Origin of the sequence: uncultured Maribacter sp. (genome assembly GCF_947495965.1) — a bacterium.
Taxonomy (GTDB): Bacteria; Bacteroidota; Bacteroidia; order Flavobacteriales; family Flavobacteriaceae; genus Maribacter_B.
The window spans coordinates 57,672-115,342 of record NZ_CANMBB010000010.1 but is presented as its reverse complement, the minus strand read 5'-3'; the positions used below and the strand labels follow the sequence as shown (position 1 = coordinate 115,342).

General features: G+C 31.3%; 52 protein-coding genes (1 of these 52 only partly in view). 26 read left to right on the top strand and 26 right to left on the bottom strand.

Annotated elements, in window-relative coordinates; all coding sequences use genetic code 11:
• A protein-coding gene (locus Q0820_RS15875; RefSeq protein ID WP_298489100.1) for a Calx-beta domain-containing protein crosses the window boundary here: on the bottom strand, positions 1-5,970 show its 5' portion. It extends 87 nt beyond the left edge of the window; the window shows 5,970 of its 6,057 coding nt (coding positions 1-5,970); its start codon is at positions 5,968-5,970; its stop codon lies beyond the left edge, outside the window.
• A 560-nt stretch (positions 5,971-6,530) separates the two neighbouring features.
• On the opposite strand from Q0820_RS15875, the gene Q0820_RS15870 reads away from it, so the two are divergent.
• A complete protein-coding gene (locus tag Q0820_RS15870; RefSeq protein WP_298489098.1) occupies positions 6,531-7,874 on the top strand; it encodes an NAD(P)/FAD-dependent oxidoreductase in 1,344 nt (447 codons plus the stop codon).
• A 72-nt stretch (positions 7,875-7,946) separates the two neighbouring features.
• On the opposite strand, the gene Q0820_RS15865 is transcribed toward Q0820_RS15870, so the two are convergent.
• Both Q0820_RS15865 and Q0820_RS15860 read right to left on the bottom strand, forming a co-directional pair.
• Positions 7,947-8,726, bottom strand: coding sequence for a C4-type zinc ribbon domain-containing protein (locus Q0820_RS15865; RefSeq protein WP_298489096.1), 780 nt, complete (start codon positions 8,724-8,726; stop codon positions 7,947-7,949).
• Positions 8,727-8,728: 2 nt separating this feature from the next.
• Positions 8,729-9,823: a Nif3-like dinuclear metal center hexameric protein gene (locus tag Q0820_RS15860; protein ID WP_298489094.1), complete on the bottom strand. Its 1,095-nt coding sequence runs from the start codon at positions 9,821-9,823 to the stop codon at positions 8,729-8,731.
• A gap of 53 nt (positions 9,824-9,876) precedes the next feature.
• On the opposite strand from Q0820_RS15860, the gene lpxK reads away from it, so the two are divergent.
• A complete protein-coding gene (lpxK, locus tag Q0820_RS15855; RefSeq protein ID WP_298489092.1) occupies positions 9,877-10,884 on the top strand; it encodes a tetraacyldisaccharide 4'-kinase in 1,008 nt (335 codons plus the stop codon).
• Here the strand turns inward: lpxK and Q0820_RS15850 are convergent.
• The 9 genes from Q0820_RS15850 to Q0820_RS15810 all read right to left on the bottom strand — a co-directional run bounded on the left by Q0820_RS15850 (position 10,871) and on the right by Q0820_RS15810 (position 19,695).
• Entirely contained in the window at positions 10,871-13,084 is a 2,214-nt protein-coding gene (locus tag Q0820_RS15850; RefSeq protein WP_366941669.1) for an ATP-binding protein, read from the bottom strand. The genes lpxK and Q0820_RS15850 overlap by 14 nt on opposite strands.
• Positions 13,081-14,091, bottom strand: a complete 1,011-nt coding sequence (gene gap, locus Q0820_RS15845; protein WP_298489090.1) for a type I glyceraldehyde-3-phosphate dehydrogenase — start codon at positions 14,089-14,091, stop codon at positions 13,081-13,083. The genes Q0820_RS15850 and gap overlap by 4 nt, the downstream gene beginning before the upstream one ends.
• Positions 14,092-14,116: 25 nt before the next feature.
• Positions 14,117-14,992: a lipoyl synthase gene (gene lipA / locus Q0820_RS15840; protein WP_121069198.1), complete on the bottom strand. Its 876-nt coding sequence runs from the start codon at positions 14,990-14,992 to the stop codon at positions 14,117-14,119.
• Positions 14,993-15,078: 86 nt separating this feature from the next.
• On the bottom strand, positions 15,079-15,636 hold the full coding sequence (locus tag Q0820_RS15835; protein WP_298489087.1) for a sigma-70 family RNA polymerase sigma factor: 558 nt from the start codon (positions 15,634-15,636) through the stop codon (positions 15,079-15,081).
• Positions 15,637-15,679: 43 nt separating this feature from the next.
• Complete coding sequence (locus tag Q0820_RS15830) at positions 15,680-15,889, bottom strand: membrane or secreted protein (RefSeq protein ID WP_298489086.1); 210 nt, start codon at positions 15,887-15,889, stop codon at positions 15,680-15,682.
• A 74-nt stretch (positions 15,890-15,963) separates the two neighbouring features.
• A complete protein-coding gene (locus Q0820_RS15825) occupies positions 15,964-16,722 on the bottom strand; it encodes an anti-sigma factor (protein ID WP_298489084.1) in 759 nt (252 codons plus the stop codon).
• Between the two features lie 2 nt (positions 16,723-16,724).
• Positions 16,725-17,285, bottom strand: a complete 561-nt coding sequence (locus Q0820_RS15820; protein ID WP_298489082.1) for an RNA polymerase sigma factor — start codon at positions 17,283-17,285, stop codon at positions 16,725-16,727.
• A 203-nt stretch (positions 17,286-17,488) separates the two neighbouring features.
• Positions 17,489-18,505, bottom strand: a complete 1,017-nt coding sequence (gene murB / locus Q0820_RS15815; protein ID WP_298489080.1) for a UDP-N-acetylmuramate dehydrogenase — start codon at positions 18,503-18,505, stop codon at positions 17,489-17,491.
• Positions 18,505-19,695, bottom strand: a complete 1,191-nt coding sequence (locus tag Q0820_RS15810; RefSeq protein ID WP_298489078.1) for a pyridoxal phosphate-dependent aminotransferase — start codon at positions 19,693-19,695, stop codon at positions 18,505-18,507. Before Q0820_RS15810 ends, murB begins: the two co-directional genes overlap by 1 nt.
• A gap of 148 nt (positions 19,696-19,843) precedes the next feature.
• On the opposite strand from Q0820_RS15810, the gene Q0820_RS15805 reads away from it, so the two are divergent.
• Entirely contained in the window at positions 19,844-21,172 is a 1,329-nt protein-coding gene (locus Q0820_RS15805) for an aspartyl protease family protein (RefSeq protein ID WP_298489076.1), read from the top strand.
• A 45-nt stretch (positions 21,173-21,217) separates the two neighbouring features.
• Here the strand turns inward: Q0820_RS15805 and Q0820_RS15800 are convergent, their stop codons facing one another.
• Entirely contained in the window at positions 21,218-21,607 is a 390-nt protein-coding gene (locus Q0820_RS15800) for a DUF1573 domain-containing protein (RefSeq protein WP_298489074.1), read from the bottom strand.
• A gap of 188 nt (positions 21,608-21,795) precedes the next feature.
• Between Q0820_RS15800 and Q0820_RS15795 the strand changes: the two genes are divergently transcribed.
• Positions 21,796-24,426, top strand: coding sequence for a valine--tRNA ligase (locus tag Q0820_RS15795; RefSeq protein WP_298489072.1), 2,631 nt, complete (start codon positions 21,796-21,798; stop codon positions 24,424-24,426).
• Positions 24,427-24,445: 19 nt separating this feature from the next.
• Positions 24,446-25,060: a fumarylacetoacetate hydrolase family protein gene (locus Q0820_RS15790; RefSeq protein WP_298489070.1), complete on the top strand. Its 615-nt coding sequence runs from the start codon at positions 24,446-24,448 to the stop codon at positions 25,058-25,060.
• Positions 25,061-25,114: 54 nt separating this feature from the next.
• On the opposite strand, the gene Q0820_RS15785 is transcribed toward Q0820_RS15790, so the two are convergent.
• The 6 genes from Q0820_RS15785 to rsfS all read right to left on the bottom strand — a co-directional run bounded on the left by Q0820_RS15785 (position 25,115) and on the right by rsfS (position 29,877).
• Positions 25,115-25,372: an acyl-CoA-binding protein gene (locus Q0820_RS15785; protein WP_298489068.1), complete on the bottom strand. Its 258-nt coding sequence runs from the start codon at positions 25,370-25,372 to the stop codon at positions 25,115-25,117.
• The gene (locus Q0820_RS15780; protein ID WP_298489066.1) at positions 25,350-26,030 is read right to left on the bottom strand and encodes a phosphatidylserine decarboxylase family protein; all 681 of its coding nucleotides are present in this window, start codon (positions 26,028-26,030) and stop codon (positions 25,350-25,352) included. The genes Q0820_RS15785 and Q0820_RS15780 overlap by 23 nt, the downstream gene beginning before the upstream one ends.
• Positions 26,020-26,823 carry a phosphatidate cytidylyltransferase gene (locus Q0820_RS15775; protein ID WP_298489064.1) on the bottom strand — a complete coding sequence of 268 codons (804 nt, stop codon included), beginning with the start codon at positions 26,821-26,823 and terminating at the stop codon, positions 26,020-26,022. The genes Q0820_RS15780 and Q0820_RS15775 overlap by 11 nt, the downstream gene beginning before the upstream one ends.
• 1 nt (position 26,824) lies before the next feature.
• A complete protein-coding gene (locus Q0820_RS15770) occupies positions 26,825-27,436 on the bottom strand; it encodes an LUD domain-containing protein (protein ID WP_298489062.1) in 612 nt (203 codons plus the stop codon).
• 67 nt (positions 27,437-27,503) lie between these two features.
• The gene (ftsH, locus tag Q0820_RS15765) at positions 27,504-29,492 is read right to left on the bottom strand and encodes an ATP-dependent zinc metalloprotease FtsH (RefSeq protein ID WP_298489060.1); all 1,989 of its coding nucleotides are present in this window, start codon (positions 29,490-29,492) and stop codon (positions 27,504-27,506) included.
• Between the two features lie 7 nt (positions 29,493-29,499).
• On the bottom strand, positions 29,500-29,877 hold the full coding sequence (gene rsfS, locus Q0820_RS15760; protein ID WP_121069213.1) for a ribosome silencing factor: 378 nt from the start codon (positions 29,875-29,877) through the stop codon (positions 29,500-29,502).
• Between the two features lie 93 nt (positions 29,878-29,970).
• Here rsfS and Q0820_RS15755 point away from each other — a divergent pair, with 93 nt between their 5' ends.
• Positions 29,971-30,702: a biotin--[acetyl-CoA-carboxylase] ligase gene (locus Q0820_RS15755; protein ID WP_298489058.1), complete on the top strand. Its 732-nt coding sequence runs from the start codon at positions 29,971-29,973 to the stop codon at positions 30,700-30,702.
• On the opposite strand, the gene Q0820_RS15750 is transcribed toward Q0820_RS15755, so the two are convergent.
• Entirely contained in the window at positions 30,699-31,091 is a 393-nt protein-coding gene (locus Q0820_RS15750) for an SRPBCC family protein (protein ID WP_298489056.1), read from the bottom strand. The two genes, Q0820_RS15755 and Q0820_RS15750, sit on opposite strands and share 4 nt — an antisense overlap.
• A 7-nt stretch (positions 31,092-31,098) precedes the next feature.
• A complete protein-coding gene (gene pyrE / locus Q0820_RS15745) occupies positions 31,099-31,740 on the bottom strand; it encodes an orotate phosphoribosyltransferase (RefSeq protein ID WP_298489054.1) in 642 nt (213 codons plus the stop codon).
• Positions 31,741-31,747: 7 nt separating this feature from the next.
• On the opposite strand from pyrE, the gene Q0820_RS15740 reads away from it, so the two are divergent.
• Both Q0820_RS15740 and Q0820_RS15735 read left to right on the top strand, forming a co-directional pair.
• The gene (locus Q0820_RS15740; RefSeq protein WP_298489052.1) at positions 31,748-32,338 is read left to right on the top strand and encodes an NUDIX hydrolase; all 591 of its coding nucleotides are present in this window, start codon (positions 31,748-31,750) and stop codon (positions 32,336-32,338) included.
• 57 nt (positions 32,339-32,395) lie between these two features.
• The gene (locus tag Q0820_RS15735) at positions 32,396-32,785 is read left to right on the top strand and encodes a VOC family protein (protein ID WP_298489051.1); all 390 of its coding nucleotides are present in this window, start codon (positions 32,396-32,398) and stop codon (positions 32,783-32,785) included.
• A gap of 227 nt (positions 32,786-33,012) precedes the next feature.
• On the opposite strand, the gene Q0820_RS15730 is transcribed toward Q0820_RS15735, so the two are convergent.
• From Q0820_RS15730 to Q0820_RS15710, 5 genes are all read right to left on the bottom strand, one after another.
• A complete protein-coding gene (locus Q0820_RS15730) occupies positions 33,013-34,755 on the bottom strand; it encodes a M14 family metallopeptidase (protein ID WP_298489049.1) in 1,743 nt (580 codons plus the stop codon).
• A gap of 83 nt (positions 34,756-34,838) precedes the next feature.
• Positions 34,839-35,243 (bottom strand): response regulator, encoded by a 405-nt coding sequence (locus Q0820_RS15725; protein WP_298489047.1) that lies wholly within the window; start codon positions 35,241-35,243, stop codon positions 34,839-34,841.
• Complete coding sequence (locus Q0820_RS15720) at positions 35,230-37,155, bottom strand: PAS domain-containing protein (protein ID WP_298489045.1); 1,926 nt, start codon at positions 37,153-37,155, stop codon at positions 35,230-35,232. Before Q0820_RS15720 ends, Q0820_RS15725 begins: the two co-directional genes overlap by 14 nt.
• Positions 37,156-37,314: 159 nt before the next feature.
• Positions 37,315-37,770, bottom strand: a complete 456-nt coding sequence (gene coaD, locus Q0820_RS15715; protein WP_298489043.1) for a pantetheine-phosphate adenylyltransferase — start codon at positions 37,768-37,770, stop codon at positions 37,315-37,317.
• A gap of 19 nt (positions 37,771-37,789) precedes the next feature.
• The gene (locus Q0820_RS15710; RefSeq protein ID WP_298489041.1) at positions 37,790-38,764 is read right to left on the bottom strand and encodes a D-alanine--D-alanine ligase; all 975 of its coding nucleotides are present in this window, start codon (positions 38,762-38,764) and stop codon (positions 37,790-37,792) included.
• 95 nt (positions 38,765-38,859) lie between these two features.
• On the opposite strand from Q0820_RS15710, the gene Q0820_RS15705 reads away from it, so the two are divergent.
• The 18 genes from Q0820_RS15705 to Q0820_RS15620 all read left to right on the top strand — a co-directional run bounded on the left by Q0820_RS15705 (position 38,860) and on the right by Q0820_RS15620 (position 57,438).
• Positions 38,860-39,447 carry a PASTA domain-containing protein gene (locus Q0820_RS15705; protein WP_298489039.1) on the top strand — a complete coding sequence of 196 codons (588 nt, stop codon included), beginning with the start codon at positions 38,860-38,862 and terminating at the stop codon, positions 39,445-39,447.
• 5 nt (positions 39,448-39,452) lie between these two features.
• Positions 39,453-40,481 (top strand): RluA family pseudouridine synthase, encoded by a 1,029-nt coding sequence (locus Q0820_RS15700; protein WP_298489037.1) that lies wholly within the window; start codon positions 39,453-39,455, stop codon positions 40,479-40,481.
• Positions 40,482-40,576: 95 nt separating this feature from the next.
• Positions 40,577-41,338, top strand: a complete 762-nt coding sequence (yaaA, locus tag Q0820_RS15695) for a peroxide stress protein YaaA (protein ID WP_298489035.1) — start codon at positions 40,577-40,579, stop codon at positions 41,336-41,338.
• Between the two features lie 51 nt (positions 41,339-41,389).
• Complete coding sequence (locus tag Q0820_RS15690) at positions 41,390-41,755, top strand: hypothetical protein (protein WP_298489033.1); 366 nt, start codon at positions 41,390-41,392, stop codon at positions 41,753-41,755.
• Positions 41,756-41,930: 175 nt separating this feature from the next.
• Positions 41,931-45,383: a pyruvate carboxylase gene (locus tag Q0820_RS15685; protein ID WP_298489032.1), complete on the top strand. Its 3,453-nt coding sequence runs from the start codon at positions 41,931-41,933 to the stop codon at positions 45,381-45,383.
• 126 nt (positions 45,384-45,509) lie between these two features.
• Positions 45,510-48,056 (top strand): phosphoenolpyruvate carboxylase, encoded by a 2,547-nt coding sequence (locus Q0820_RS15680; RefSeq protein ID WP_298489031.1) that lies wholly within the window; start codon positions 45,510-45,512, stop codon positions 48,054-48,056.
• A 95-nt stretch (positions 48,057-48,151) separates the two neighbouring features.
• The gene (locus tag Q0820_RS15675; RefSeq protein ID WP_298489029.1) at positions 48,152-48,520 is read left to right on the top strand and encodes a DoxX-like family protein; all 369 of its coding nucleotides are present in this window, start codon (positions 48,152-48,154) and stop codon (positions 48,518-48,520) included.
• A 7-nt stretch (positions 48,521-48,527) separates the two neighbouring features.
• Positions 48,528-49,265: a DUF2071 domain-containing protein gene (locus tag Q0820_RS15670; RefSeq protein ID WP_298489027.1), complete on the top strand. Its 738-nt coding sequence runs from the start codon at positions 48,528-48,530 to the stop codon at positions 49,263-49,265.
• Entirely contained in the window at positions 49,259-50,011 is a 753-nt protein-coding gene (locus Q0820_RS15665) for a methyltransferase domain-containing protein (protein WP_298489025.1), read from the top strand. Before Q0820_RS15670 ends, Q0820_RS15665 begins: the two co-directional genes overlap by 7 nt.
• A 9-nt stretch (positions 50,012-50,020) precedes the next feature.
• Positions 50,021-50,419 (top strand): hypothetical protein, encoded by a 399-nt coding sequence (locus Q0820_RS15660; RefSeq protein WP_298489023.1) that lies wholly within the window; start codon positions 50,021-50,023, stop codon positions 50,417-50,419.
• 129 nt (positions 50,420-50,548) lie between these two features.
• Positions 50,549-50,899: a hypothetical protein gene (locus Q0820_RS15655; protein WP_298489021.1), complete on the top strand. Its 351-nt coding sequence runs from the start codon at positions 50,549-50,551 to the stop codon at positions 50,897-50,899.
• 87 nt (positions 50,900-50,986) lie between these two features.
• Positions 50,987-51,529 carry a DinB family protein gene (locus tag Q0820_RS15650; protein ID WP_298489019.1) on the top strand — a complete coding sequence of 181 codons (543 nt, stop codon included), beginning with the start codon at positions 50,987-50,989 and terminating at the stop codon, positions 51,527-51,529.
• Positions 51,530-51,707: 178 nt separating this feature from the next.
• Positions 51,708-52,817 (top strand): acyltransferase, encoded by a 1,110-nt coding sequence (locus Q0820_RS15645; RefSeq protein ID WP_298489017.1) that lies wholly within the window; start codon positions 51,708-51,710, stop codon positions 52,815-52,817.
• Positions 52,818-53,141: 324 nt separating this feature from the next.
• Positions 53,142-55,262, top strand: a complete 2,121-nt coding sequence (locus Q0820_RS15640; protein ID WP_298489016.1) for a hypothetical protein — start codon at positions 53,142-53,144, stop codon at positions 55,260-55,262.
• 116 nt (positions 55,263-55,378) lie between these two features.
• Positions 55,379-55,933 (top strand): hypothetical protein, encoded by a 555-nt coding sequence (locus tag Q0820_RS15635; protein ID WP_298489015.1) that lies wholly within the window; start codon positions 55,379-55,381, stop codon positions 55,931-55,933.
• An 84-nt stretch (positions 55,934-56,017) separates the two neighbouring features.
• Positions 56,018-56,449, top strand: a complete 432-nt coding sequence (locus Q0820_RS15630) for a hypothetical protein (RefSeq protein ID WP_298489013.1) — start codon at positions 56,018-56,020, stop codon at positions 56,447-56,449.
• Between the two features lie 56 nt (positions 56,450-56,505).
• Positions 56,506-56,913: a hypothetical protein gene (locus Q0820_RS15625; protein ID WP_298489011.1), complete on the top strand. Its 408-nt coding sequence runs from the start codon at positions 56,506-56,508 to the stop codon at positions 56,911-56,913.
• Positions 56,914-57,042: 129 nt separating this feature from the next.
• On the top strand, positions 57,043-57,438 hold the full coding sequence (locus Q0820_RS15620; RefSeq protein WP_298489009.1) for a RidA family protein: 396 nt from the start codon (positions 57,043-57,045) through the stop codon (positions 57,436-57,438).
• Positions 57,439-57,671 lie beyond the last annotated feature (233 nt).

The window sequence follows — 57,671 nt, the reverse complement described above, 5'->3', positions numbered from 1 at the left end:
TAATACTCCTGATTTTCCAAAAGAACCGTTTGGAGCAAAACCACCCCAGTCATTCTCATAATTTTCAGATTCAAAGACTTTTTTACCCCATCTATTAAATAGCAATACATGGAATTCAAAATCACAATTTTCTACCCCGGTTATGGTAAATAAGTCATTAATACCATCTCCGTTAACAGTTACTGCTTTAGAAACAGCAATATCTTTTACCCCACAAGGAACACAGTCTGCATTAACGTTTATAGTATATTCTGCATAGAATTTACAAGAAGTATCTATAGATGAGTAAGAAATAATATATTCTCCTACTTCAAAATTAATTGGGTCAAAATAACTTCCATTTAAAGTTGCGTTTCTACTTATTACTTCAAAAAATCCATTAATGTCAAAGCTCTCTGGTAAATAGTTTATTAAATCTATTTCTGAATCTTCAATACAAATATCAATAGTTATTAATTCTTCTTGTGGCTGCATTACAAATATTATTTGTTCAAATGTTTCCATGTTATCACAAGAATCGGTAACATTCCAAGTTCTTACAATCATATAGTCATCTGTATCTGTAGAGAATTGCTCTTCTTCTGTAAATACTACATTAAAATCTCCACAACCACCCATAAATTCAAGAGCAGGAACTTCAGGAATATCCTCACCACAAGTAATTGTAATTTCTTGATCATAGTTACTTGCTGTAATAGGACCTGTAGGTTCTATAGTAATAGTTTGCGTATGTGTATTTTCATTACCTGCACAATCCTGTGCGGTCCAAGTTCTAGTTATAATATAACCTGTAGAGCAGTTTCTATCATTTGTAGCAGTTTCATTATAAGTTACTGTAGCATTAGCATCACAATTATCTGCAATTGTTAAGGCTTCTGCATCAGGAACTGCATTACAAGTAACTGTAATGTTTTGCGGTAATATTTCTACAAAAGTTGGTGCTGTAGTATCTTCTACAGTAATAGTTTGTGTATGTGTACGAATATTACCTACACAGTCTGTTACAGTCCAAGTTCTTGTAATTGTATATTCTGATGGACAAGAATCGTCCTGACCAGTTATATTTTCTACAACATCTACGGTGTACGCACAATCTTTTGCATTCAATACAATTGTCTCAATTGCTGGGATAGTATCGCAACTAACTGTTTCGTCATTCGGGAAATCTGCGTCACTATCATTATCATTAATAGTACCAGTTGCTGTGTTTGTTGGTTGTCCGTTTACAAATTCAATTCCAATGTTAGAAACAATATTAGAAAGTACCACTGTAAATTGTTCTTGATTTTCTACTAAAATATCATCTATTATTGGTACTTGAATATTAAACGATTTAACCGTTGGTTCAAAAGTTATTGTTCCAGATGTTTCTGTAAAATCATTAGGACTTATAGCTGTTCCAACAGCGGTAGTATAATCCACAGTTACGTTCTCTCCAATATTTCCTGTTAAGGTAACATTGAAAATCGCATAATCATCTGTACCCTCAGTAACAATTACTTCTGTTTGCGTAAATTGGATTCCGTCGCCTGCGTTAGAATCATCATTATTGATATTACCAGTAGCAGAGTTAGAAGAGTTTCCATCTACAAATCCGGTAGTAAAACCGTTTGCAGTAGTAATATTGTTTAAAAGAACAGTAAAGTTCTCATCCGCTTCAATGTTAGTGTCTTCTGTTACTTGTACTACTATGGTTGTAGCTTGATTTCCAGACGTAAATTGTAGGGTACCAGAATTACTTTCATAATCAGAAGCATCAAGTGCAGTTCCGTCTACGGTAGAATAATCTACAGAAACTGTTTCTCCCGCAGGAATAGTACCAGAATAAGTAACATTAAAAGTAAGAGATACATTATCCGCAGCAACATTTCCTTCATCTTCAGAAATAGTAACATTAGAAAAAGCGATACCATCCCCAGCTCCAGCATTATCATCATTATTGATATTACCAGTAGCAGAGTTAGAAGAGTTTCCATCTACAAATCCAGTAGTAAAACCGTTTGCAGTAGTAATATTATTTAAAAGAACAGTAAAGTTTTCATCAGACTCAATGTTAGTGTCTTCTGTTACTTGTACCACTATGGTTGTAGCTTGGTTTCCAGACGTAAATTGTAGGGTACCAGAATTACTTTCATAATCAGAAGCATCAAGCGCAGTTCCGTCTACGGTAGAATAATCTACAGAAACTGTTTCTCCAGCAGGAATAGTACCTGAATAAGTAACATTAAAAGTAAGAGATACATTATCCGCAGCAACATTTCCTTCATCTTCAGAAATAGTAACACTAGAAAAAGCGATACCATCACCAGCTCCAGCATTATCATCATTATTGATATTACCAGTAGCAGAATTAGAAGAGTTTCCATCTACAAACCCGGTAGTAAAACCGTTTGCAGTAGTAATATTATTTAAAAGAACAGTAAAGTTCTCGTCAGACTCAATGTTAGTGTCTTCTGTTACTTGTACCACTATGGTTGTAACTTGGTTTCCAGACGTAAATTGTAGGGTACCAGAATTACTTTCATAATCGGAAGCATCAATTGCAGTTCCGTCAACGGTAGTATAATCTACAGAAACTGTTTCTCCCGCAGGAATAGTACCAGAATAGGTAACATTAAAAGTAAGTGATACATTATCTGCAGCAACATTTCCTTCATCTTCAGAAATAGTAACACTAGAAAAAGCGATACCATCTCCAGCTCCAGCATTATCATCATTATTGATGTTACCAGTAGCAGAATTAGAAGAGTTCCCATCTACAAAACCTGTAGTAAAACCGTTTGCGGTAGTAATATTGTTTAAAAGCACAGTAAAGTTCTCGTCAGACTCAATGTTAGTGTCTTCTGTTACTTGTACCACTATGGTTGAAGCTTGGTTTCCAGACGTAAATTGTAGGGTACCAGAATTACTTTCATAATCAGAAGTATCAAGCGCAGTTCCGTCTACGGTAGTATAATCTACAGAAACTGTTTCTCCCGCAGGAATAGTACCAGAATAAGTAACATTAAAAGTAAGTGTTACATTATCCGCAGCAACATTTCCTTCTAAAGTATTAACTATAGCTTGAGAAAAAGCGATACCATCACCAGCACCAGCATTATCATCATTATTGATATTACCAGTAGCAGAGTTAGAAGAGTTTCTATCTACAAATCCGGTAGTAAAACCGTTTGCGGTAGTAATATTATTTAAAAGCACGGTAAAGTTCTCATCCGCTTCAATGTTAGTGTCTTCTGTTACTTGTACCACTATGGTTGTAGCTTGGTTTCCAGATGTAAATTGTAGGGTACCAGAATTACTTTCATAATCAGAAGCATCAAGCGCAGTTCCGTCTACGGTAGAATAATCTACAGAAACTGTTTCTCCCGCAGGAATAGTACCAGAATAGGTAACATTAAAAGTAAGCGTTACATTATCCGCAGCAACATTTCCTTCATCTTCAGAAATAGTAACATTAGAAAAAGCGATACCATCTCCAGGAGCAGCATTGTCATCATCATTAATAATTGCAGTAGCAGAGTTGGAGCTAATTGTAACTCCAGAATAAGATACATTACTAATTTGAGCAATTATAGTTTCATTGCCTTCAATTACGCTATCTTGAGTTGTTGGTATATTAATAGTACCAGTTGTGGCTCCATTAGCAATAGTAATTGTTGCATTAACAGGTACAGCGGTATAATCTGTTCCAGAAGTTGCAGAACCAGTAGTTAGGTCGGCAAAGTCTACAGTAATAGCAGTACCAGTATTGTTTACTGTAGAGAGCGTTGCGGTAAATATTACAGCATTACCTTCAGTTGAATTGGTTGCAGAAAGCGCTATAGTTGCATTTTCATCATCGGTAATTGTTATTACAGCTGGGTCTCTTGAAAATATAATGTTAGCAGCTACTGCATTTGTTGTTGGTGTAGTTGGTAAAACACCAGTATAAGAGGGGTTTACATGAAAGTTTTCAGAGTTTTCAAGTGAAGTATCATTAGTAATAGTAAGGGATACTGTCTCCGTTTCTCCATCAGTACCAGTAAAATTAAGTGTTGTTGTGCCAACAGCATTAAAATCATTAGGAGAAGTAGCGGTGTTATCCGATGTATTATAGGTAATATCAAAAGGATATTGAACTTCACCATCTAATATAAAAGTATAGTTAAAAGTGCCAACGGCTTCGTTTACTGTTCTGTCTTCTAGTATAATTGTGGCAGTATCATTATCATGAATACGAACCATGCCAGAACCTGCAATGCCAACACCAGAAATAGAACTATTATTTACGTTTTGTCTTATTTGCTCAGATGGTTCAGTAATATCATCATCAATAATTTGAAGAGGAACAAAAAACTCAGTATTTACTGGAGAGTTTGCAGGGAAAGTAATTGTTGTTATAGTTTCTATATAATCGCTTCCTTTAGTAGCGGTACCACCCCATGTTATTGGCCTTTCATCACCAATTGTAGAAAAATCTACTGTAAACTCTTCTTCTACACCAACAGCGCCCTCATGAGGAGATAAAAATACCCTTAATTGAATAGTACCTGCATCTTCAATAATATCATAATTTCCTGTAGAAACGGTTGCTTTGTCAGTATCTATTATAGTACCAACTCCTGTATTATTAATGGCAGTAGTACTATTATTAGGATCTGTAAATGTAACATTAAAAGTTTGGTTATTTTCAAACCAGTCATCATCTAACGCAGCAACATCAAAAGTTACACTACTAGCATTTGCAGGTAAGGTTATTGTAGACGGCCCAGTATAATCTGCATTAGTTGTTGTATTATTTGTATAGGATAAGTTAAAATTAATATCCGTATCTGAAGGGTCGTTAATAGAAATTGTGAAAGTCATGTTATTTCCTTCCTCTGCAGATGCATTGTCTATAGTAACACCAGGTTTAATATTTAGTGTAACAGTAGAAGTGTTACAAACAGAACTGTTAGGAGCAGGCAAACAAACTTGAACTTCAAAAACATCAGTACCGGTAAAACCTGGATCTGGAGTATAAGAAAAAGTTCCATCAGAATTTACAACTAAAGTACCATTAAAAGGAGGTACACTTGAGTGGTAACTATAATTAGAACCAGCAGGAACATTGTCATTAGCACCTACATCTCCATGAAAAATTGTTTCAAAATCAGGATTAAAAGTATCATCAACGGCATAGGTTTGCATTAAAAAAAATTTACCGTCGCCATGATCTGTAGTAGCACCAAGGTATTTTATAGATGTAATCGTTGATCCAACTGGAGCTATACTTGACAATTCATATAAAGCAACTCCAATAGGAGAACCAATATGTGTAACTCTACCACTATGCCAATAATCAGAAGTTGCTGTGTTAGGTGGTGATTGAGGTCCTGGACCTCCAAGGTGATTTCCATTATTTATAAATGTTGAGCCTAATAATTGCTCTGATCCACCGCCAGCAGGAATTCCATACATTTCAATATACAAACAGTTATTACCAGCTCTTTCAGTAACAGCTAAAATTCCATCTGGATTTGATGGTATACCTGGACTATAATTAATTGTTTGTACTTGTGCGTTTGTTGTAGCAACTTGGCTTGGGTCATTACAAAAATCTTCTCCATTATTATCAGCCTGAAAATAATAATTTAAGTTTAAAGATTGGTATGCAAGAATAGCTTCTGAATTCCAATTAGCACTATTACTTCCAGAGACTACATTAGTACCATCTCTAAATATATTATTTATGGAATGGCCTCCAGGACCTACAATATTTAATTCATAAGAGCTAGGAACAACAAATGTGCTGTATACAATACCATTTATTGTAATGTAATCTAAAGTTGCTGGATCGCTATTAGTTGTTTGTGTATCCTTCCAATTAAATGTAACTCCAGTTTTTATCCCTTGCGCAAAACTACTTGCACTAAAACAAAAGAATATAATGACTAATAAGGATGTTAAAAATAATTTAGAGTTTTGTTTAGTAGGAGTAAAGATTTCCATATGATTTGGTTATGTTGATAGTAAAAAAGTATTTTTAATGATTAAATATTTTTTACAACACTTTAGTTAACTTTAAAAACAGCATTCATTAAAGCGAAGTCAAAGAACGCTATTCGCTTGTCTATATTGCAGATATAATTGTTTAAGCCTTAACATTAATCGATGATGAACAAAATTGCCGATTAACCGATATTTTTTTCGGATGACTACTTTAAAATTGGAAATGCTGTTCGTCGATGAAGGGTTAAAAAGGTTCTTTAAATGGAAGGTTTTAAACGATAAAAAAAGAATGTTTTAAGCGAATTATCAAGATAAAAAATTACAAAAAATATTATTTAACTTATATATTTTGTGCTTTAAAACAATAAATAATGTAAGTAATTACTTTAATTTTTGATTTATATCATTAATTAAATGTTGTAAATAAAACAAAATAGCGGTAATGTTTTAGAGTTTAGTTTTTAATCTAGTGCTAATGTATCCTATTCATTTATATTAAAAGAAGCAATTTATTATTTGCTATTTTTGTAGACAACTTAAAAATTAACATAAAAACATTTATGTCTCATTCTAAGAAAAAAATCGCGATAATTGGATCCGGTTTAGTAGGTTCTTTGTTAGCTATTTATTTAAGAAAATACGGGCATGATATTACGGTTTTTGATAGACGACCAGATATTAGAAACGTAAAATTTTCTGGGCGTTCTATAAATCTTGCAATGAGTAATAGAGGTTGGAAGGCCTTACATGAAGTTGGTATAGATGAAGAAATAAAAAAAATTGCAATACCTCTTAATAAAAGAGCTATGCATGTTATAGGAAAGCCTCTTTATTTTCAGAATTATGGTAAAGAAAATGAAGCTATTTGGTCAATTTCTAGAGGGGTTTTAAATAGAAGAATGATTGATTTGGCTGAAGCCTCCGGAGTAGTTTTTAAGTTTGAAGAGAAAGTGTGGGATGTAGACTTACCTTCTGCAGAACTATTTACTGGTGCTACAGAAAAAGGGGAGTGGAAGTCTTATAAATATGACTTAATTTTTGGTTGTGATGGCGCTTTCTCTCGTGTTAGGCATAAAATGCAACGAAGAAGTAGGTTTGATTATTCTCAAGATTTTATAGATGTTGGTTATAAAGAACTTACCATATTACCAAATGCTGACGGAACGCATAAGCTTGATAAAAATTCTTTTCATATTTGGCCTAGAGGCAATTTTATGTTTATTGCCATGCCTAATTTAGACGGTAGTTTTACATGTACTCTTTTTATGCCTTTTGAAGGAGAAGTATCTTTTGAAAAGATTAAAACAAAAAAAGAAGCAAAAGACTTTTTTACTACTTATTTTCCTAATGTAATGCATGACATTGAAAATTTAACACAAGACTTTTTTAATAACCCAACAAGTGCAATGGTAACTATGAAATGTTACCCTTGGACGTATTGGGATAAAGTAGCTTTAGTGGGAGATTCTGCGCATGCTATTGTCCCCTTTTACGGTCAGGGTATGAATGCAGGTTTTGAAGATATTTTTGTTTTAAATAAGCTCATACAAGAGAATAAAGACAATTGGGGAACGATATTTAAAAAATATCAAGAAACTAGAAAACCAAATGCCGATGCAATAGCAGAACTTAGCTATCGTAATTTTATGGAAATGAGTCATAAAACAGCAGATTCAATGTTCCTGTTACAAAAGAAGATTGAAAAACATTTTGCAAGTCTGCATCCTGAAAAGTGGATTCCAGTATATTCTAGAGTAACTTTTTCTGATAAACCTTATGCAGATGCTTTAGCTTATGGAGATAAGCAAGAAACTATAATGCAAGAAGTAATGAAAATACCTAATATTGAGACTATTTGGGATAGCGCAATGGTTGAAAATAGAATTTTAGAGCTTCTTTCTTAATAATGAGAAGATATTGTAAAAAAGAAAAGCCATCTATGAAAGACGGCTTTTCTTTTTATTGGTGTTTGCTAATTAAAGTTTAGCAAATAATTTTCCCATTTTTACAGCTTCTTCTTCTGCTAAAACTGGGTCTACTAATATTCTACCACTGTGCTCATCTGTAATAATTTTTTTACGAGAAGCAATCTCTACCTGTACCTGTGGAGGAATAGTAAAGAAAGAACCTCCAGATGCACCTCTTTCAATAGGCACTACTGCTAAACCATTTTTTACATTAGTTCTAATACGAGCGTATGCTTTTACCAAACGGTCTTCAATTTTTCCTTGGTATTTTTCAGATTCTTCTAAAAGCGCTTTTTCTTCTTTCTCAGTTTCCGCTAAAATTGCATTTAATTCACTTTTCTTATGCTTAAGGTGTGCATCTCTTTGAGATAAACGCTCTTTAGTTTCAGAAATAACCAGTTTCTTTTGCTCTATTTGAGCTTTAAATTCTTTGATGTTCTTTTCTGCAAGTTGAATTTCTAATTCTTGAAATTCTAATTCCTTACTAATAGAGTTAAATTCTCTACTATTACGAACATTTTTTTGTTGCTCAGCGTACTTTTTAATTAAAGTTTTTGCTTCTTCAATTAAATTCTTTTTTGCACCAATTTCAAAATTGACAGTTTCAACATCTGTTTTTAACTTGTCCAGTCTTGTTTTAAGGCCTAGTACGTCATCTTCCAAATCTTCTACCTCTAATGGTAACTCTCCTCGAACATTACGAATCTCGTCAACTCTAGAATCAATTAATTGCAAATCATACAATGCTCTTAACTTATCTTCTACCGTAGCTTCTGCTTTTTTTGCCATATTTATAAATACTTGATTGGATTTGTTATACTTTCCGATAAATGGATTGCAAAATTAGGGATTTTTTTTGTAAGATAATCAACTAAAAGGTTTTTTGTAAACTGCTCAGTTTCATAGTGTCCAATGTCTGCAATCACAATTTTACTTTCTGCCTGATAAAATTCATGGTATTTTATATCAGATGAAATAAAAATTTGCGCTCCAGATTGCTTTGCCGCATTAATGGCAAATGCACCGCTACCCCCTAAAACAGCAACTTTAGAGATATTATTGCCTAAAAATTTAGAATGCCTAATTCCGGAAGCCGACATTTGTTTTTTTACAAAATTTAAGAAGTCTTTTTCTTTAGCAGGAGCCTTTAACTCTCCTACCATTCCCATTCCTATATTCTGATTTTTATTTTCTAAAGTGGTAATTTCATAGGCAACCTCTTCATAAGGGTGGGTTTTAAACAACGCATTTAGAACTTTTTCTTCTTTAGATTTAGAAAATGTAATGTTTATTTGTGCTTCTTTTTCATAATGAGTTTTACCAACTTCTCCTAAAACAGGATTCGCATTTTCATTAGCTTTATAACTTCCAGTACCTTCTGTTGTAAAACTACAGTTGCTATAGTTGCCTATAGAACCAGCCCCCGCATTATATAGGGCTTCTTTTATAGTATCTATGGTATTAATAGGTGCATAGGTGGTTAGCTTTTTTATAGTGTCTTTTTGTGGAATTAAAATTTTAGTATTTTTTAATCCTAAAACTTCGCAAATTTTTGCATTTACACCAGCTTGGTTATTATCTAGTGCGGTATGCATACTATATATAGCAATGTTATGTTGTATTGCTTTTATAACTACTCTTTCTACGTAATTAGCTCCAGTTATTTTTTTTAAACCCTTAAAGATTATGGGATGAAAACTTACTATTAGGTTACATTTTTTAGTAATCGCTTCTTCTACAACATCTTCCAGAGTATCTAAAGTAACAAGTATTCCTGTTACATTAGTATTTTTGTCTCCAACTAATAAACCTACATTGTCAAAACTTTCTGCATAATTTAGTGGTGCAAATTCTTCTAATATAGTAGTTATTTCTTTAACAATCATTTTTAATTGGGATTATAAGGTTATCAAAGATAAAATATTATATTTTCGTTCTAATGCAACTACTCAGAAAATTACTTTTTCCTGTTTCTTTACTATATGCTTTAGCAGTATATACGCGTAATTGGTTTTATGATATCGGTATTTTTAAGTCTGAATCGTATAAAACACCCATTATTTGTATTGGAAACTTAAGTACAGGGGGGACTGGAAAAACTCCTATGATTGAGGCTTTATTGCGTTTGTTTACGCAAACCTATAAAATAGGAGTACTAAGTAGGGGTTATGGGCGTAAATCTAAAGGTTATTTATTGGCTACTAAGAATTCTACAGTAGAAGAACTAGGGGATGAGCCCTACCAGATATATTCTAAATTTCCAGAAATTACAATGGTGGTAGATGCCGATAGGCAAAATGGTATTGTTACTATGGAGTCTAAAAATACTTCAGATTTTATTTTGCTAGATGATGGTTTTCAACATAGAAAAGTTACACCAGGTTTTTCTATTCTCCTAACTACTTATGATAAATTATTTGTAGATGATTGGTATTTGCCTACTGGAAACTTAAGAGATAGTAAAAAAGAAGCAAAACGAGCATCTATTATTATTGTTACAAAGTGCCCAGATGATTTATCTAATAATGAGCAGCATAAGATTAAAAAAAGGTTGCAGAGGTATCCAAATCAAGAAGTTTTATTTGCTTACTTTGGTTATAACTCTATTCTAAAAGGAAATTTTAATACAGCTTCTTTAGAAGCGTTAAAGAGTAAAAAGATAACCTTAGTTACAGGTATTGCAAACCCAAAACCTTTGGAAAAATATTTAAGTAAACAAGAGATACAATTTGAGCATTTAAAATATACAGACCATCATTTTTTTACAGACTCTGAGATTAAGTTACTACAATCTAAAGAATGTATTATTACTACAGAAAAAGATTATGTTAGGTTAAAAGATAAAGTAAGTAATCTTAGTTATATTGAAGTATCTCATCTTTTTTTAAACAGAGGGGAAGATGAATTAATGAAACAAATAGAACTTTATTTGTCTAGGAATCGCTAATTTTTTTATCAAAAATATTCTCTCCTATTTTCTGGTAAAATACTTCGGGTTTAAATGGTTTTGTAACAACATCATTACAACCAGCAGCATAAAAACTCTCTAAACTATCATCTAAAGATATTGCTGTAAGTGCAATTATAGGGGTGTGTTTATTAAATTTCCTAATTTTAATGGTAGCTTCTTCTCCACTAATACCAGGCATATGAATATCCATTAAAATGGCATCATACGTATTATTTTTAGCCAAATCTATAGCTTCCATACCATTACTAGCAATATCACTAGTAATCTCTTTTTTGGTAAGCATTTTTTTGGTAATTACTTGGTTTATTTTATTATCCTCTACGATCATTAAATGCAAGCCTTTAAACTCATATTCTTTTTCTGTAATTTCAAAAGGAATATCGTCTACGATGGCATCTTTACTTTTTACAGTAACTTCAAAAAAGAAAGAACTACCATTACCTAATTCGCTTTCTAATTGTATTTTACTATCAAATAAACCTAGTAAACTTTTTACAATAGTTAGTCCTAGTCCTGTACCACCATATTCTCTATTAATTTGGATAGAACCTTGCTCAAAACCTTCAAAAATACTTTCCTGCATTTCTTTAGAAATACCAATACCATTATCTTCTACTTCAAAATATAAGGTAACATCATCCTCCATTTTTTTAAGTAATTTTGCAATTACTTTTACCTCTCCATTTTTAGTGAATTTAAGGGCATTACCAACAAGATTCATGAAAATTTGAGAGAGCTTAAGAGGATCACTCATTAAATGTCCAGGAATATCTTCATCGTATTGTAAAATAATTTTTGTGCTATTTTCTTTGGCACTTTGCTGTAAGGAGTCAATAACTTCTTTTAAAACCTTTTTAAGGTTAAACTCCATATTTAAAGGCTCTAATTTATCGGCATCAATTTTATTAATTTGCAAAATGTCATTAATAAAATTTAAAAGATAGTCACCAGAGAATTTTAGTGCTTTTAGGTGTTCTTTTTGGTTCTCACTAGGATTTTCCTCTAAAAGTAAATGGGTGAGCCCTGTTACAGCATATAGGGGTGTCCGGAGCTCATGACTAACTGTGGAAAGAAAATTAGTTTTAGCTTCCATAGCTTGTACGGCACCATCTCTTGCGGCTTGTAATTCTTTGTTTTTAGTCTGTAGTAAGTCGTTTGTTTTTAATTTGATTTGATTATTTCTATAAAGAGAAACAGCTAAAAGAGAAATTATGATTAAAAAGGCAGAAGTTAAAACTGCAGTAATTTCTGACCTATTAGCAGATTCATTTAGCTCTTCATTTAATTTTTCTAACCTATTAATTTCAGACGTTTTAAAATCGTCTCTAATTTTATCGGCAGTTTTTTGTTCTATTTTTAATTTGTCAATATTAAAAACAGAATCTTTTAGTACTACAAGTTTTTGACTTTGTTCTAATGCTAAACTAAATTCATTTTTCTTTTCATACGCAGTGGTTAATAGCTCTCTGGCTTCAAAAACTTCTTTACTAAATTCTTGTTTCTCAGCAAGTTTTAAAGCAGCTTCTCCGTTTGTTATACTTTCTTCAAATTTTTGAGTTTTAATATAAAGTTTAGTTAGCCCAATATGTGCTTTTGTAGCTAAATATTCTTTTTCAAAAACATCGGTATTTATAACTAAAGAGTTAAAGTTTTTAGAGGCATTTTCATATTTTTCTAAATTTAGATAAATGTCTCCTTCTGCTAATAAGATATGATTAAAGAAATTACGATCGTTATTTAACTGCTTTGCTTCATTTAACATAAAAATTGCTTGAAAATTTTTATTGTTTCTGTATAGCACTAAAGCTTCAATAAATTTATGAATGGCATCTCCGTATGGATATTCTATATCTTTTAACAAAACTTCGGCTCTGTCCCAATAGAAAAGAGTAGTTTCTTCGTTGTCTAATTTTAAGTATAATTGAGAAAATTCGTGGTAACTATCTATTAAAGATTTTACATCTTCATTTTTTTCTGCTTCTTCAGAAGCTTTATTTAATGCTTCTAAAGCCAAATCTATTTTATTTTGATTTTTTAATGTTCTGGCTAAATTGAAATAAGAAACAGCATCCTTTTCTTGTATAGAATCTTGCGAAAAAGAATACGAGTATACTAATAGCAATCCTATTAATAAAGATATTTTTTTAAGGTTTCTATATGTAGATAGAATATTCAAATGTAATTTTTACGAATCATTATATTAATTAGGTCTATTATTCTCGAGCTATAACCAGTTTCGTTATCATACCAACCAATAATTTTAACCATTTTTCCGATAACTGACGTCATCTGAGAATCAAACGTACAAGAATACGAACTATTGTTTATATCTATAGATACTATGGGGTCTTCAGTATAATAAACTATGTTTTTTAACGTGCTGTTCGATACTTTTTCAAAAGTATCATTAATTTCTTTAATATTTGTAAGCCTTTTTACATTAAATGTGATATCTGTAAGAGAGCCATTTGGGACGGGAACTCGAATGCCACAACCACCGATGACATTTTCTAGTTTTGGAAAAATCTTTGTTAAGGCTTTTGCAGCACCGGTTGTTGTTGGAACAATAGATTGTCCGGCAGCTCTTGCTCTTCTTAAATCGTTATGGGGTTGGTCATGTAAACTTTGGTCCGAGGTATAAGAATGTATCGTAGTAATATATGCTTGTTCTATACCACAAAGTTCCTCTATAACCTTTATCATTGGAGCAGCATTATTTGTAGTACAAGATGCGTTAGATATGATATGGTCGTTATTAGTAAGCGAACTTTCATTAATGCCGCAAACAATCATTTTAATAGAATCTTCTTCTGGGGGTACAGATAAAATTACTTTTTTAGCACCATTAGATATATGAAAATCTAAATCTTTTTTGGATTTAAATTTCCCCGTAGATTCTATAACAAGATCAACAGCTTGGTCTTTCCAGTTAATATCTTTTGGATGGTTGTTATTAAAGAGCTTTATATATTGTTCTCCAATAATAATATGATCTTGGTTATGGCTTATATTTTCATGAAATACACCATGAATACTATCATATTTTAAAAGATGTGCTAGTGTTCTTGCATCTGCAAGGTCATTAATAGCAACTACCTCTAAATGGTTATGTTGGTTTAATAATCTACAAACGGTTCTTCCAATTCTTCCAAAACCATTAATGCCAATTTTTATTTTTTTCATGGAAAAAATAAACTCTTAAAGAAAGTTAGTTTATGTGTTTGTGAGCCTTGTAAGAAGACCTTACTAATGCGCCACTTTCTACATGTCTAAAACCCATTTTTAAACCAATTTCTTCATACTTCTTAAATTGTTCTGGGAGTATAAATTGTTGAACAGGTAGGTGTTTTTTAGTAGGTTGTAAATATTGCCCAATAGTAACAACATCTACTTTAGCATTTCTTAAGTCCTCCATTGTTTGGATTACTTCTTCTTCTAACTCTCCTAAACCTAACATAATACCAGATTTTGTTCTGTTTATGCCATTTTCTCTTAAGTATCTTAATACTTCAAGACTCCTTTCGTATTTAGCTTGTATTCTTACCTCTCTAGTTAGTCTTTTTACAGTTTCCATGTTATGAGAAACAACTTCTGGAGAAACTTCTATAATACGATCTAAATGTCTTTCAATACCTTGAAAATCTGGAATTAAGGTTTCTAAGGTTGTGGTAGGGTTCATTCTACGAATAGCTTTCACCGTTTCTGCCCATATTATTGAGCCCATATCCTTTAGGTCATCTCTATCTACAGATGTAATAACGGCATGTTTAATGCTCATTATTTTTATAGAACGAGCAACTTTCTCAGGCTCGGACCAATCTACAGTTTCTGGTCTGCCGGTTTTTACACCACAAAAACCACAAGATCTTGTGCAAACATTTCCTAAAATCATGAAAGTGGCAGTGCCTTCTCCCCAACATTCGCCCATATTTGGACAACTACCAGAGGTGCAAATAGTATGTAGGTCATACTTGTCTACTAAGCCCCTTAACTGCGTGTATTTTTTACCTGTTGGTAATTTTACACGTAACCATTTTGGTTTTCCTTTTGGTGGCTTAACATGATTTATAGAATCTGTGCTCATAGGTAAATTTTATACAAATATACAAACTAAATTAAGGTGTTATACTTATAAACAAGCTTGGTAAACTTATTACATGAAAGTATATTTTATTTGTTTCGGGTAATAACTTCGGCCAATAATTTTTTTGCTCTTAAGAGTTTTACTTTCACATTATTAATTGGCTCATTTAATTGGGTAGCTATTGCAGCATAAGAAAGTTCATTAAAATATCTAAGATTAATAACTTCTTGGTAGTGCGGTTTTAATTTTTTTATATGCTGTAAAAGCGTTGCTAAATTCTGTTCTGTTATAAGTTGGTCTTCTGCAGAAGGAGCATCATCTAGAACTTTTTTGTAGTCTTCGTTATTATCCTTTACGTTTATGATATCTTTTTTTCTTTTTCTTAAAAGGTCTACATGTATGTTTTTAGAAATGGTAATTAACCATGTCTTAAACTTATAAGAAGAATCATAAGTGCTTAATTTGTCAAAAGCTTTAGAGAAAGTTTGTATGGTTATATCTTCTGCATCACTTTCGTTTTCGGTTCTTTTTAATTGAAAACCATAAACATCATTCCAAAAGATATGTAGTAATTTACTATAAGCAATTTGATTGCCTAATTTAGCTTTTTCTATAGTATTATTAATGGTTTGTTTGCTGTCCAAAACAGGGGGTTTAGATAATGACAGTTTATTTTATAACTTTTAACTACTGTAATTCTGGAGTAGCATCTTTTTTGCAATCTTGTTCGCTTGGTAATTTTCCGCACATTCCGCAAGCTTCCCCTTCTTTATTTAAAAATGGACTTTGACTAGCACAAGTGCCAGCAAATTTACCATCTTTTTTAGCCCATATTTTAATAGCAATTCCTGCAAAAGCAATGGAAAGAAGACCTATAGTAAGTAGTATCAACTTCATAAATAAATTTTTTACAAAGATATAAAAATAAAGCCCCAAAATGGGGCTTTATGAATACTTTATGAAGGGGATGGTTAATACGCGATATTAGCAACTATTTTGTTTGTAGTTGGACTTATATTACCACCTTTTGGTTCTATTGTTATATAACTAACTGCGTTGTCGGAATAGGGTAGTGCTGTTAATTTATCTTTACTAGCAGCTTCTTGTATTATTCCTAAATTTAACATTTCTCCATTTACCTCTGCCCACATTTGGTAACATTGGTCTTCAGGTAATTCAGGTAATTTACTAACGTTTATGTAAGATAATTTCTTTACAGGGTTTATGTAAGCAACGGCTTTTAAATCTCTAGCCATTTTATTACCTCTTACATTGTATTTTTTAGTCTGCGGATTGTTAAGAACAATAAATTGGTTTCTTACGTCTTCCAATTGTTGTCTCATATCTGCTTCTAATGTTTTTATTTTATTAGTAACAATAGTGTTTTCTTGCTGTAAATTCTGGTTTTGATTCCAGAAAAAATAAGAAGCACTAGCAAACATACAAGCAACAATACTTGCGGCAATTGCATATCTAAAAAATTGCTTACGACCAGAACGTTCTGATTTTATTCTAGCATGTATTTTTTCTTTAAGACCTTCGGGAGTTTTTATGGCATGTAATTTAGCATAAGTCTCTAAGTTGTCTTGTAACTCATCATAGGTTTTTTTTACCTCCGGATACATTGCTATATAACGCTCTACTTGCATAGATTCCATATCATTAGTAGAACCTAATAGATATTTTTCTAGAAGATCAGAATCTAAAAATATTTTTATCTTTTCTTTCATAATTATATATTTAATAGAAGCGCAAGTAATATAGCTGGATTGTATATCTTTTTTAATTCACGTAAACCTATTTTTAATCTAGATTTAATAGTTCCTAAAGGAATATCTAACTCATCGCTAGCTTCTTGTTGTGTCATTCCTTGAAAAAACAAGGCTTCTAAAACAATTTGATATTTACTTTCTATTTTATCTAAATTTTCTCGGACGTCAATTAAATCAGGTCTAATACTTTCTACGCCTAAATTATATACGTCAGAAACATCCATTTGGATTTCCTTATCTGTTTTTGTATTAACACTTCTTAATTTATCTATAGCAGTATTCCTAGTTATTCTAAATAACCAAGTAAATAATTTAGCTTTAGAAGGGTCATAAGAATCCGATTTTTTCCAGATTTTAACAAAGCTTTCTTGTAAAACGTCTTGAGCTAAATCATTGTTTCTTACAACTTTATGGGCTACACCATATAAAGTATCTCCATAATGTTCATAGAGAAGAGAAATTGCTTTTTCATTCCTCTCTTGCAAAAGTTCTACAATATGTTTTTCAAGTAGTGCGCTCATATAATATTATAAAGCTTTATAAATATGGAGTTCTCGGCATCCAATAGCTTCTTTTTTACCGTATATATTTGTAAACGCTAAATTATTAAATTGATTGTTATACTTAGCGTATATAAAAAAATATTAAAGTTGTAAATGTACAACTGGTTATTGTACATTTATTTTTGGTTGGTTTGATGTAACCCTCGTATGTTATACGGGGGTTATTTTATTATGTTTACTTCTGGTACAATGGTAATATTAAATTTTATTTGTACCTCTTTTATAATTTTAGATGCTAATTGTACTATTTCTTCTCCAGTAGCATTTGCATAATTTACTAAAACTAATGCTTGTTTAGTATGTACGCCTGCATCTCCATATCGTTTTCCTTTAAAACCACTTTGTTCTATAAGCCAACCTGCGGGTATTTTATATTCTTTTTCTGTTATTTTGTAGAATGGAGCCTCTGGGTTTTTTAAACTAAATTCTTTAAAATCTTTTTCAGAAATAATTGGGTTCTTAAAAAAACTACCACTATTTCCTATTTTTTTTGGGTCTGGTAATTTACTTTGTCTTATGGCTATGACAGCATTAGAAACATCTTGAATGGTAGGATTTGTAATATTTTCCTTTTTCAATTCTTCTTCTATAGAGCCATAAGATGTATTTAAGATATGATTTTTTTTGGTAAGCTCTAGAAAAACAGCTGTTATTATATGCTTACCTTTTCCTTCTTGTTTAAAAAAAGAGTCTCTATATCCAAATTTGCAGTCTTCTTTAGTAAAAGAATGTTCCTCTAAAGTTTCGGTATTTATGGTTTGGCATTTTACAAAATGGTCTTTTAATTCTACCCCATAAGCACCTATGTTTTGAATTGGGGCTGTGCCAACTTTACCAGGAATTAAAGACATGTTTTCTATGCCTCCGTAGTTGTTTTTTAGCGTCCACAAAACCATGTTATGCCAGTTTTCTCCAGCCATTATTTTTAAGGTTACATGTTTTTCGTCTTCTTTAACAACTGTAATTCCTTTAAGGTTAATGTAAATTACAAGTGCATTTATATTTTTAGTAAGTAGCATATTGCTTCCGCCACTTAAAATAAATTTAGAAGGGTAGTCTTTTAAAGAAAGAGCTTCTTTTAGTTCTTTTAAAGTAGTAACCTCACAAAAGTATTTTGCTGTAACAGCAATACCAAAAGTATTGTAATTTTTTAAAGGTATATCTTGTAATATCTGCATTACCCTATATAACTCTTAAGTGCTTCTTTTAGTATAGTAACAGCTCTTTTTAAACTTTCTTGGTCTAAAACGTATGCAATTCTTATTTGGTTTAGCCCTAAACCTTTAGTTGCATAAAAACCAGCTGCAGGGGCTACCATTACTGTTTCTCCTTTATATCTAAAATCTTCTAATAGCCATTGTGCAAAATCATCGGCACTTTTTATAGGTAATTCTGCAATACAGTAAAAAGCACCATTAGGCATTGCAACTTTTACACCATCTATTTTTTTTAATTCAGTTGTTAGCGTGTTTCTTCTTTCTACATATTCTTTTTTTACATCATCAAAATAACTTTGCGGTGTATCTAATGCAGCTTCACTTGCTATTTGTGCATAGGTAGGTGGGGACAGTCTTGCTTGTGCAAACTTTATAGCTGTTTTAATAAATTCTTTGTTTTTAGAAACTAAATACCCTATTCTTGCGCCACACATACTATATCTTTTAGAAACAGAATCTATTACAATAGCATTATCTTCAAGACCTTCTTCTTGTAAAATAGAGTAATGTTCTTTGTTGTCATAGGTAAACTCTCTATAAACTTCATCTGCAATTAAAAACAAATCGTGTTTTTTTACAATTTCAGTAAGCTTTTTAATTTCTTCTTTGCTATATAAGTATCCAGTTGGGTTGCCTGGATTACATATTAATATTGCTTTTGTTTTAGGGGTAATTAGTTTTTCAAAATCATCAATAGGAGGTAGTGCAAAATTATTTTCTATTGTAGATACAACTGGTACTACTTTAACTCCGGTTGCAGTAGCAAACCCATTATAATTAGCGTAAAAAGGTTCCGGAATTATAATTTCATCCTCATGATCTGCAATACTACCCATTGCAAAAGAAAGTGCTTCAGAACCGCCAGTAGTTACAATAATATCCGAAGAATTAACTACAATATTATTTTTTAAATAATAAGCAGCAATCTTTTCTCTAAAAATATCGGAGCCTTCTGTTCTACTGTAGGCAATAACACTTAATGTATTATTTTTAACAGCGTCTAGAGCTATTTGTGGTGTTTTTATATCTGGTTGCCCTATGTTTAAGTGTATTACCTTAGCACCATTCTTTTTTGCTTGTTCTGCAAAAGGAACCAATTTACGTATTGGAGACTCGGGCATATTAATCCCTTTATTAGAAATTTTAGGCATATAACAAATTTTATACAAAAATGAGGAAACCTAACAAGACAAACAATAAATACAAAGGTTTATTTAGGAGGCTTTTTTTGTTAAATATCTAGGAAATTTACCCTATTTTTTATAATTTTTACAACGTAATGTGTTAAAAATAAAAGGTTTGAGGTATAGTTTCTCTTTTTGTATGCTACTTATTGCGTTCTTTTTTAGTAAAGGATTTTCGCAAACGTTTTCGTTACCTACTTCAAAAAAGAGTCAAAAAGTAAAATTTCAACTAATAAATAACTTAATTATAATGCCAATTGAGGTTAATGGCACAGAGTTATCTTTTATTTTAGATTCTGGGGTTCAGAAACCTATATTATTTAACTTATCAGACCGAGATTCGGTTCAAATTAATAACGTATCAGAAATAAGTATTAGAGGTTTAGGAAAGGGGGAGCCAATAAAAGGACTTAGCTCTATAGGTAACACTTTTAAACTAGGTGATATTAAAAATAGTAATCAACATTTATATGTTGTTTTGGATAAAGATTTAAATCTTTCCTCTAGTATTGGAATTCCAATTCACGGAATTATAGGATATGATTTGTTTAAAGACTTTATTGTAGATATAAATTATTCAAGAAAAGTGATTAAGTTTTATTCTCCAGAGAATTATGTATATAAAGAGAGCAAGAAAAGTGAAATCTTGCCTATAAATATTATTAAAAAGAAAGTGTATGTTGGTGCTAATGTTTATATAAATGGAAAAGAAAATTTACCAGTTAAGATGTTGGTAGATACTGGTAGTAGTGATGCTGTATGGTTATTTGAAGACGAAAATATTAATGTGCCTCAAGACAATTATGAAGATTTTTTAGGGAAAGGTTTAGGGGGGGATATTTTTGGTAGACGTACTAAAATTAACAGTATTAGATTAGGCACTTTTTCTGTAAAAGATGCGAAAACTGCTTTTCCAGATATAGAAACCTTTAATTCTATTAAAAGATTGGGAAATAGAAATGGAAGTGTTGGCGGAGAAATATTAAAACGTTTTAATATTGTTTTTGATTATAGAAATAAAAAAATGACGATTCGTAAGAATGGGAATTTCAATAAAGCTTTTCAATATAATTTAAGCGGAATAGATTTGCAACATGATGGAGTACGGTATGTTTCTGAGCGTATTGCTAATACAAATGGTCTAGTAAAGAAAAACGATAAATATTTTGGGAATGTTCAAATTCTTTTAGAGAATACTACCAGATTAAGTTTGGTGCCAGAGATTGTGGTATCTGGGATAAGAATGGGAAGCCCAGCGGAAGCCGCAGGATTGCAACAAGGAGATGTAATATTAGCTGTAAATGGTAAGCGTATACATAAATACAAAATTCAAGAAGTATTACAAATGCTAAACGATAAAGAAGGAAAAAGAATTGAAGTACTCATAGAAAGATACAATCAAGATGTACTTTTTAGTTTTGTTCTTAAAAATTTGTTTAAATAAAAAAGCTCGGTATAACCGAGCTTTTCTATATTAGTTATAGTAAAATTATTTTCCTGCTCCGGAATCTTTTACTTCTCCTTTTATTTTTAAAACTTTTGTTGGAGTGTCTGCATTAGAAATAACAGTTATTGCCTTTCTAATAGGCCCAACTCTGTTAGTATCATATTTAACAGAAATTTCTCCAGTTTTCCCTGGTAAAATTGGGTCTTCTGGCTTTTTTGGGATGGTACATCCACAGCTAGAGCTAACTTTACTTATAATTAATGGGGCATTACCAGTATTTGTAAATTCAAATACACGTACACCATTAGCGCCTTTAGCAACTTCACCGTAATCTACGGTTTCTGATTTAAATTCAATTTTTGCAGCAGTTTCCTGTGCAGTAAGGCTAAATCCTAATAAACCTACAAATAATACAAGTACTATTTTTTTCATCATTTTTAGTTTTGGGTGAATTTCAAAAATAAATCTTTTAAGATGAACCTCCAAAATTCTTTTGTTATACTGTAACGTTACTTATTTTTGTTTCGTATTTAAAATTAGATGCAATTTAGATATTTTAACATATCTTTTAATTTAAATATTTAGTAACGTAAAAAATATTATTCAAAAACTGTTCCAAAATGGAAATGCCATCAAAATATAACCCCCAATCAGTAGAGAGTCACTGGTATGATTATTGGATGAAAAACAACTTTTTTCATTCTACCCCCGACAATAGAGAACCTTATACTATAGTAATACCTCCGCCAAATGTTACAGGAGTGCTTCATATGGGGCATATGCTTAATAATACCATACAAGATGTTTTGGTAAGAAGAGCAAGGTTAATGGGTAAAAATGCTTGTTGGGTACCTGGTACAGACCATGCCTCTATTGCTACAGAAGCTAAAGTTGTGGCAAAATTAAAAGAACAAGGAATAAATAAAAAAGACCTTAGTAGAGAAGATTTCTTAAAACATGCTTGGGATTGGACAGAAGAGTATGGTGGAGTAATCCTAGAGCAGCTAAAAAAACTTGGTTGTTCCTGTGATTGGGAGCGTACTAAATTTACTATGGATGACGATATGTCTGCCTCTGTAATAAAAGTTTTTGTAGACTTATTTAATAAAGGGAAAATTTATAAAGGAAACCGAATGGTAAATTGGGATCCTGAAGCAAAAACAACACTATCTGATGAAGAAGTAATTTATGAAGAGAAGCAAGGTCTACTATACTACTTGTCTTATGCCATTGAAGGTTCAGATGAAAAAGTTACTATTGCTACCACAAGACCAGAAACTATTTTAGGAGATAGTGCTATTTGTATAAATCCAAATGATGACCGTTTTACGCATTTAAAAGGAAAAAAAGCAATTGTGCCATTATCTGGAAGAGTAATTCCAATAATTGAAGATACTTATGTAGATATGGAGTTTGGTACTGGTTGTTTAAAAGTTACACCAGCACACGATATTAATGATAAAGCATTAGGGGAGAAACATGATTTAGAAATAATAGATATTTTTAATGAAGATGCTTCGTTAAACAGCTTTGGTTTACATTATGAAGGCAAAGACCGTTTTGTAGTTCGTAAAGAAATATCAAAAGAGTTAGAGGAAAAAGGCTTTTTGGTAAAAACCGAGCAACATATTAATAAAGTAGGAACATCAGAAAGAACCAAGGCAGTTATAGAACCTAGACTTTCGGACCAATGGTTTCTTAAAATGGAAGAGTTGGCAAAGCCAGCTTTAGATGCCGTTTTAAAAAATAATGAAGTAAAATTATTTCCTAAGAAATTTGAAAATACCTATCGACATTGGATGGAAAATATTCGCGATTGGAATATTTCTAGACAATTATGGTGGGGACAGCAAATACCTGCTTTTTATTTTGGTGACGGGCAAGATGAATTTGTGGTTGCAGAAACTATAGAAGAAGCATTAGATTTAGCTAAGACTAAATCCGGAAAAGAGAGTTTAACCTCTGCAGATTTAAGACAAGATGAAGATGTATTAGATACTTGGTTTTCTTCTTGGTTATGGCCAATAAGTGTTTTTGGTGGAATTTTAGAGCCAGAGAATGAAGAAATTCAATATTATTACCCTACAAATGATTTGGTGACTGGACCAGATATCTTATTCTTCTGGGTAGCACGTATGATTGTTTCTGGTTATGAGTATAGAGATGCAAGACCTTTTGAAAATGTTTATTTTACAGGATTGGTAAGAGACAAGCAACGCCGTAAAATGTCTAAATCTTTAGGGAATTCTCCAGATGCATTAAAATTAATAGAGGATTATGGCGCAGATGGTGTGCGTGTAGGTTTATTGTTAAGTGCAGCTGCGGGTAATGATTTAATGTTTGATGAAGCGCTATGCCAACAAGGAAAGAATTTTGCAAATAAAATCTGGAATGGCTTTAGATTGGTAAAAGGATGGGAAGTAGAAGATTTACCACAGCCTGAAGCTTCTAAATTAGGTGTAGAGTGGTATACAGCTAAATTTAATGAAACTTTATTAGAGATTGAAGACCATTTTAGTAAGTATAGAATTTCAGACGCATTAATGGCAATTTATAAATTAGTGTGGGACGATTATAGTTCTTGGCTATTAGAGATAATTAAACCTGCTTATCAAAAACCAATAGATAAAACTACTTTTAATGCCGTAATTAATTTGTTTGAGCAAAACTTAAAATTATTGCATCCTTTTATGCCGTTTTTAACCGAAGAGGTATGGCAGCATATAACCAAAAGAACATCAGAAGAAGCACTTATGGTATCCCAATGGCCAGTTTCTAAGGAAGTAAATAAAGATATAATTTCGGAATTTAATTTTGCGTCAGATGTTATTTCTGGCATAAGAACTATTCGTAAAGAGAAGAATATTCCTATGAAAGAAGCACTCTCATTATCCGTTTTAAATACCGAGAAAAATGACAATGCATGGGACTCTGTTATTCGTAAACTAACTAATGTAGAATCTATAACCTATGTAGATGCTGCTGTAGAAGGCGCATTAACATTTAGAGTAAAAAGTAATGAATACTTTATTCCTATGGAGGGAGCTATAGATGTTGAAGCCGAAATTTTGAAAATTGAAGAAGAATTAAAGTATACTAAAGGATTTTTAATTTCAGTTCAGAAGAAACTTTCTAATGAGCGTTTTGTAAATAATGCTCCAGAAAAAGTTATTACAATTGAAAGGCAAAAACAGAGTGATGCAGAAGCTAAAATTGAAACCTTAGAAAAAAGTTTAGCAAGTTTAAAATAATTATATAATAAATAATAAGATGAAAGTAATTGGAATAGGTAAAAATTATGTGAATAATTTAAGTGAAATGCCAAAAGGAGAAGTTGTTCCTTTAATTTTTACAAAACCAGACAGTTCATTACTAGAAAATGATGCGGATTTAGAGTTACCTTCTTTTTCTAATGATGTTTGGTATGAAGTAGAATTAGCTTTTAGAATAGGGGAAAAGTGTAAAAATGCTACCTTAGAAAATGCTTTAAGTTTTGTGGATGCTATTGCTTTAGCAAATGATTTAACCGCAAAAGATGTATTAACAAAAAGCAGAGAGCCAAATAAAGGTCCTTGGGCTTTAGCAAAAGGTTTTGATGGGGCTACTCCAATATCTTCTTTTTTGCCTATTTCAGATTTTTCAGATGTTACCAATATAAATTTCTCTATGACAGTAAATGGAGAAGAAACGCAAAAAGGTAATAGTAGTTTAATGATTACTACATTGGCAGAATTAATAACGTATGTATCAGGAATAATGACGTTAAATCCTGGAGATATTTTATTATCAGGAACCCCTGCTACAGGAGCTAATAAAGTGAATTCTGGAGACCATATGGTTGGTTATCTAGAAGGAAAACAAATGTTTAGTACTAAGGTTAAATAAGTACACTAGTATATATTAATAAAAAAGTCCCTAGTTATTTAACTAAGGACTTTTTTATTTAAGTTCTTTTTCAACTAATAGAATATATTCCCTCATGGCATCTTCTACAGAGTATTTTTTCGCTTGTATTAATGCATTAGCTTTAAAAGCATTAATTAAAGGGGTTTTACTTCCTGGAGAGCTATGATTTTTATTAGCAATTCTGTAGTAGGCATATAGTTTTAATAAAATATCTGGGGGAATAGGATCATTATAACTATTAATATAATCTACAGTTTTAAGATATTCATTATATAGTTTTTTGTTTTTCATTTGTGTCTACAAAACTAGCAATACATGTTTTAGCTCCTTTTACTTTTTGGTTTAACTTCACTGTAATAGCACAGTCTAAAGGTAAGAATAAGTCTACCCTTGAGCCAAATTTAATAAACCCAGCATCATCTCCTTGTTGTACACTATCACCTTTCTCGGCATAATTTACAATACGTCTTGCTAGAGCCCCAGCAATTTGTCTATATAAAATATCACCAAATTTTGGAGTGTTTATTACAATGGTAGTGCGCTCGTTTTCTTCACTAGCTTTAGGGTGCCATGCTACTAAATATTTACCAGGATGGTATTTAGAAAATTTAATACTTCCGCTTGCAGCGTACCTTGTAACGTGAACATTTAAAGGAGACATGAAAATAGAAACTTGTTTTCTTTTCCCTTTAAAGTATTCATTTTCTTCTACTTCTTCAATTACTACTACTTTACCATCTACAGGGGCTAAAATTTCATCAAAACTTTTTACAGCAACCCTTTTTGGGTTTCTAAAAAATTGGAGAATTAATATAAGTATTGCAATAGCAACAACTTGTATACCCCAGCGTAACCAAAGAGGAGTAACATAAAATTGTGCTGAAAGAATAAGTATACTAACAATGAAAAAAGTTGTTAGAATTATGGTTTGTCCCTCTTTATGAAACATAATTGAATATATATAAAATTAAATAGGCAAAAGGTGCCGCAAATATTAAACTGTCTAATCTATCTAACATACCGCCATGACCAGGAAGTATTGCACCACTATCTTTAACACCAGCAACTCTTTTTAATTTAGATTCTATTAAATCTCCAAGGCTACCTGTAATTACAATTATAGTAGATAAAATAATCCATTGCATTGGACTAATTAGTGTTTCAAATTCACTAATAATGTACGCTGCTATTAGTGCAAATATAAACCCTCCAATGGAACCTTCTATGGTTTTTTTAGGAGAAACTGCGGAATAAAGTTTTGTTCTTCCTAAACTACGACCTACCAGATAGGCAAAAGTGTCATTTACCCATATTAAAATAAAAATTCCCATGATTAGAATTTTTGCAAATTCATTTTCTTGGTAAGGAATCATTGTTAAAAAAATGCACCCGCCTCCTACATAAAATAGACCAATAACAAACTTTTTGGTGGTATTAAATGGTTTGTTTTTTTTTGAAAATAAGAAATATAAAAGAGCAAAATCTACTACTAAAGTTATGCTTAGTAAAAGGTTAATAAGAATTTTATCGTTAATAAAATATATAAACAGCCACCATAGGGCTAAATAGGCCATGAATATATAGTAGCCTTTAAGGTGAACTAATTTTTTGTACTCATATAAGCAAGCAAGGCCAAAGGCCATAAACAAAAAGTCAAACGCATCAGAGTTTAAAAAGACGGCAGACAGTAGTAATATTATGTATACGGCTCCTGTTAATGCCCTTCTTAAAATTTCTTTCATACTATAAATCTTCCAAGAATAGCAAGTATAAATTTTTTGTTGTACTACCGTAAGTTAAAAAATCATCTGCATTTTCTTTTGTGGCATGAAAGTGTTTTAGAGTAGTAATATTTGCAGGAATACTATGGCCGTATTTTTTCTTTATTGTTTTTAAGCCTTCACCAATGTTTTCAACTAACTGGCTAGTTGTGGCAAATACTATAACATTGTCTGGAAGTTCATTTAATTTTTTTTCATTTAGTTGGTTAGAACAAACTAAAATAGAACCGTTTTGAGCTATTAAGTGCTCACAGGTGGTAAAAAAAACTTCGCTTTCATTTGCCTGTGCTGTAAATTTTATACCTTCCTTAGAAAATTTAGTCTTTAGCTGTTTGTTCATTACAAAAAAAGGAGAGTTTTCCCAATTGTTTTCTTGAACAATACTTTTTAATGCTAAAGATATTTCGTTAAAAGAGTCGCAATACAAAAATTTACCACCATTTTTTTTAAAATGTATGGTAAATTTTTCATCTACAGGTAGATTTAAATCTGGCATATGAACCCCTCTTGTTTCCGCAGTTTCTTTGGAAATTTTCTTTTTGCCACCGCCAAAAAGGATATCAAATAGCCCCATTTAATTTTCTAAACTTCTGTTTTATTACTTCGTAGTATACTTGGACAACGAATATATTTAATATTTATTATTTATCCGTCTCTTCTTGTGTGTTATTAACTGTAGCATCTTCAATAATGGTGCTTTCAAGTTTTTTATCTACATCAGTAAATAACCTTTCTCCAAATATTTTTTCTAAATCTTCTTTGAAAATAACTTCTTTCTCTAAAAGGCGTTCTGCCAAAATAGTTAGTTTGTCTTTGTGTTCTGTTAAAACTTCTATCGCCCTTTTGTACTGCTCTTCAATGATTTTAGAAATTTCTTCGTCTATTTTTCTTGCAGTTTCTTCACTATAAGGTTTAGAAAAACCATAAGAATCTTGTCCTGAAGAATCATAATAAGTTAAGTTTCCAATTTCATCATTAAGTCCGTACACGGTAACCATTGCTCTTGCTTGTTTGGTTACTTTTTCTAAATCACTTAAAGCGCCGGTAGATATTTTATTGAAAATTACTTTTTCTGCGGCTCTACCACCTAAGGTAGCACACATCTCATCTAACATTTGCTCTGGGCGTACTATTAACCTTTCTTCTGGTAAGTACCAAGCAGCTCCTAAAGATTGCCCTCTTGGAACTATGGTTACTTTTACTAATGGAGCAGCATGTTCTAACATCCAGCTGGTTGTTGCGTGTCCAGCTTCGTGGTATGCTATTGTTTTCTTTTCTCCAGGAGTAATTATTTTATTCTTTTTCTCAAGACCACCAACAATTCTATCCACTGCATCTAAGAAATCTTGCTTGTCTACAGCTTTCTTTTCATTTCTTGCAGCAATTAAAGCAGCTTCATTACAAACGTTAGCAATATCTGCTCCAGAGAATCCAGGAGTTTGTCTAGCTAAGAACTCTAAATCTAAAGTTTCTAATGTTTTAATTGGTCTTAAGTGAACTTCAAAAATTTCTTTACGTTCTCTAATATCTGGTAGGTCTACATATATTTGTCGGTCAAATCTACCAGCACGCATTAAAGCTTTATCTAATACATCTGCTCTGTTAGTTGCAGCAAGTACAATAACATTGGTATTAGTGCCAAAACCATCCATTTCTGTTAAAAGTTGGTTTAAGGTATTCTCACGCTCGTCATTAGATCCTGTAAAATTATTTTTACCTCTTGCTCTACCAATAGCATCAATTTCATCAATAAATATTATGGCAGGCGATTTGTCTTTAGCTTGTTTAAATAAATCTCTAACTCTAGATGCACCTACACCAACAAACATTTCTACAAAGTCTGAACCTGATAAAGAGAAGAAAGGAACTTTAGCTTCCCCAGCTACAGCTTTAGCTAATAATGTTTTACCTGTTCCAGGAGGGCCTACTAATAATGCTCCTTTTGGAATTTTACCACCTAATGAGGTGTATTTATCTGGGTTTCTTAAAAACTCTACAATCTCTTCTACTTCTTCTTTTGCACCTTCTAAGCCTGCAACGTCTTTAAAAGAAGTTCTTGTGTCTGTTTTTTCATCAAAAAGTTTTGCTTTAGATTTTCCAATATTAAATATTTGGCCACCAGCGCCGCCGCCGCCGCCGCCAGACATTCTTCGCATTAAGTATATCCAAATACCTATTATTATTACAAATGGGAGTAGAGATATTAAAATATCCGCAATAACGTTAGATTCTTTTCCAAACTCTACAACTGTATCTAAATTATTTTCCTTTTTTATTGCTGTAATTTCATTTTGGAATATTGCTAAATCTCCATAATCCAAACTGTATTGTGCTACAGTACCAGAAGAAGGTATTATTGGTTTAGAAACAATGTCTTTATGTACATCTTTTTCTAAAGCTTCTTTGGTAAGAAAAACCTTAGCTTGGTTTGTATTGGTAATAATTAATATTTTATCTACATCACCGTTACGTAAGTAATCTTGTAATTCTGATGTTGTAGTTTTTTTAGCACTTGAAAAATTTTCACTACTAAAATATTGAAAACCTATAAGTAGAACCGCTATTAAGCCATAGATCCACCAAGAATTAAATTTAGGTTTTTTTGAATTTGTATTGTTATCTTTTGCCATTCTTTTATTAATTATTTATGCTAGTTTCTATGGTAGAAAATTTTGCGTCACCCCATAGACCTTCTATGTCGTAAAATTCGCGTACTTGTTTTTGAAAAACATGTACCACTACATTTACATAATCCATTAAAACCCACTCCGCGTTATCCTCGCCTTCTACATGCCAAGGTTTATCTTTAATAGCTTTACTAACTGTTTTTTGGATAGAGCCGACTATTGCTTTTACGTGTGTATTTGATGTACCGTTACAGATTATAAAATAGTCGCATACTGTATTTTCAATTTCTCTTAAATCAAGTAAGTTTATATCAACTCCTTTTACTTCTTCAATTCCTTGTAAAATTAATGCAATTAACTCATCTGGACTAACTTTCCCTTTCTGCATTCAAAATTTTTAGTTTATACAAAGTTATTATTTTTTTGTTCTTTTACCTCTTGTTTTTAACAATACATTATAAGTTTGTCAAAAAGAATATCAATGGAGATAATCAAACTTAATGCCACGAGCTCTACAAATGTGTATTTGAAAGATTTAATGTTGTCTTCTTCTGTTAAGGATTTTACAGTTGTTACCGCAAAAAAGCAAACATTTGGTAGAGGACAAATGGGAACTTCTTGGAACTCTGAAGAAGGTAAAAATCTGACTTTTAGTGTGTTAAAAAAGTTTAATAATTTTTCTATCGATAATCAATTTTTATTAAGTATTTGTATTTCTTTATCTATCTATGAGACATTACATAATTTAAAAGTCCCTAATTTAACTATAAAGTGGCCAAACGACATTCTGTCAGGTACTTCAAAAATTTGCGGAATACTCATAGAAAATTCACTTTCTGGAAGTAAAATACAAACTTCAATAATTGGAATAGGGTTAAATGTTAACCAAATAGTTTTTAATAACTTATTAAACGTCTCTTCTCTAAAATTGTTGTTGGGTAAAAGTATTAATTTAGATGAGTTATTGCAATTAATACTTAAAGATTTGAAAGATCACTTATCTTCTTTTCAAAATATGGATAAAGAAGTATTGTGGTCTGTTTATGAGGCTAATATGTTTAGAATTAATAAACCATCTACTTTTGAAGATAGTAATGGTAATTTAATAATGGGTTTTATTAGAGGTGTTTCTCCACAGGGAAAGCTCCTTGTGGAGTTAGAAGATTCTATTTTAAAAGAATATGGATTAAAAGAACTAAATCTTAAATACTAAATTTTTGTAAGATTTTCAGATAGTGTTCCCATGAAATTTGTAATAGGAGATTTTATCATCATTGCCATCATAGCATTAAATTCTCCTGAAAAACTTAATACTACTTCACTTTCATTAGTATTTACAGCAGTAATGTCTGCTGTTAAAGTAAATGGTAATTTTTCACTAGCAGCTCCTAGAACTAATTTGCTATAAGGTGTTTGCGATTTTCTTTCTAGTACAATTTCTGGCATTCCTTTTAACGCAAATAAGAATCTATCTTCAGACAGGACCTCAAACTTTGCGATATTTTCTGGCATTAATTGCTCAAAATTTTCAAGGTTAGTTAAAAATTCAAAGGTTGCTTTATCTCCTTTCGCAATTTTCTTTTTTGGTGTTTCTAAAAACATAAATATATTATTGGTTCCATTGGGATGGATTTTTACGCCACTCCATTAAGGTGTTTAATTGTTCTTCTTTTATGTATCCTGTGTTAGATGCTTGCTCCATTAAATAGGCATAATCTCCTAAAGTGTGAAGGTCTACATCTTTATCTGCAAAATTCTTTTCAGCTACATCAAAACCATAGGTAAAAACTGCTATCATTCCTTTTACATTAGCATTTTGCTCTCTTAGGGCATCTACAGCATTTAGGCTACTCATACCAGTACTTATTAAATCTTCTATAACTACTACAGTTTGGTTAGCTTCTAAATAACCTTCTATTTGGTTTTTTCTTCCATGAGATTTTGGTTCTGGACGAACATAAATGAAAGGTAAACCTAGATAATCTGCTACTAAAGCTCCCATTCCAATAGCTCCTGTAGCAACACCAGCAATAACATCTGGTTTGCCGTAAAGTTTTTCTACTTGTTTTGCTATTTCTTCTTTAATATAGTTGCGTATTGTAGGATAAGAGAGTATAATTCTATTATCACAATATATTGGAGATTTCCATCCAGAAGCCCATGTAAAAGGATTTTCTGGTTTCAACTTTATTGCATTAATTTGCAATAGTAGTTCTGCTGTTTTTTTAGCTGTATCTTTATCTAAAACCATAACGCAAATGTATAAAGTTTTTGTGAATGAATTGCCTCTTATTTTAACAAATAAAATGCCAGAGACAAGTAGTAACAATGTTTTTTTATTAAACAACGAAGATGCTATAGATGAAGCAATTAGTGCGTTAAATAAGAAAAAGTTTTTTAAAGCCTACATATATCATCCCGTTGCGGAGGAGATATTAATAAAATTTACAGAAAAAATTCCTTTAGTTGCAGCAGCAGGAGGGGTAGTAACTAATGATAAAGGAAAAGTACTTTTTATTTATAGGAATGATAAATGGGATTTACCAAAAGGGAAATTAGACCCAGGAGAAACTATTGAGGAATGTGCTATACGTGAAGTAGAAGAGGAGACTGGGGTTAGAGGTCTAGAAATTCAGAATTTTTTAAAAACAACCTATCATATTTTTAAAAGGAATAATATTTATAAGCTGAAAGAAGTGCATTGGTTTGCTATGAAAACTAGTTTTGATGGCGAGCTAAAAGGACAAAAAAGTGAAGGCATTGGGAAAGTAAAATGGCGAGGGCCTAAAAAAATTAAAGAGCTTTTGCGTAACTCTTATGTTAATATTAAAATTCTTTTTGACGAATAAAAGGCGTTGTGCACATTTGAAAAAATAGACGCATTATTGGAATTAAAAACAGGAAAAATGAAGACAATTAATCGAATGATGACAAATATTTGCTCAGTCAATTTAACGGAAAGCAGCTATTTTTATACCAAATTGTTTGACTTTAATGTGAATTATGATAGCGATTGGTTTGTTCATCTAATTTCAAAGGATCAAAAATTGGAATTGGGATTAATTGACCGAACAAATGAAATTGTACCGAAAGATTCTCAAAACAATCCGCAAGGGTTTTATGTGACGTTCGTAGTTGAAAATGTGGACGAAATATTTAAAATAGCAGAATCTGAAAAATTTGAAATTTTAAGCGAACCGAAAGATACATTTTACGGACAAAGAAGATTATTATTGAAAGACCCGAACGGAACTTTAGTGGATGTTTCTTCCCCAATAAAGGATTTTGAATTTTAGAGCATAAAAATCAGATTAAAATTTGACCTAGCTGTAAAACATAACTAATTAAAAAAAATTTCACAATAACGTTTATAAACATAGCCATTTCTTGTAGGCTTATGTGTATTACCAAAACCCAACAAATTTTTTAATTTGGTTTTTAAATGATAAAATAAAATTATCCTCCGTGCTTGTTTCTAGAGCAGCGCCTTTATTATCTATGTTTACACAAAAGACCGTTATTCCTATTTAGGAACTCTATAAACTGGATAGCTTAAGTGCTCTTTTTCGTAATATTTAGAATTTTTGTAAAGCCAGTTTAATTGCATTTCCCAATTATCTGCAAAAATTGAATCTTTCGTCTTTTTTTCTAAAAAGTTGTTTCTTAATATAGAGTCTTTTTGAAGTATTCTTAGAGCTGTATCTTCAAAAATATAAGGAGAAAAATGTTCTTTTTGTTGAAGAATAGTGTCAAAGAAATTCCAGTTGAAAAAAGAATCTACACAGGCAGGTTCAAGAGTTTCTATGATGTATCTTATGCCAGTTTGGTTTGTAGGTATTATGTAGTCTCCTTTATGTAATGTTGTTTTGTTAAAAGATTTTTCTATGGTTGTGTTATAGTGGTTATAATGCCCTTCATAGGCGAATGTATTTGTTTCAAAACTTTTTATCCTATAGTTTTCTAAAGTAACTACAGTATCCGTTTCTACTAAAGAATATTCTATATGGTTAAGAGATAAAAGATCAATAACTTTAGTCCATTCTTTTTTTAGGATATAAGCTTTGGGTACAGTAATAGAATCTGTTGCTTTATAATAATTTTGATAGGTAACTTCTTTTGTAAAAGGCTTTGCTCTATCATATTTTAATCTAGGTAGGCCTGTTATTTCGCTAATAAGAGTATCTGCTTTAAAACCTTTAAAACTTAGTTTTGTATTTTTTACAGTATCTATTTCCCATCCTATAGGATAATGCTTTAAGGTGCTAAAATTTTTTATAGATTCTTTTCTTATTTCTTTTATTTCCTTATAGTTTTTCTCACTTATGGTAATCATAGATTGTAATAAACTATACGTGCCTAAAACCCTTTTTTTGTAAGGTTTTAACATATGTGTTTCTACCATTAAGCCTAGCGTGTTCCATAATGTAGTGTATCCTGTAGAGTATCTGGGGTTATCCATAAATTGAGAAAAACCAATTTCTGGAGCTTGGTTGTATACATTTACAAAAGGTGTTATGTCCCAATTCTTTTTTTCTAACTCAATTTCTAAGTTAGGCATGAGTTCTTTATGTAAATAGTTGCCTAATTTACCTCCAAGTTTATTGTGTTGGGTAAATAAGTGTGTAAGTGTATATTGGTAATCTGCACCATTACTTACATGATTGTCTATAAAAATATCGGGTTTTACAAGATGAAAAATTTGGGTAAAAGTTTTAGAGTTTTTGGTGTCTGATTTAATAAAATCTCTATTTAAATCATAATTTAAAGCATTGCCTCTAAACCCATAAGATTCAGGTCCGTTTTGATTGGCTCTTGAAGTGGAATTTCGGTTTAAAATACCACCTATATTGTATACTGGAATAGTGGTTAAAATTGTGTTTTTTGGGGTTTCTGTTTCTTTATTTGCTAAGTCTCTAAATAGTAACATAGTGGCATCTATACCGTCCGATTCTCCTGGGTGAATGCCATTGTTTATGAGTATGGTAACTTTTTTTGGGTCTATTTTCTTAAAATTAAATTCGCCTTCAGGATTATATGTTACTAAATGTAATGGGTGTCCGCTATCTGTTTCTCCAATAGTTTGTACATTAATGGAAGAATACTCTTTAGCTAGTTTTAAGTAAAAAGAAATAACTTCTTCATAAGTGGCAGTTTGTGATCCAGAAGATTTTTCAAAAGGGGTAGAAAATTCTGCTTTTTTTTCTTCCTCAGTAGTTTCACAAGAAAAAAGTAAAACTAAACTTAGTATGCTTAATAAGATTCTCATTATCATTTGTTTAAAATACGTTTACATGTAAAATGTATTGTATTTTATTATCACAAAAATAGGTAAAATCTTATAATTGTGTTTTATGCAACTTTTGTAATTTGTTTCATTTCTTCTTTTTTAATTGGTTTATTGTTAAAAGTAATTAAATGGTGCGTTTGTTCTTTGTAGTGGTTCCAATTGTTACGGTCAAAATCATCTATAGAAGAGGTAACAATATTAATACGAACAGTTTCTTTTATTTTAAGTTTAATAAATTCTTCAAGAAATTGCCATCCATCCATTATTGGCATATTTATGTCAAGAAAAATTACTTGCGGTAATGGGGTGTTATTGTTTAGCATATCTATAATCCCATCTATAGCAGCTTTTCCGTTAACAAATTTGTAAAGTTGTTCATATTCCGTGACTAATCCTAGCATTTTTTGAATGCCAAATACGGTTATAGGGTCATCGTCTATTATACAGATAGAATTAATCTTTGTCATTGAAAAATATGTTAAATTTGGTTCCTTCTCCCACTTTGCTGGTTACGGTTACTTTGCCATTCATGGCTTCAATTTGGTTTTTTGTAATGTATAGACCAATACCCCTAGAATCTTTATGATTATGAAAAGTTTTATACATGCCAAACAATTTAGAACCGTACTTTTTTAAGTCAATACCTAGCCCATTGTCTGAAATACTAACAACAGAATAATTATTTTCTTTCTTATAACTAATTTTTACAATAGGGTCTTTGTCTGGATTTTTATACTTTACTCCATTAGTAATAAAGTTCATTAATATGCTATCTATATATGCTGGAATTACTTTTATTTCTGCATTAATAGGAATTTCATTTACTATTGTTGCTTTGTTTTGAACGATATAGGAAGATAAGTTTTGCTTAACATCTTCTATTTTGTTATTTAATTTAACAGGAGTTTTTTCTATATTAATGTTAGTGCTAATTGCTACTACTTCATTAAGGTTGTCTAAGGTTTCTAATAAATTATCAGAAGCATTCCTAAGCATTTGTAAGATGTTCTCCTTTTCTGTTTCTTCTTTTTCATGAGATAAAAAGTCTAGAAGCATTGAGAAATTGGCAGTATGAGACCTTAAATTATGCGAAACAATATGCGCAAAATTTATTAATTTTTTATTCTGTAATGAAGTTACATTTATTAGATGTCTTAATTCTTCTTCTTTTTGTTTTAAATGCGTAATATCTGTACTTATACCTACAATGCCATACGCCTCTCCTTTATCATTAGTAAGGGGTATTTTAGAAATAAGAAACGTTGTGGCGTTGCCATCTTTTTTTATGCTAACAGTTTCTTTATTTAAAATAGGACGGAGTGATTTTATGACACTCACATCGTCTTTTATATTCTCTGCAGCAACTTCTTTAGTAAAGAAATCGTAATCATTTTTACCTAATAATTCACTTGGGCCACTAACACCCATATATTCGCATTCTGATTTGTTTGCTAAAATTTTTCTAGATTCTCTATCCTTTATATATACATTTAAAGGTAGGTTGTCTATTAGTGTTTTTAATAAATGCTCGTTCTCTTTTATTTTATTGTCGCCTTCTACTTGGTCAGAAATATCTTGAAAAGTTCCTATTAAACCAATTAGTTCATTATTTTTAAATACTGGCTGGCCTGTAGCTATCACCCATTTTTCTATTCCATTAGCAGAAATTATTTGCGATTTTTCGCTCCAAGGTTTGTTATTTATCATGGCATTATGAAAAGCCATAGAAATAGTATTTCTGCTAATACCATCTTTATAAAAATTTATAGCCGTATCTACATTTGGAATAAAGTCTAATGGCACCTCATGTATGGTTTTCGTAATGTCGCACCAATTTAATTTGTTTGTTTTTATGTTATAATCCCAAGTTCCAATTTTAGTAATTTCAGATTTTTCTAAAAGTAGGGCTTCTAACTTTTCTATCTGTATTTCATTTATTACTCTAGAGGTTATATTTTCTGCTTGAATAATAACACCAACAATATTTTCTTCACTATCATACCATGGTATATTAGACCACTCAAACCATTGTGTATTGCCGTTAGGGTCTTTAAATTCTATATTAAAAAGGTCGCTTGGTTGGCCTTTTAAACATTTATCAAGAATTAATTTCCATTCTTCATTTTTCTCTCCATCTTTAAATAAGCTGAAAACAGATTTTCCAAAAACGTTTCTAGTTTCAAAATTAAATTCTTTAATCCATTGGTTAGAGGCATGGATTACTTCGAACTTACTATTAATAAAAGCAGTAGCTTTTGGCAGCTGTTTTATTAAATAATTATTAGCAAGTTTTAAGTCCTTCTTAAGCATGTTGTCGTATTTTCCTACTAATGTAGTTGGATCATGCCATATAAATAAAGGTTTGTTGTGAACTCGCAAAAAGACGTTGTGTTTTAATCAATTACTATAGGTAAAGATAATAAATTTTATTAAAATGAGAGTATTTTCTTACTAAATAATATATATCACACAAATGAAAACCTCAATTTTTAAGAGGTTTTCATTTGTATTGTAAGAATAGTCTTATTTTGTAATTTTTTAATTGACTTTTACAGTGTCTGGAACTAGTACAGAATAGTTTCCGCCATTACGAATTACATCTCTTACAATTGAAGAACTTATGTAAGATTTCCCCGAAGATGTAAGAAGAAAAACAGTTTCTATTTCAGAAAGCTTCCTATTGGTATGTGCTATAGCTTTCTCGAACTCAAAATCTGCAGGATTACGTAATCCTCTTAAAATAAAGTCTGCCTCTACTTTTTTGCAATAGTCAACAGTTAAGCCTTTATAGGTGTTTACTTTTATTTTTGGTTCATTTTTAAATGCCTCAGAAATAAAACGTATTCTTTCTTCTAGGCTAAACATGTATTTTTTATCTGCATTTATTCCTATTGCAATTATTAATTCATCAAAAAGAGGCAACCCTCTAGTGATAATGTCGTGGTGTCCCAAGGTAAGTGGGTCAAAAGACCCAGGGAATATTGCTCGTCTCATACTAGTAAAGTTACATGTTTTATTTTAAAGCTTCTTCTATAGCACTTTTAAATAGCTCTGCTAAAGATATTCCAGCTTTTTGGGCTTGCTGCGGTAAAATACTTTCTGTAGTTAAACCTGGGGTGGTGTTCATTTCTAACATATAAGGTTCATCACCAATAAAAATAAACTCACTTCTAGAGTACCCAGTCATTTTTAAAATATCATAAGCTTTTTTTGCAGCAGTAGTTACATTTTTAAGCTGCATGTCATTTATTCTAGCAGGAGTTATCTCGGTAGATTTTCCTTCATATTTTGCTTGGTAGTCAAAAAAATCATTTTCAGTTACAATCTCTGTAATTGGTAATACTATAGTTTCTCCGTTATATTTTATAACACCCACAGAAACCTCTGTACCGTCTAAGAAACTCTCTATTAAGATTTCATCATCTTCTTTATACGCATTTTCTATTGCTGCTTGTAAATCTTCTTTTTTATGCACTTTAGAAATACCAAAGCTGCTACCAGCTTTGTTGGCTTTTACAAAACATGGTAGTTTTACCTTATTAATTATAGCATCTTCATCAATAACATCTCCAAAATTTAAGTAATAAGATTCTGCAGATTTAATTCCGTATGGTTTTAAAACACTTAGTAAATCTCTTTTATTAAAAGTTAAAGAAGATTGGTAATAGTCACAAGAAGTTTGCGGAATGTTTAGTAATTTAAAATAAGCTTGCATAAGACCATCTTCTCCAGGGGAACCATGTATGGCATTAAAAACACAGTCAAAAGTAATGTGTTGGTTTTCTACGGTAATAGAAAAATCATCTTTGTTTATAGGATGTTCTGTGTTATTAGAATCTACATATACCCACTTGTCTTTAAATATATGTATGCGGTAGGCGTCAAATAAAGTATTGTCTAAATAGTTGTAAACAACATTGCCACTGGTTAAAGATATTTTGTACTCACTAGAGTAACCTCCCATAATTATGGCTACTTTTTTCTTCATAGTATGGTTTTACTTTTTTTAAAAATAAATAACAAGGTATCAAAGTAAAGAAAAAAGCAATCCGTTTCCTATATTTGTCGGGTCAATTATACTCCATGAGAAATTTCTTTAATTTTTTAAGAAGCAAATCTTTTTTAATCCAAATAGGATTGGCTTTAGTTGTTTCAGTAGTTTTAATATTTGTAATGTTAAATTGGTTAAATAGTACCACCAACCATGGCGAATTTGTAGAAGTACCAGATTTTTCTAAAATGTCTGTTATGGATATGCGTAAAGCTGTAGAAGATGCTAGTTTACGTTATGAGGTATTAGATTCTGCAAATTATAATCCAGATTATCCAAGGTTTTCTATCATAGAACAAAATCCGCAAGCGGGAAATAAAGTAAAAGAAAATAGAAAAATTTATTTTACGGTAAACCCATCTGGTTACAAAAAAGTGACCATTCCAAAAATTATACAGGTTACGCAAAGAAATGCTAAGTCTATGCTTAGAGCAGTAGGGTTAGATGTGCAGCGTGTAATTTATATAGATGAACTTGGTAAGGATATGGTGTATTCTATAAAATATAAAGGAAAAGTAATTCATCCGGGAGATAAACTACCAAAGACTTCTAAAATAGAACTAATTTGTGGTAACGGAAAAATATCCGATAGAGCACAAATTAAGGCAGATTCAGAATAAAATATATGTTACCATTAGAAGAGGGGCCAGAGCCAAATGAAGAAGAACTTTATGAACACCATAAAGTAGTAGCATCTAAGGGGCAAATACCTTTACGTGTAGATAAGTTTTTGATGAATTTTATTGAAAACGCTACACGTAATAAAATCCAACAAGCTGCAAAAGGAGGCCATATTTGGGTAAATGGTAAGGTAGTTAAGCAAAATTACAAAGTAAAAGCAGAGGATGAGGTAAAGGTTCTTTTTGAGCATCCGCCGCATGAGTTTTTATTAGTCCCTGAGAATATCCCTTTAAATATAGTGTATGAGGATGATGTTCTTATGGTGGTAAATAAACCAGCAGGAATGGTAGTACACCCAGGTCACGGAAACTACTCGGGCACTCTAATAAATGCACTTATTTATCATGTAGATAATTTACCTGCAAATAGTAATGAACGTCCTGGTTTAGTACATAGGATAGATAAAGATACCTCTGGTCTTTTGGTTATTGCAAAGACTGAAGCTGCAATGACGCATTTGTCCAAGCAATTTTTTAATAAAACCTCAGAAAGAGAATATGTTGCTTTAGTTTGGGGTAATATAGAAGAAGAGGAAGGTACTATAGAAGGGCACGTAGGAAGGCATCCTAAGAACAGGTTACAAATGCACGTTTTCCCTGATGGGGAACAAGGGAAAGAAGCTGTTACACATTATAAAGTTATAGAACGTTTGGGCTATGTTACTTTAGTTTCTTGTAAGTTAGAAACAGGAAGAACACACCAAATTAGGGTGCATATGAAGCATATTGGGCATACCCTTTTTAATGATGAACGTTATGGTGGCGAAAAAATATTAAAAGGAACCACCTTTACTAAATACAAACAATTTGTAGAAAATGCTTTTAAAATCTTGCCAAGGCAGGCATTACACGCAAAAACTTTAGGATTTGTACATCCGGTTACAGGAGAAAAGATGAATTTTGATTCTGAAATTCCTGAAGATATTGCAAATTGTATAGAAAAATGGAGGCAATATACTAAGCATAGCCAATAGTATAAATTTCTTTAATACTGGTATTGATAAGTCTTTTTAAATGGAATTGTAAATCCAGTAAATCCTTATTATTTTTGTCCACTAATTGCAAGAAAATGAAAATAGTTATCTCTCCGGCAAAGTCTTTAGATTTTGAGAGTAAGTTACCAACAGAAAAATTTACACAGCCAAAGTTTATAGAACAGGCAGTAAAGCTAAATGCTATTTTAGCTAAGAAAAAGCCTAAAGATTTATCCGAATTAATGCATATTTCAGATAAATTGGCGCAATTAAATTGGCAAAGAAATCAGGATTTTACTACTCCATTTACAGTAAATAATGCAAGGCCTGCAGTATATGCTTTTAGTGGCGATGTATACCAAGGCTTAGATGTTTATTCTCTAAAAGAAGATAAGTTAGAGGTACTTCAAAATTCTCTAAGAATATTATCTGGACAATATGGCATTCTTAAACCGTTAGATTTAATGCAGGCTTACCGTTTAGAAATGGGGACTAAGTTAAAAATAGGGCGTAAAGCTAATTTGTATGAATTTTGGAAAAAAGAACTTACCAACCATCTTAATTCTGAGCTAGAAGAAGGAGAACTTTTTGTGAATTTAGCAAGTAACGAGTATTTTTCTGCAATAGATACTAAAGCTTTAAAAGCTCCAGTAATAACCCCAATTTTTAAAGATTGGAAAAATGATAAACTTAAGATAATTAGCTTCTTTGCAAAAAAAGCAAGAGGTTCTATGGTTCGCTATATTGTAGATTCTAATGCAACTACTTTAGAAGATATAAAAGGTTTTAATTTAGACGATTACCAATTTAGTAAGGAGCATACTCTAAAAGAGAACGAGCCAGTTTTTATACGATAAAATATATTTTTTCTTCTGTCGTTTTCCTATGTATAGGATAAATTTATACGTATGAAAAAGCAAATAGTATTTCTGGTTTTAGTTTTTATAGCAATAGTAGGTTGTACAGATAGGGACGATAAAATATCAAAAGTAAATCTTAGAATTAAAAATGCAAGTACTGTAAATTTTGATGAGGTTACGGTTGTGTCTAGTGAAAATGTGTATAGTAATATATCTGTAGATGCATATTCAGATTATTTAGAGTTTGATGAGCTATATTCCTATGCCTACATACAAATTTTAGCTGATGGAGAAACCTATACTTTACAGCCCATAGATTTTGTTGGAGAAACCCCTTTAGCGGTAGGATTTTATACTTATGAATTGGGTATTGATGCAACAGGAAACGTAGTTTTAAACTTAAAGGCGAATTAACAAATTTCTAATAAAGAACACGTTAAATTTTATTTTTCTCTAAAAAATCTATAATTACTTAGAAATTGCAATAAAATTGTTAAGAATTTTAGATATATCATATTATTATACCATCTTAAAAAACAGTAATTTTGATTTTAGTACGAACTAACTATTAATTAAAATCATAATTACTGTGAAAATCAATACCGTTTTAGTTGCAAATAGGGGAGAAATAGCAATACGTATTTTTAGAGCCTGTGTAGAAATAGGCATAAAAACTGTTGGTATTTATACCTATGAAGATCGTTATTCCTTGCATAGATATAAAGCAGATGAATGTTACCAAATAGGAGAAGATAACGAACCTCTTAAGCCATATTTAGATATAGAGGCTATTATAAAAGTAGCTAAAGAAAATGGTGTAGATGCTATTCATCCAGGATATGGTTTTCTTTCCGAAAATGCAGAATTTGCTCAAAAATGTGAAGATAACGGTATAAAATTTATAGGACCTAAGGTATCTGTATTAAAAGCTTTAGGAGATAAAATTACGGCAAAAGAAGTAGCAGTTGCTAATAATATTCCTATTATTCAAAGTAGTAATAAGGATTTGAAAACAGTAGAAATTGCCCTTTCAGAAGCAGAAAGAATAGGATACCCAATAATGTTAAAAGCTGCCTCTGGTGGTGGTGGTCGTGGTATGCGTGTAATACGTACCGAAACAGATTTAAGAAAAGCTTTTCCAGAAGCGCGTAGAGAATCGCTCAATGCTTTTGGAGATGACACGGTTTTTCTAGAAAAATTTGTAGAAAATCCAAAGCATATTGAGATTCAAATTGTAGCAGATGAACATGGCAATATGGTGCATTTGTTTGAGCGCGATTGCTCGGTACAAAGAAGGTATCAAAAAGTTATAGAGTTTGCACCTTCTTTAGGATTGCCACAAGAAACAAAAGATAGTTTATATACCTATGCACAAGATATTTGTAAAGCAGTAAACTATAATAATATTGGTACGGTAGAGTTTTTGGTAGATGATGATGGTAGTATCTATTTCATAGAAGTAAACCCAAGAGTACAAGTAGAGCATACTGTAACCGAAATGGTTACGAATATAGACCTTATAAAAACGCAAATTTTTATTGCTGGCGGTTATAAATTGGCCGACAAACAGATAAAAATAGAAAGTCAAGAATCGGTAACTATATCTGGCTATGCATTACAATGTAGAATTACAACAGAAGACCCAGCAAATGATTTTAAACCAGATTATGGTGTAGTAACTACCTACCGTAGTGCATCAGGTTTTGGTATTCGTTTAGATGCTGGTAGTGTATATCAAGGAGTAGCTATTTCTCCTTTCTTTGATTCTATGTTGGTAAAGGCATCGGCAAGGAGTAGAACTTTAGATGGCTCTTGCCGTAAAATGATACGAGCATTAGCAGAGTTTAGAATTCGTGGTGTAAAAACAAATATTGCTTTTCTAAATAACATTCTTAAACATCCTACTTTTAGAAATGGAGATGTTACGGTTAATTTTATTCAGAACGAGCCAAAGTTATTTGAGTTTATAGAACCAAAAAATCGTGTAAATAAATTAATTCAATTTTTAGGAGATACTATTGTAAATGGTAATCCTGATGTTAAAAAATATAATCCTAATCATGTGTTTTCTAAACCAATAGTACCTTCATTTCCTAAAAATGAAGGTTATGCAAAGGGAACAAAAGATCTATTGACAGAATTAGGGCCAGAGAAATTTTCGCAGTGGTTAAAAAAAGAAAAGAAAGTGCATTTTACCGATACCACGATGAGAGATGCACACCAGAGTTTATTAGCAACCAGAATGCGTACTATAGATATGCTTAAAGTTGCGGAAGGTTTTGCAAAGAACCATCCAGAAATTTTTAGTATGGAAGTTTGGGGAGGTGCTACCTTTGATGTTTGTTTGCGTTTCTTACAAGAAAACCCTTGGGAACGTTTGGCATTATTACGTAAAGCAATGCCAAATCTTTTGTTACAAATGCTAATTAGGGGCTCTAATGGTGTTGGTTATAAAGCATACCCAGATAATTTAATTGGAGAATTTGTAGAGAAATCTTGGGAAACTGGGGTAGATGTTTTCCGTATTTTTGATTCTCTAAACTGGATGCAATCTTTAGCACCATGTATAGAGCATGTACGCAAAAGAACTGGTGGCTTAGCAGAAGGTTCTATTTGTTATACTGGAGATATTTTAGACCCATCCAAAACAAAATATGACCTTAAATATTATGTGCAACTAGCAAAAGATATAGAAAATGCTGGAGCACATATTTTAGGAGTAAAAGATATGGCAGGTTTGCTTAAACCAAATGCTGCTTATGAGCTAATAGGAACTTTAAAATCCGAAATTAATATTCCTATTCACTTACATACACATGATACTTCGTCTACGCAAGCAGCAATGTATTTAAAAGCTATAGAAGCAGGTGTAGATGTTGTCGATGTTGCTCTAGGAGGTTTATCTGGGTTAACGTCGCAGCCAAACTTTAACTCGGTAATGGAGATGTTGCGTTTTCATGAAAGAGAAAATATATTAAATGCAGAAAAACTTGCAGAATACTCTAATTACTGGGAAACGGTACGTAATTACTATTATACTTTTGAATCTGGATTAAAATCTGGGACAGGAGAAGTGTATAAGCATGAAATTCCTGGCGGGCAATATTCTAATCTAAAAGGACAAGCAATTGCATTAGGTTTAGAAGATAAATTTCCAGAGGTAACTAAAATGTATGGCGAGGTAAATACTATGTTTGGCGATATTGTAAAAGTAACCCCAAGTTCAAAGGTGGTTGGCGATATGGCGCAATATATGATAAGCAATAGCCTAACAGTACAAGATGTTTTAGATAGGGGGGAAGATATTTCTTTTCCAGAATCGGTAAAGAATTTCTTTAGAGGAGATTTAGGGCAACCCGTTGGTGGTTTTCCAGAAAAACTTCAGAAAATAGTTCTTAAAGATGAAAAACCATATACCGAAAGGCCAAATGCGCATTTAGAACCTGTAGATTTTGAAAAAGAATTTAAAGCCTTTAAACGAAAATTTAAAAAAGGAATGGGTAGAGATTTAGAAATGACCGATTTCTTATCCTATAAGTTATATCCAAAAGTATTTACAGATGCGTATAATAATCATGTTAAATACGGTAATGTTGTAAACATACCTACCAAAAACTTTTTCTATGGCATGGAAGTAGGAGAAGAAATAATGGTAGAGCTAGATCAAGGAAAAAAAGTGCTTATTTCTCTAATGCTAAAAGGAGAACCAGATGAGGCTGGTAATGTTAGCATTTTCTTTAAGATAAATGGGCAGTTACGTAATGTGTTAGTAAAAAACACATCGGTAAAGGTTAAAAAAATAGAGAATAAAAAAGCCGATATTTCTAATGCAAAAGAAATAGGAGCACCATTACAAGGATTATTATCTAGTGTATTAGTAAAAAAGGGAGAAGCGGTAAAAAGAAACCAGCCTTTATTTATTATAGAAGCCATGAAAATGGAAACTTCGGTTACAGCAACAGCAGATGGTGTGGTAGATAGAATCATTTTAAGTGGTGGTTCCTTAGTAAATTCTGAAGATTTGGTGGTAGTTCTTAAATAAAATGTAATAAAAATAAGGAATTAAACCCCTTTTGTTACTAATACAAAAGGGTTTTTTTTGTCCAAAAAGCTTTGGTATTTTTACTTTTTCAAAACCTATATTAACATTGGCAAGAAATAGAAAAGTATGAAACAAACACCAAGGCTAGAAGAATTTAAAAAATCGGTTACCAATAGATTTAATGTCTATAATAGCCTGTTTTTAAATTTACCTTACCGCAACATAGAGAATGTAGGAATGATAATTCCTTTAATGTTAGACCAGTGTCAAGAAGGACTTAAATCAGGGAAAAACCCAAAAGAGATTTTGGAAGGTTTTTTTGAGAATTATGTGGATCTAAAATCCGAAAAAGATAGGATAGATTTTATGTTTCGTATCATCCAGTACGTAGAGCGCCAAGTGGTGTTGTATGATAGTGTAGAAGATGCAGCATTTCCAAAATTATTTGAACACAGCAGTAACCTTACTATTAAAGATTACTTTGAGCTGGTAGACAAGAATAAGAGTTGGGATAAAATAGCAGAACAATTATCAACCTTTAGTTCTAGATTAGTTTTAACAGCACACCCAACACAATTTTATACGCCAGCGGTATTAGATATTATATCAGAATTAAGAACATTAATTTTAGAAGATAATATAGATGATATTGATGTTACCTTACAGCAATTAGGACTTACATCGCTTATAAATTCTAAAAAACCAACCCCTTTAGATGAGGCTAAGAATATTATTTACATTCTTAGAAATGTGTATTATGATGCTGTTGGGGAGTTATATGCATACTTAAGAAAGAATATTAAGAATGCCGAGTTTGAAAACTACGATATTATAAAATTAGGGTTTTGGCCTGGAGGAGACCGTGATGGTAACCCTTTTGTAACGGCAGATATTACTAGTGATGTTGCAGATGAGTTACGAGTAACTTTAATGAAATGTTATTATAATGATTTAAAGAAACTACAAAAAAAGCTAACCTTTGGAGCAGTACAAGATTCTCTTGTTACATTAAGAGAAAACTTGTATACAGCTATGTTTAACCCTAAAAAACATGTTGGTTACAAAGATATTATTGGTCCTTTAGAAAAAATAAGAACCATTTTAATAGAAAAATTCCATGGGTTGTATTTAGAAGATTTAGATTACTTTATGGATAAAGTAAAAATCTTTAAAACCCACTTTGCAACCTTAGATGTTAGGCAAGACCATAGCATACATACCAAAGTAGTAGAAACAATATTAAAACAAAATGGTTTAATAAAAGAAGACCTTTCAGAGCTTTCAGAAGATGAATTGGTAGATGTATTATTACATAAAGATTTACAATTAAAAGCGGAAGATTTTGAAGAAGGTATTGTACAAGATACCATCAAGAATATTGGCCAATTAAAAGCAATACAAGAGAAAAACGGTCAAGAAGGGTGTACAAGATATATTATTAGTAATTCTGAAGATATATTCTCTGTTCTTTTTGTATTTGGTTTATTTAGATGGTGCGGTTGGGATTCTAAAGAAATTACTTTTGATATAGTGCCACTTTTTGAAACCATGAATGGTATGGATACTTCAGAAGATACGATGCAAAAGTTATTTAGCATACCAGAATATATGGCACATGTAAATAAAAGAAGCCAAAAGCATACTATAATGCTTGGTTTCTCTGATGGTACAAAAGATGGTGGTTACTTAAAAGCAAACTGGTCTATTATAAAAACTAAAGAAAGTCTTTCTGGAGTTTGTGCCAAACACAATGTAAAAGCCATATTTTTTGACGGTCGTGGTGGCCCACCAGCTCGTGGAGGCGGAAAAACACACCGTTTCTATGCATCGCAAACCAAAGATATTGCAAATAACGAAATACAATTAACTATTCAAGGGCAAACCATTACCAGTACCTATGGTACTAAAGAACAGTTTATGTATAACTGCGAGCAATTATTAACAGCAGGCTTGTCTAATAATTTCTTTGGAGATAAGAATGTAATTTCTAAAGAGCAAAGAGATTTAATAGAAGAACTATCAGAACTTAGTTTCTCTAAGTATGATGCATTAAAGCACCATGATAAATTTATGCCGTATTTAGAAAATAGAAGTACGCTTAAATATTATACCAAAGCTAATATTGGTAGCCGTCCTGGAAAAAGAGGAAATAAAGCAAAATTAGAATTATCTGATCTACGTGCCATTTCCTTTGTAGGTTCTTGGAGCCAATTAAAGCAAAACGTACCAGGATATTTTGGTTTAGGAACAGCAATAAAAGCTATGAAAGACCAAGGTAGAATAGAAGAGGTTAAAGCATTGTATAGAGATGTTCCTGTATTTAGAGCATTAATGTCTAATAGTATGATGTCGCTTTCTAAATGTTACTTTGAGCTTACTAGCTACATGAAAGAAGATAAGGAATATGGAGATTTCTGGATGATTCTTTTAAACGAGTATAATTTATCTAAAGAAATGTTGTTGCTAGTATCAGACTCTAAAATTTTAATGGAGAAAGAAGCAGTTTCTAGAGAGTCTATTAAAATTAGAGAAAACATAGTATTGCCATTATTGGTAATACAACAATATGCTTTACAGAAAATAGGAGCAGATTCTTCTTTTAAAGAATTGTATGAGAAGATTGTAACACGTTCTCTTTATGGGAATATTAATGCCAGTCGTAACTCGGCATAAGAGAATATAATGTACTATAAGAGCACCCTTTTTAGTTTTAAACTAAAGAGGGTGTTTTGTTTTAAAAACTTATTTCAAATTGGTACCTTGTGCTAATGCTATCTAAAATAATAACCTATATAATTGGAATGGTTTGGTTGGTAAATGGGCTCTACTGTAAAGTCTTAAACCAAGTACCAAGACACCAAGAAATTGTAAGTCGCATTTTAGGAGAAGAATATGGTTCTTTTTTTACAGTGGCTATTGGTGTGGCAGAGATTGCTATGAGTATTTGGGTATTTTCTAGAATAAAAACACGTATAAATGCTATAATGCAAATAGTTATAATTAGCAGCATGAATATTCTAGAATACTTTTTAGTACCAGATTTATTGTTGTGGGGAAAATATAACTCCCTTTTTGCATTTTTATTTATCGTGCTTATTTATGTAAATGAATTTCATTTACGAAAACAAGAAAATTAGCAAAACTATGTTTAGGACACTCAAAGACCACCCTTTTGCTGTAGAAGCACATTTTAAAAGTTCTTTGGTGTTTACTTTTGCAGTACCTAAAGAACAACTACAAGATAAGATACCAGAGTGTTTAACCTTAGACACTTTTCAAGACAAATATGCCTTTGTAGCAGTTGCTATGGTGCAAACCCAAGATTTGCGCCCTAAGGGTTTTCCTAAATTTATGGGGAATAACTTTTTTTTAATTGGGTATCGTGTTTTTGTACGGTACACCACTAAAGAAGGCAAAAATTTGCGAGGACTCTATATTTTAAAGTCCGAGACCGATACCAAGAAAATGGAATTCATGGGAAATATATTTACCCATTACCAATACACTACTACAGATATTAAACAAGAAGAAACAGCAACTACCAGTAGCATTTCTTCTCTAAAATCAGACTTTTTGGTAACCGTAAAGAAGAATAATAGGGCAGAAGTACCTCTACCTAAACATTCCCCTTTTAAAGATTTTAAAGAAGCACGCAGATATGCAGGCCCGTTACCGTTTACTTTTACGTATTCTAAAGAAAAAAAAGAAGTTTTAATCATAGAAGGTGTGCGTCAAAACTGGAAACCACAAGCGGTAGAAGCTATAGATTTTAATTTTAAATTCTTAAAAGACCAGCAATTAGAAAATGCAGTATTAGCAAATGTTTTTGAAATTAAAGACATTCCTTACTACTGGAAAAAAGGCAGAATAGAAGCATGGTAAAAAAAAGAAAAAAGTTTCAAGGGGTATTAAATATTCTAAGCTTTAATAGGCATTTTTATGTAATTGGGTTGTTGGTGTTGGTAATACTTATAGTAGCATTAATTATTTTTAAAATTCCAACAGTAATCACAGGGATAATTCTTGGGGTATTTCTTTATGGCTTTTTAATGCCGTTGTTAGTATCTGCCTATGTATATGATTTTTCTGGTTATTATGATTTTGCGTGGGTAGAAGAATTAGGATTAAAAAAAGAAAATCCGCAACAAATAGTAAATATAAATGCAGGTTTTGATGAGACTAGTTTTATCCTAGAAAGTCATTTCCCAAAAGCCAATATTCAAGTGTTCGATTTTTATAATGCCAAACAACATACAGAGCCTGCTATAGTAAGAGCGCGTAAAGTAAGTTTAGTGTACCCAAACACCCAAAAAATACAAACCAACTATATACCTTTAGAAGATAATTCTGTTGCTATAGTATTTCTTCTTTCTGCCGTTCATGAAATTAGGTCGCATGCAGAAAAGGTGCTGTTTTTAAAAGAATGTAAAAGAATATGTGCTCCAAACGGTAAAATTATTACCGTAGAGCATTTACGAGATATTCCCAACTTTTTAGCCTTTTCTATTGGTTTTACCCACTTTTTTTCACGAAAAACATGGAAAAAGGCTTTTAAAGAAGCAGGTTTTGCTACTTTTAAAGAAACCAAGTTTACCCCATTTATGTCTATCTTTTGTTGTAGTTCTTAAAAAAGTAGTATGCAAATTCATTTAAAAATTATTGGAGTTTTATGTATGGCTTTGGCATTGGTACATGTTGTTTTTCCAAAATACTTTCATTGGAAAAAAGAGTTACGTTCCTTGAGTCTTGTAAACAAACAAATGATGGAAATACATACACTTTTTATTGCAGTAACCGTATTTCTTATGGGGCTACTCTGTGTGTCATCTGCCGCAGAAATAGTAGAAACTTCCTTAGGTAAAAAAATAGCCTTAGGCTTAGGTATTTTTTGGTTATTGCGCCTAATTATTCAGTTTGTAGGCTACTCTCCAAAACTTTGGAAAGGCAAAACCTTTGAAACTACCGTACATGTGGTATTTAGTATCTTTTGGTTATATGTAACCGTTATTTTCTTTATAACTGCATTAGGAGCATAAGTAATAGGTTTTCCCCATAAACAGGGTAGTGTTTAGTTTATATTCTTTGGAGATTTGTAAAGCAATATTGTTTTTACAAAAGATGTAAAAACACAAATGAACTTTTTAACTTAATATAGCTTCTTTAGTATGGATACAGTCTTTTTAAATATAATTTATTTTGTGCTGCCGTTGCTTATAGTTGGGGTACTTGTAAAATATGTTTTTAATGTAAATGTTGCTATTTTATGGCCTTCTGCAATTATGGTATTACTTTTTATAGGTGTTACTATTTGTTCTCCATTTACTTTAAAGGAACAGGAAGCAGTTTTGTTTCCTATTTTTTGTGTTCTACAATTAGTAGCGCTTGTGGCTGGTATGGTATTACTCCAAAAACAAGAAATAGTGTGGAAGCATTTTTTTATTTCGTTACCCTTTCAGCTTATATATTGGGTGCAACTTTTTTATTATGGTGGTCTCCAGTTTACGCATAAGTTTTAATCCTTAAACTTTTGGAGATTATTCTTTATTAAGAAATTACAAAATAAGCTTAGATAGGGCTATATTTAAATAAAAATAGCTACTACGATGCATAAACTAATAACAGTAACAGTACTACTAGTATCCTCGGTATTTGCTACACCTCTTTTAGCGCAACAAAATGTATTTATTAAAGAATATTTAGAGCGCTTAGAAAAATCTAAGGAATACTTAATTCTGGTGGCCGAAACAATGCCAGAAGACAAATATACTTTTAAAGCTACGCCAGAATCTATGAGTTTTGCAGAAAATTTAATGCATATTGCTTGGGCAATGGATTGGCATAGCCAATCTTTAATGGGAGAACGTAAAGCAAGAGATTGGAATACGGATACAGAACTAAAAGTTGCTACAAAATCTAAAAAGGAAATGATTGCTGCGGTAGCCAAAAATTTTGATAAAAACATAGAATTTATATCAAAATTTGATGTAAATAAACTGGAACAAAGGTTAGATTATTTTGGAGCCAATAGAACTAAAAGACAAATTCTATTATTACTTGCAGACCATATAACACACCACAGAGGGCAAATGCTTGTGTATATGCGACTAAATAAGTTAAAACCCCCAAGGTGTGTCCTTTATCAATAAATCAAAAAAATAGTAAAACAATCTCCAACATAATAGTCTTGTGGCTTTTACCCAAATCTTAAAAATCAAAATCAATTTTTCTAGTTGAATTAGTTCAACATTTTTTTCATTTTTAATCCATTAATTTACAGAGTAGCGTTATACGGTATTTTAATTACCTGCATATACCAACTAAAATATGGAGCAAAAATCTGTGAATTACATTTGTTCTCTTACGCCATTAAGAGGAATTGCGTCGTTGTTAGTTGTGCTATTTCATTATGATATTTGGTTAATGTTACGTGGCTTTCCTAGGTTAATAAATACAAAATATTCCTCTATTATAGCAAACGGATATTTATGGGTAGACTTTTTTTTTATACTAAGTGGGTTTGTAATTTGCCATGTGTACGGTAAGAAATTAGAAAACCGAACAAGAACAGTTATAAAAAAATATTTATGGGCAAGATTTACACGGCTTTACCCTTTACATGTTTTTATAATGGTACTTTTTTTACTGCAAACTATAGTGCTATTTAGCTTATTCCCAGAGTATGCAGAAGTAAAATGGCAATGGACAAGAACCTCCCCAGATTTTTTTATTCATCTATTCTTTTTACAAACCACAGGTATTATTGACCGCCCTGTTTGGAATGTTGGGTCATGGTCTATTGCTGCAGAATGGTGGACCTATATTTTTGCTATAGCACTTATTCCTTTACTAAATAAAGGAAAAAATATAAGGAGTGTTATTTCTGTACTATTAGCTTTAGCGGGCTTTGTTTTTATTACCAGTCAAAATCCAAAATTTAAACTCGATGAATTTTATGGCTTAGGAACTCTTCGTTGTGTATTTGGTTTTACAATTGGTATTGGCGTTTACCAAGCATATAAAGCGCTAAAGAATAAAGAAACAATATGGAGTAAAGATTGGTTGTTTTATAAAATGGTACTGTGTTCTTTAGCTGTAATGCATTTTAATGTATATGACGTAATTGTAATACCGTTTTTTGCAGCTTTTATTCTTTGCGCTTCTCTTAATAAAGGTTTGCCGTTTAAACTATTAAATTCTAAACCATTACTATTTCTAGGTAATATATCTTACTCTATATATTTAATACATTTATTTTGGATATACCTATGGGTTATGTGGTTAGATGTTTATTTTATACCTAAAAACCCAGAGATTATACTTGGGGTATCCTATAGAATTTTTTGGTTGGTACTATTATTTGCAGTAATTATTAGCTCATCGTATTTAACTTATAAGTATGTTGAAATTTTAGTGCAAAAAAAGCTTAGAAAATAAAAAAGGATATTGTAGCTTTTTTTATTCTTACCCAACCCTTCCAGTAATTTCCTTTTTTGTAGAAAAAATAGCTTTAACCTATACGCCTAAAAACCTCTTAAAATGATGGTTTTACCCTCAAAAAACATATTTTTTATATGCTTACCGTAGTTTTTAACTTTTTTAGTTAATAAGTATGTAGCGGCATTACGCTTTTCTGTTTTTTAGATTACTTTTTTATTAAGATTTTTACTGTAAATAAAAGATAGGGGTTGTTTTCTGGTGGGGGAGTGGCTTATGTATCTTAGTTGGCAATAATTATCACAACACCTAGAAAAAACAAGAATGATAGATATAAAAGAATTTTCACGATTTTCGGAGTCACTTAAATTAAATCAAAAAGCGGAACTTATAAATGAAGGTGGAGAAAATTTAATTAATGATTTTTATACTGACCTATTTCCAAACAGCGCAGTAAAAGATAAAGTCAATTTAAGTAACACAACTATTCTAATTGGTCGAAAAGGAACTGGAAAGTCAACTATTTTTCAGAAATCAATGATTGAGCAAATCAATCATTCAAGTGTTTTGCCTTTATATTTAGATGTTAAAACCATTTACGATAGAGCAACTCCAATTCTAAAATATGAAAATGAAACTTATATTTCTAAAGATGAATTAACCAAATATTTATTATACAAAAATTTCATTAAAGAAATAATTCTAGAGATAAAAAAAAGAATAGAAAAACATTTGAAATTTAACCTCTACGAAAGGGCTTTTGGTTTAGATTATGATAAAATACAATCCATTCAGATCGAACTGAATAATATTGAAAATGAATTAGACGCAGTTTTTAAAAAAATTGATATAGGGCTTTTTACAAACATTGGTAAAGAACTAGAATTTATCAATACAAGTGAAAAAAATTTAGATATTGAATTAAGTAAAACACCAAAACTTAATGGAGGAGTAAAATCAGGAAAGGAACAAAAAGTAAGAAATGAGTTTAATTCTATTTTTTTAAATTTCCTCGATATAAAAAGTTTATTAATTGATAATTTTTTAAAAATAAAAGAAATCATTGGATTACGACATCTCTACTTATATCTTGATGATTTTTCGGAAATTGACCTAGAAGCTCAGAAAATATTTGTTGATTGGTTTATTGCACCTTTAAATAACTTGTCAGAAAATTTTGTCAAATTTAAGATAGCATCATATAGAGGACGTTTATATTTAGGTAAAATTGATATTTCCAAAATTGATTTTATTCACTTAGACTTTTTTGAAGCCTACAATATTTATAAATCCATTTCCCGTATGGAAGAATTAGCTTTAGATTACAATAGACGTCTTATAGAAAATAGGTCTAAATTGTTTTTTACTAATTCAAATTTCTATGAATATTTTGATGTTAAAAAAACAGAATTACATGAAGTTCTCTTTGATGTATCAATGAATATTCCTAGAAAATTAGGATATATTCTTTCATATTGTTACGAATCTCATTTAATTCATAATGCTAAAATCACAAAAGCCGCAATTGGTAATGCTGCTCAAAGATATTATGAGGAAATAACAGAAAGTTATTTTGAGTCAAACCCTTATATAACAAGACCATTTGAAGACAAAATTAATATTGCTAATCAAACGAACTTATTGAACAAAATTGTTGATAAGCAAAAATTCAATAAACTTAATATAGCTAAGTCTAGAGCTAAAATATTTAATGTTCCTGACCAACCAACAAGTCATTTTGTTGTAAATGATGAATTTTCAAATTTGTTAAATAACTTGGAATTAAATGGATATTTGAGCACCTATAATAAAATAAAAGATAAGAGTAACATCTCTTCAACTTTGTTTGCTTTAGATTATGGTTTATGTAGAAAAAATAATTTAAACTATGGAAGACCTAAAGATTCCGAACATAGAAAATATTATAGCGATTCTCGTTTTAGTTTAAATCACTTAATAAGAGAGCACTTCAATTCAACTCAAGTATTAAAATGTTCATTAGGACACGAATTTGATTTTGAACTAAAAAAGCAATTTGAAGTTTATGATATGAATTGTCCTACATGTATGAAAGAAGGTGCTTTAAATAAGTGTGAAACTACTGTTTCAAATAAAGAATTAATCGAAAAAATCAAAAACATTGAAAGAACTTCTTTACTTCAAGTAGATTTTGATGAGTTTAGAATATTATTAGCTTTAAAGCAATTTTCACCAGTTTCATTACCGACCAAAAAACTGGGAGAATTAACTGATTTGTCTTATCAATTTATAGCAAAAAGAATACCCAAACTAATGGAATTAGGTTTTATAGAAATGGATGAAGAAAAGTCATTAGCTGTAAAAAAGGAACATTATCTAATTACTGCTAAGGCTAAAGAAAAAGTTATTGATGTCATAATAGAACGCATTGAGGAAAAAGAAAAGGAAAAGAATAAAGATAAATAAATAGTTGCAAGACCTCTACTAGCACTTGCATCATGCTCTCGTGTCGTAAAGAGTACATGGATGTACTTTGTAAGTAAAGAGAGATACTTAAAAGAAAATTAAATCGATTAAAAAATATGAAAACGAAACTTACTTTTTTAGCTTTATTAGCCTGTTTTTTAATGCATGCGCAATATCATGATGGAACAGTTTTTTTAAAAGACTCCACAGAATTAAAAGGTTTAATAAAAGTGAGGCCTTTGGGAGGCATAAAATTTAAGTCTAATAGGGATGATAAACCTACAGCTTACGATTATAATCATATTACAGGCTTCCATACCAAAGGAGAAAATTATATCTATATAAAAACCTCTATTGATTTTCCTCCAAGAATTGTAAAGGAACATATTACAGGAAAAATTACTTTATACAGTACAGAAATTTATAATCCAGGACATACGATTCCCGCTGGTTATGCAGGCGGGGGAATGACAATGGGTGGTGGATCAGCAACTATTTATTTCCTTATGGTAGAAAACAAAATCACAAGATTAGGACCTAAATTAAAAAAGAAACATTTTTTGTTCTTTAAGAGCTGTCCTATTTTAATCGATAAAATTAATAGTAAAGAAATACACAGAAGAGAGGTGTATGATATTGTAGATTTTTATAACAAAAAGTGTCCCAGTTAGTACTAGTTAATTTCCCCTTAAACAGGGGTGTACGTATTGTTTTTACCAATTATCTTTGGTAAAAGCTTAGAAATTACTACATAAATGAAAAAAATTATATTCTCTATAATAACAGCACTTGGGTGTATTACAGATGAATTTTTCACTTTTAAATATGTATGCGATTATCCAGAACATGGACCAGAATTTTATGGTTTTCCGTTTGTTCAAGAAACTAACACAAGTTGGATTTTTTCTATGTCTGGAGAAATTTATCTATTCGGTTTTTTAGGTAATTTGGTTTTATGGACACTCTTTATTTTTATACTAGTTGTATGCTTACATAAAATAAAAGGAAAATTAGCACAAAAGATTATTCCTGTATTTGGTTGGTTAATTATGGCCTGGTCTATACTGGTTTCTTTTGTTTATTTTGGCGCTATAGATTGGAGATTAAAATATACCCATGATGATTTTAAAATAAACTATTACCAATCTTATATAGCTTGTGAACGAGAGTTTTTGTGGATTAAATAATACAACACTCCTAAAATTAACCAGATAGGAAAAGTTTGCATACAAAAAATGGCGGAATGAAATTTCTAAATAAACTTAAGGCTAATCCTAAAAAGATTTTTTTAATAGATGCATTAGGAGCATTACTAACCGCTATTTTGTTATTCGGAATCTTAGCACAACTGGAAAAATACTTTGGAATGCCAAGCAAGGTTTTATATACACTTTCTGGAGTAGCTTTTTGCTTGTTTATCTATTCAATAAGTTGTTATCAACTTATTAATTTAAATTGGAAACCTTTTCTAAAGATAATAATAGGGTGTAATAGTATTTATTTGTTGGTGTCCATGGCATGCATAGTTTTACACTCCAATAAACTAACGGAATTAGGATGGATGTACTTTATACTTGAATTTGTAGTAATTGGAATACTAATTATTGTGGAATATAATATACTCCAATCAAGTCGTGAAAAACTAAAATAAAGGTTTTCTTCTTAAATTTATTCTGTTAATAAATTTGCCAAAACCTAGGTGTTTTGGTGTTATTTATTTCTTTTCTTGTGGAAAGTTTATAGATCCTTATATCTGGGATTATATGTAATAGAAATACGAATGAGTCCAAAAGAAAATTTAGCAAAACTAGGATTGAAATTGCCAGAGACATCTACTCCAGGCGGAAGTTATGAATCGGTAAATATCCGAGAAAATATAGCATACATTGCTATTCAATTTCCTATTTTAAATGGCGAATTTAAATACCAGGGGCGTTTGGGAAATGAAATTTCAACGGAAGATGGGTATAACGCAATGGAACTATGCGCATTGAATGTTTTAGCACAAGTAGATAAGAAAATAGGATTCAATAAAATTGTTGGGCTAAATCATATAGATGCTTATTTTCAATCAGGAGAAGATTGGGATGATTCTCCAATTATAGTGAATGGAGCTTCTGAATTATTTGTAAAAGTACTAGGAGATAAAGGAAAACATTCCAGAGCTATTTTTTGAGTTGAAAAATTGCCAAGAAATTTTAGTGTAGGTTTAACTGTCTCCTTTACTATAGAAAAGGAGTAAGGTTACGCAAAGTAAAAGCCCTAATTTATACGGAATTATGTGCCACGAGCTGCTATATTTCTAGGGGGAATTAAAATTGGAAATAAAGATGCGGTTTTTAACCAAGGGGACTTTACCAAAAATGATTTAAGATAGATAGCTTTTATTCCTTTTTAATGGCGTAATTT

Excerpts from the sequence above, each read along its gene's own strand:
- Q0820_RS15870 (WP_298489098.1), top strand. The coding sequence starts at position 6,531 with ATGTCTCATTCTAAGAAAAAAATCGCGATAATTGGATCCGGTTTAGTA.
- Q0820_RS15865 (WP_298489096.1), bottom strand. The coding sequence starts at position 8,726 with ATGGCAAAAAAAGCAGAAGCTACGGTAGAAGATAAGTTAAGAGCATTG.
- Q0820_RS15860 (WP_298489094.1), bottom strand. The coding sequence starts at position 9,823 with ATGATTGTTAAAGAAATAACTACTATATTAGAAGAATTTGCACCACTA.
- lpxK (WP_298489092.1), top strand. The coding sequence starts at position 9,877 with ATGCAACTACTCAGAAAATTACTTTTTCCTGTTTCTTTACTATATGCT.
- gap (WP_298489090.1), bottom strand. The coding sequence starts at position 14,091 with ATGAAAAAAATAAAAATTGGCATTAATGGTTTTGGAAGAATTGGAAGA.
- lipA (WP_121069198.1), bottom strand. The coding sequence starts at position 14,992 with ATGAGCACAGATTCTATAAATCATGTTAAGCCACCAAAAGGAAAACCA.
- Q0820_RS15830 (WP_298489086.1), bottom strand. The coding sequence starts at position 15,889 with ATGAAGTTGATACTACTTACTATAGGTCTTCTTTCCATTGCTTTTGCA.
- Q0820_RS15825 (WP_298489084.1), bottom strand. The coding sequence starts at position 16,722 with ATGAAAGAAAAGATAAAAATATTTTTAGATTCTGATCTTCTAGAAAAA.
- Q0820_RS15820 (WP_298489082.1), bottom strand. The coding sequence starts at position 17,285 with ATGAGCGCACTACTTGAAAAACATATTGTAGAACTTTTGCAAGAGAGG.
- murB (WP_298489080.1), bottom strand. The coding sequence starts at position 18,505 with ATGCAGATATTACAAGATATACCTTTAAAAAATTACAATACTTTTGGT.
- Q0820_RS15810 (WP_298489078.1), bottom strand. The coding sequence starts at position 19,695 with ATGCCTAAAATTTCTAATAAAGGGATTAATATGCCCGAGTCTCCAATA.
- Q0820_RS15800 (WP_298489074.1), bottom strand. The coding sequence starts at position 21,607 with ATGAAAAAAATAGTACTTGTATTATTTGTAGGTTTATTAGGATTTAGC.
- Q0820_RS15795 (WP_298489072.1), top strand. The coding sequence starts at position 21,796 with ATGGAAATGCCATCAAAATATAACCCCCAATCAGTAGAGAGTCACTGG.
- Q0820_RS15790 (WP_298489070.1), top strand. The coding sequence starts at position 24,446 with ATGAAAGTAATTGGAATAGGTAAAAATTATGTGAATAATTTAAGTGAA.
- Q0820_RS15785 (WP_298489068.1), bottom strand. The coding sequence starts at position 25,372 with ATGAAAAACAAAAAACTATATAATGAATATCTTAAAACTGTAGATTAT.
- Q0820_RS15780 (WP_298489066.1), bottom strand. The coding sequence starts at position 26,030 with ATGTTTCATAAAGAGGGACAAACCATAATTCTAACAACTTTTTTCATT.
- Q0820_RS15775 (WP_298489064.1), bottom strand. The coding sequence starts at position 26,823 with ATGAAAGAAATTTTAAGAAGGGCATTAACAGGAGCCGTATACATAATA.
- Q0820_RS15770 (WP_298489062.1), bottom strand. The coding sequence starts at position 27,436 with ATGGGGCTATTTGATATCCTTTTTGGCGGTGGCAAAAAGAAAATTTCC.
- ftsH (WP_298489060.1), bottom strand. The coding sequence starts at position 29,492 with ATGGCAAAAGATAACAATACAAATTCAAAAAAACCTAAATTTAATTCT.
- rsfS (WP_121069213.1), bottom strand. The coding sequence starts at position 29,877 with ATGCAGAAAGGGAAAGTTAGTCCAGATGAGTTAATTGCATTAATTTTA.
- Q0820_RS15755 (WP_298489058.1), top strand. The coding sequence starts at position 29,971 with ATGGAGATAATCAAACTTAATGCCACGAGCTCTACAAATGTGTATTTG.
- Q0820_RS15750 (WP_298489056.1), bottom strand. The coding sequence starts at position 31,091 with ATGTTTTTAGAAACACCAAAAAAGAAAATTGCGAAAGGAGATAAAGCA.
- pyrE (WP_298489054.1), bottom strand. The coding sequence starts at position 31,740 with ATGGTTTTAGATAAAGATACAGCTAAAAAAACAGCAGAACTACTATTG.
- Q0820_RS15740 (WP_298489052.1), top strand. The coding sequence starts at position 31,748 with ATGTATAAAGTTTTTGTGAATGAATTGCCTCTTATTTTAACAAATAAA.
- Q0820_RS15735 (WP_298489051.1), top strand. The coding sequence starts at position 32,396 with ATGAAGACAATTAATCGAATGATGACAAATATTTGCTCAGTCAATTTA.
- Q0820_RS15730 (WP_298489049.1), bottom strand. The coding sequence starts at position 34,755 with ATGAGAATCTTATTAAGCATACTAAGTTTAGTTTTACTTTTTTCTTGT.
- Q0820_RS15725 (WP_298489047.1), bottom strand. The coding sequence starts at position 35,243 with ATGACAAAGATTAATTCTATCTGTATAATAGACGATGACCCTATAACC.
- coaD (WP_298489043.1), bottom strand. The coding sequence starts at position 37,770 with ATGAGACGAGCAATATTCCCTGGGTCTTTTGACCCACTTACCTTGGGA.
- Q0820_RS15710 (WP_298489041.1), bottom strand. The coding sequence starts at position 38,764 with ATGAAGAAAAAAGTAGCCATAATTATGGGAGGTTACTCTAGTGAGTAC.
- Q0820_RS15705 (WP_298489039.1), top strand. The coding sequence starts at position 38,860 with ATGAGAAATTTCTTTAATTTTTTAAGAAGCAAATCTTTTTTAATCCAA.
- Q0820_RS15700 (WP_298489037.1), top strand. The coding sequence starts at position 39,453 with ATGTTACCATTAGAAGAGGGGCCAGAGCCAAATGAAGAAGAACTTTAT.
- yaaA (WP_298489035.1), top strand. The coding sequence starts at position 40,577 with ATGAAAATAGTTATCTCTCCGGCAAAGTCTTTAGATTTTGAGAGTAAG.
- Q0820_RS15690 (WP_298489033.1), top strand. The coding sequence starts at position 41,390 with ATGAAAAAGCAAATAGTATTTCTGGTTTTAGTTTTTATAGCAATAGTA.
- Q0820_RS15680 (WP_298489031.1), top strand. The coding sequence starts at position 45,510 with ATGAAACAAACACCAAGGCTAGAAGAATTTAAAAAATCGGTTACCAAT.
- Q0820_RS15675 (WP_298489029.1), top strand. The coding sequence starts at position 48,152 with ATGCTATCTAAAATAATAACCTATATAATTGGAATGGTTTGGTTGGTA.
- Q0820_RS15670 (WP_298489027.1), top strand. The coding sequence starts at position 48,528 with ATGTTTAGGACACTCAAAGACCACCCTTTTGCTGTAGAAGCACATTTT.
- Q0820_RS15665 (WP_298489025.1), top strand. The coding sequence starts at position 49,259 with ATGGTAAAAAAAAGAAAAAAGTTTCAAGGGGTATTAAATATTCTAAGC.
- Q0820_RS15660 (WP_298489023.1), top strand. The coding sequence starts at position 50,021 with ATGCAAATTCATTTAAAAATTATTGGAGTTTTATGTATGGCTTTGGCA.
- Q0820_RS15655 (WP_298489021.1), top strand. The coding sequence starts at position 50,549 with ATGGATACAGTCTTTTTAAATATAATTTATTTTGTGCTGCCGTTGCTT.
- Q0820_RS15650 (WP_298489019.1), top strand. The coding sequence starts at position 50,987 with ATGCATAAACTAATAACAGTAACAGTACTACTAGTATCCTCGGTATTT.
- Q0820_RS15645 (WP_298489017.1), top strand. The coding sequence starts at position 51,708 with ATGGAGCAAAAATCTGTGAATTACATTTGTTCTCTTACGCCATTAAGA.
- Q0820_RS15640 (WP_298489016.1), top strand. The coding sequence starts at position 53,142 with ATGATAGATATAAAAGAATTTTCACGATTTTCGGAGTCACTTAAATTA.
- Q0820_RS15635 (WP_298489015.1), top strand. The coding sequence starts at position 55,379 with ATGAAAACGAAACTTACTTTTTTAGCTTTATTAGCCTGTTTTTTAATG.
- Q0820_RS15630 (WP_298489013.1), top strand. The coding sequence starts at position 56,018 with ATGAAAAAAATTATATTCTCTATAATAACAGCACTTGGGTGTATTACA.
- Q0820_RS15625 (WP_298489011.1), top strand. The coding sequence starts at position 56,506 with ATGAAATTTCTAAATAAACTTAAGGCTAATCCTAAAAAGATTTTTTTA.
- Q0820_RS15620 (WP_298489009.1), top strand. The coding sequence starts at position 57,043 with ATGAGTCCAAAAGAAAATTTAGCAAAACTAGGATTGAAATTGCCAGAG.